Here is a 57,671-nt window from a genome sequence, read left to right as displayed (position 1 = left end):
AAGCAAAAAAGCGAAAAAAACGCAAAATACGTAAATAATCTTCACAAATACGCTGTTCTGCAACACCAATAAAACGAACCGTCCGGGTTGCAATATCGTTTAAACCTCCTACTTCATCATAAATTTCACCAGCTGCATTACAATAGAGTGCATTGATAGTAAAATCTCGACGTTCAGCATCTTTTTTCCAATCGCGACTGAAAATAACTTTCGCATGACGGCCATCCGTCTCAATATCAGAGCGAAGGGTTGTAACCTCATAAGAACACGATTTACCAACTACTGTTACTGTACCAAAATTAATCCCTGTAGGAATAGTTTTAAATCCTACTTCTTCTACACGCTTTATAATCTGTTGTGGCAAACAGGTTGTTGCAATATCAATATCACTAATAGGCTGTTGCAAAAGCTGATTACGCACAGCACCACCAACAATACGAGCTTCCTCACCATCCAGCGACAAAACACGAAGAAGTGTTTGAATATTGCTAGACTGCAACCATGCAACCTGTTTGAAATTGTATTTTATACTCACCCTTTAACCTTTCAAACAAATTTTTATTATTTGCCTCCAAACTTGTAAATTTCAATAAATACAACGCATAATATATTTCTTATAAACCACAATCTTTCTCCGTAAAAATATTCTTAATTTGCGCGAAGAATACAAAAAACAGCTTATTACACTTCTTTTCTTGTTATTTTCTGTTACAAACCATAAAAAGATTTATAATCATAAAGAAGAAATTATTATTTTATGACACATGATTTTAAGGAAAAAATATGAGTCAACATGATACATTATCCCATTCTACTGAAAAGGCGAGTATCAATAACGATGCCTCATTAATTATTAAAGATATTGATGAAGCACACAAAGAACTCGATATTCTACAAAAAGCAATTGACAAAGTTATTTTTGGACAAAGCCATGTAATTGAACACACCTTAACAGCTATTTTAGCAAGTGGACACGCTCTTCTCGTTGGTGTTCCAGGACTTGCTAAGACGCGTCTTGTTGAAACACTCGGAATCGTCTTGGGACTTGATGCAAAACGCATTCAATTTACACCAGATTTAATGCCATCAGATATTATTGGTTCTGAGATAATGGATTCAGATAAAAATGGTCAACGTTCTTTCCGTTATATTCAAGGTCCTATCTTTACTCAACTTCTCATGGCCGACGAAATTAACCGCGCTTCGCCTCGCACTCAATCAGCCCTTTTACAAGCCATGCAAGAATACCATGTCACTATTGCTGGAACACGTTACGATCTACCACAGCCCTTTCATGTGCTTGCAACTCAAAATCCTGTTGAACAAGAAGGTACTTACCCTCTTCCTGAAGCTCAACTCGACCGCTTTTTGATGCAAATTGACATTGACTATCCCGATCTAGCGACAGAACGACGCATTATCTTAGAAACAACAGGTAAAAAAAGCCAAATTGCAAAACCTGTTTTATCCATCAGAAAATTACAAAAAATCCAAAAAATTGTCCGCCAAATGCCAATTTCTGAAAGTGTTGTCGAAGCTATTTTGAAGTTAGTGCGTTCAGCTCGTCCTCATAAAGACAATTCCCTTGCAAACACTTATATTTCTTGGGGTCCTGGTCCCCGGGCATCACAAGCACTTTCACTGTGCGTTCGTGCTCGTGCCCTTTACTACGGACGTTTATCCCCTTCACTTGATGATGTTCAAGCACTCGCCCAACCTGTTTTACAACACCGTATGGCACTTAATTTTTCTGCACATGCTGAAAATATAACTATAAAAGAAATTGTTGCTAATCTCGTGAAAGATTCTCTCTAATGGCTATTGGCACAAAAACTTTTAAAGAAAACCCACAATCACTTGCTGCAACACTACAGAAAGGTGCAGCTAATATGCCGTATTTCCTTTTACAAGCAAACCGTCTTGCCAATACATTAATAACCGGAAGACATGGTCAACGTAAACGCGGCAATGGAGAAAATTTCTGGCAATTTCGTCCTTATGTGCAAGGCGAATCCATTACACATATTGACTGGCGTCGTTCAGCACGTGATGAACATACCTACCTACGTGAACGTGAATTAGAAAGGATGCAAACCGTTTGGATTTGGCCTGATCAAAGTGCTTCTATGCAATATTGTTCATGCTTTTCAAAAATCTCTAAAGGCAATCATGCTATCATTCTCTCCCTTGCATTGGCAAAGTTTCTTGCAAAAAGTGGCGAACATATTGCTATTCCTGGCTTGATGGCTCCAACTATGGCCTCTAATGTAATGGAGCGTATGGCTTTAGCTCTAACGAATCATCAAGTTGAAAATTCATTTCCAAATTTCTCAACTGTAACTCGTTTTTCACAAGCCATAATAATGAGTGACTTTCTTGATCACCCCGAAAAAATTATTGATCAACTGAAAGTGTTAATGACAAAACAAGTCAATGCATATCTCATTGAAGTTACCGATCCAGCAGAAGAACATTTCCCTTACACAGGCCATACAGAATTTTTTGATCCTGAAACAAGAGAAAAACTCCTAGTGAAAAAAGCAGAAAACTTGCGTAAGAATTATCACCAGCTCTACCAAGAAAGACGACAAAAATTAATAGAATTTTGCTTACATCAAGGATGGACTTACCAGGTTAGCTTAACGGATCGTCCCCTGACAGAAGTTATTGTACACCTCGCAAACAAAATGAAATCTTCTAAATCTTACCTAAGGAGATCACTTTGAGTTTTGATGCTCCTTTACTTTTGCTTGGACTTTTGGCCTTACCAGTTATTTGGTGGTTGTTAAGAACGACACCTCCAAGCCCTCATAAAGAACTTTTCCCCCCTTTGCGCCTTCTGCTTAAAAAAACTAATCAACAGGAAACTATCAATCATACACCCTGGTGGTTATTATTGTTACGACTAACCATAGCCGCACTGATCATAATAGCATTAGCACGTCCTACTTGGATTCAAAAACCAATTGTATTTTCTGATTCCCATCCTCTTGCACTTATCATTGATAATGGATGGGCATCCGCTAAAGAATGGGAAAAACGCATTGCAGTTGCCAAATCTTTAATTACACAAGCGGAAAAACAACAAAAAATTATTTATTTTCTCGCAACAGCTGAAAACAATACTCACGATATCGGCCCTTTTTCTGCAGAAACCATAAAACGACATTTACTGCATTTGCGTGCTCGTCCCTGGCCTGTTAACCGCGTCCAATCCTTTCAAAAACTCATAGAACAGATTGGTGAACAACCTCTTGATATTGCATACTTAAGTGATGGTTTGCAAACAAACGAAGATAGTCAGGCTTTTACCCTTATGAAACAGTTAAAGCTTAAAGCATTCTTATGGTATGCGAATGATGTTTCCAACATAACTGGTATAACAAACATAGAAAATAATAATGGAAATATGGCAGCACGTGTCATTCGCACAACTACTTATGGCAAGACTCCAATAACACTCAGCCTTTATGATTTAAAAAATCAACTCCTTGCTCGTTTTACGACAAACTTTCATGAAGGAGAAACGACAGCACTTGTTCCTTTTAATCTACCACTTGAATTACGTAATCACATCGCTTGGATTAAAATTGATGACCAGGACCAAGCTGCTGCGACCTTTTTAATCGATAACCGTAGCCGAATAAACCGCGTTGCCCTTTTATCACCCAACATCAATGAAATGGTGCAGCCTTTACTTTCTCCAATGTACTACGTTATCAAAGCATTACAAGGTCACACACAACTTATAACGAGTGGAGGAGGAGAGCTTTCAAGTGATATTGATCGTTTACTTACCCAAAATCCATCTGTTTTCATTATGGGTGACATAGTTAATATATCAAAAGAAGCAGAAAAAAAGCTATCTCATTTTGTAAATAAAGGAGGGATACTTATCCGTTTTGCTGGAGAGAATCTGAGTGCTACAAAACATTATGATAGCTTATTACCTGTATCATTACGTTCTGGTGAACGGTCACTTGGCAGTATTATGTCGTGGACAAAACCGCAAAAATTAGCACCTTTTGCAAAAAATAGCTTCTTTTTTGACCTTCCTTTTCCAGAAAATATCACTGTCTCGCGCCAAATTCTCGCAGAACCAAATTCAGATCTTTTTGAAAAAACATGGCTTAGTCTTGAAGACGGAACTCCTCTTATTACTGCTGCCAACCAAGATAAAGGTATGCTCATTCTTATTCATACCGCACCTGATCCTACATGGTCAAATCTTCCTCTTTCTGGTTTTTTTACACAAATGTTACAAAAACTTATTACGCTTAGTACACAGGCAAAAGAAACTCAAACGCAAATAAAAAAAATACACAATCCTTGGCAAACACTCAATGCTAACGGTCAATTACAAACAGCTCCCTCTCATGTTATTCCACTCATTACTGATGAACAAAAAGCTCCTCTTCCATCATACCATACCCCACCTGGACTCTATGGTGCTCAAAACAATTTCTATGCTCTTAATTTACTCAATCATGCATCACGCTTAACGACACAATCACCATCGCCTTACTTCTTGGGTGATAAATCTCTACCTTATAATACACAAGAAAAACATTTCACTGGATTTCTGTTAGGAATAACTAGTTTATTATTAGCCCTCGATAGTTTTTTAGTTCTATGGACGGGCAGAGCTTTCCTTTTTAAGAGACAAAGCAATATGCTACTTCTCCTCCCGTTCATAACAGTTTTTCTTGATTCTTTTCCGTATCCATCAACTGTACAGGCACAAATTGTAGAAAACTATGATAACACTATCATACAAGCAGCAGGAGCTACTCATCTCGCTTATGTCGTGACCAACAATCATGAAATCGATGCAACAAGTAAAAGCGGACTAGAAGCACTCAGCCAATTTATAGCAGAACGTACAATGCTTTCACCTGGTCCTGTTGTAGGACTTGACCTTGATAAGGATGAGCTCGCTTTCTATCCTCTTATTTACTGGCCAATTGATACGAACAGCCCTATGCCAACACAAAAAAGTCTTGAAAAAATCAATGCCTTCATGAAAAATGGTGGTGCAGTTTTATTTGACACTCGTGATCAAATAAATGCTAATCTTACCCTTGAAGAAACAGCTACCCCAGCCATACAAAGATTGCGTACTATATTAAGCGGATTAAATATTCCAACAATGGAACCAGTATCAACTGAGCATGTTATTGCCCGCTCTTTTTATATTATGCCTGATTTTCCAGGACTCTATCGTGGTTCCCCTTTATGGGTTGAATCATCCTCAACAAACAAAAAAAACAAAAACTCTATCACTGCAGGTGATAATGTTAGCTCTCTTTTCATTACCGCAAATAACTTTGCTGCTGCTTGGGCGCTAAACGAAAAAGGGACGTGGAAATATCCTCTTATTCCTAATGATCCTATGCAACGTCTGTGGGCATTTCGCGCAGGACTGAATATTGTTATCTATATACTTACGGGAAACTATAAAGCCGACCAGATTCATGTTCCTGCGTTATTAGAGCTTTTTAATAGAGAAAGAAGGCAATGATACAATCTCTCACCTTTCAGCCTTTTTTACCTAGCATTTGGCTTCTTTTTTTAGGAGGTCTTCCCGCTTTTTTTATAATCATTGGCCTTATTACAAGACGTCGCGGAGCTTTTTTACGCTTTCTCGCATTAATCTCTCTTATCCTTGCACTACTTAATCCAATGATCACAAAAGAACAACGTGAACCTGTTAAAAGTATTGTAGGTATTGTTCTTGACCATAGCGAAAGCCAAACATTTGGAACACGTGAAGAAGATAGCAATAAAGCACATACGCAACTAATAAATGCGCTAGCACGTTACCCACAATTCGAACCACGCTTTATTGAAGCTGGAAAGCTTTCTGACAATCATTATGCACCATCAACGAATTTGTTTCACGCTTTAACACAGGCTATATCCAGTATACCACCCTCTCGCTATGCAGGAACGATTTTGATCACGGATGGACAAGTGCATGATATCCCACAGCTATCAAAACTGAACCATGATGCACCAATTAATGCTTTGATAACGGGTAAAGCAGATGAATTTGACCGCCAAATTAAATTTATTGCTCCACCCCGTTTTGCTCTTGTCAACAAGCCACTTATGCTCTCCATTTTAGTAGAAGATAAAGGACAACCTAAAAAACCCATACCAGCACAAGCAAATATTACCGTAAGCATTAACGGTCAAGAAGTCAGTCATCATTCTATAACACCTGGTGTTATCTTTCAAACTGAAGTCACCTTATCTCATGCAGAAAAAAATATCATTCAAGTTACAACTGACACACATGAAGGTGAACTAAGTCTTGATAATAATCGTGCCATAACTGTTATTGAAGGCATTAGAGAAAACCTGCGAGTTCTTCTGATTTCAGGTGCACCCTATAATGGCGAACGTGCATGGCGTGACCTTTTAAAAAGTGATTCTAATATTGATCTTGTTCATTTCACTATTTTGCGTCCCCCTGAAAAAGCAGACAATACACCTATCAATCAATTATCACTTGTAGTCTTCCCTACTACAAAATTATTTGTTGAAGAAATCAATAATTTTGATCTTGTTATTCTTGATGGCTACCAATATTCTAACGTTCTTCCATTGATTTACTACGATTATATTGCCCAATATGTACAAAAAGGTGGAGCATTGCTGATAGTAACAGGGCCTGAATTTACTACAGAATTTTCACTAGCTAAAACACCTCTAATAAGCGTTCTACCAGCACTGCCAAATGGTACTATTATTCAAAAACCTTTTCGCCCTACCCTGACTAAAGAAGGTGAACGTCATCCCGTTACGCGAGGTCTCGCAACACCCACCAATCCCGCTCAGCAATGGGGACGATGGTTACGACAAATTGTAGTCCAAAATACAGGAAAAGCTATTACTATCATGAAAGGAGCTGATGAACAACCACTTTTGCTTCTTTCCCATGTTGATAAAGGTCGTGTAGGAATGTTACTTTCCGATGAAAGCTGGCTTTGGGCGCGAGGTTTTGAAGGTGGAGGTCCCTATGCAGCTCTTTATCGTAGAATTGCTCATTGGCTTATGAAAGAGCCAGAACTTGAAGAAGAAAAATTAAGTGCTTTGAGTGATCATCATCATTTAACAATTCGTCGACAAACGCTCCAAAATCATCCAGAATCAGTCGAAGTAATTTTTCCCTCTGGCAAAAAAAAGAATATCACTCTCACTAAAGAACAAGAAGGTGTATTCACAGGAAATATTCAGACCGATGAAACAGGAATTTTTACTATTCGCAATGGTGATCAAACAGTGCTTTCTACTGTAGGATCAGTCAATAATCCTGAATTATCTGATTTAATTTCAACAGAAGAAAAATTGACTCCTATCAGTAAACAAACTGGCGGTCATGTTGTGCGTTTATGGAATAGAGAAAAAAATGATATTCATCTTCCTCCCATTAAACTAATTCAATCGCAAACAGGAAAAGTATCATCTTCTCCTCATTCAATTGTTCTGAAAGAAGCAACAGAAACTCGTTTGATTAATATCTCTCACTTTCCTATTTTTTCTGGATTTTTAGCATTACTTACCTGTGTTTTATTGTTGAGCAGTGTATGGTATCGTGAAAATCATTAAAAATTCTGAGCGACTTTATAACTACTTGAACGTAATTTATATTTATTAAACGCGTATAATAATATAGTTTACCCTATATCTTTCTAATACACCTTCTTGTAACTCCAAAGCTGACAATCGCTTTTGTTTATGGATGCAAGCATTTGTATTGACCCATGCTTTATCTATTGAATTTTATCTGTTGAAATTCAAAACGACTATAATATTTTTCATCTCCAATCAAAATCACCAAAACAACAGCACAATTTTCCGCTGTTTTTAATATTAAATGTATTAAGCTATTTCCCACGCCAATATTTGTATAATCAGAGTGCAACAGGAAGCCCAACAAATAAGCAATTTGTTGATGTATTTTTATAGGCGTCATCCTTACTGAATCAATAACATAATCTCCAATGCAAATAAGAAAGAAAGTCGATAATCATGCTTTCCACCTTCTCTTAGCAAATAACTTGCACGCATAAAACAATCCGGTCTCAAAACGTCTGACTAATTTTTTCAATCTGAACCTCATGCTTCATTGTTGCAGACCAATAACTAATTATATCACCAGTTGCAGAAAAAGAAAAAAGATTGAGAAACAAATGATGTATCCATCATGAAGAATAGTGAGAAAAATGCATATGTAACAAAAATACCAAATGGTTTCATTTTAAATGCTTTGATTTGCTATCACTTGTTCTTCATAAAACATTGCCCCCTTGCAACAATTTATTTTGCATATTTTGTTCTATCAAAATCAATATCAAAAAACCTATCTAATATCTTTAGCAAACTGTTTTGCATTTTACAATTTTCCATTATCTGTAACAATCAACTGGCTTGCCTTGCTCATTTTTATTGCCTAAATTATTTTCAACGCTATGCTAGCATTCATGTTTTATCTTGCTCATATATCAGATGTACATCTCTCACCCCTGCCACAACCTTCTTTATTTGAACTTTGTGGGAAACGTCTAACTGGGTATCTCAATTGGAAAAAAAAACGCAATAATCAAATGAAACCAGATGCTTTAGAAACGTTAATGCACACATTGAAACAAAAAAAGCCTGACCATATTGTTATTTCTGGTGACCTCGTTAATCTTGCTTTGGAAAAAGAATTTACGCAAGCTCGCAACTGGTTAATTGCTCAAAATAATCCTCAAAATATTTCCCTAACATTTGGAAATCACGATGCTTATGTGCGCGGAGCATTCCAAAAAGCCTGTACTTACTTCCAACCTTGGATTAAAAGTGATTTCCCACAAAAAAATCCTTTTCCCTATATGCGTATTCGCGATAATATAGCGATTATAGGCGCATCTTCAGCTATTGCCACACCACTTTTTCAAGCTTCTGGCTACTTTGATAAACAACAAGCAAAAATTTTATCACAATTCTTAACTAAAGCAGAAACACGTGGTTTGTTCCGTGTTGTGATAATTCATCATCCTCCTTTTCACCATGCCACTTCTTGGCATAAAAAGTTATGGGGTATAGAGCATTTTCTAAAAGTAGTTAAGCACCATGGTTGCGAACTTATTCTCCATGGTCATACTCATTTACCTACGTTGAATATCATTGAAGGAGAAACGAGTAAGATTCCTATTGTTGGCGTTTCTTCGGCATCACAATCTTTCGGAAGCAAAAAGCCCCCTGCAAGTTTTAACTTATTTGCTATTGAATATTTGCATCATCAATGGCACTGCCAATTGCAACGTTATGGTATTATTAATCACAATAATGAAATAGCATGTATTGAAAAAATTGATCTTTAATATTTCGAAAAATAAAATGTTTTCTACTCAAATGTGCTATTTTATAATAATTAGTTATTGTATTAAAATTCCTCTTGAGCAAATTATGGATAAAGAGAATAATAAAAAATATAACTAAACATTAAGCAATAGAAACACATAAACATACCTAGCTTAATCTACTAATTGATATAGGTTATGATCAGTGATACTGTTTACCTGGATGAAGAAATATCAAAAACAATATATCTATATACGAACAAAAAGGCAATTTAAAATCGGCATTTTTCTGCCTATCTTGCTTGGAATTATTAATAACAATTTAAAATATTTCCTTTCTAAAAGAAAAAATTCATACTCTCTTTAGTACAAACTGTTATTGATGCCGAATAATAATAAATCTGAAGTTTAGTATCATTATAAAAACATCAGTAATAATTTTCTTTTATGTGTTTCTGCAACTCACTCTTAAAATCACAAAAAAACAATATCAACAAACATAGCATATATTTACCTTATCTTTGAGAACTGCTCTGTTTATAAAACAAAAAAATTTTTACACAAAAGGAACAACCGCTGTGCCAAGAGGCAATTTAGCCTCATTTTCAGGTTCTACATGAATAGTAACACGCGCATTCTTAAATTCCGCTTCAAGTGCACTCTCAATATTGTTGCAAATCTGGTGCGCCTCTCCTACTTGCATTACAGTTGGTACAACTAAATGAAACTCTATAAAAGTAACCCTACCAGCAACACGCGTTCTTAAATCATGGACTTCAATTGCACCGCGTGCACTAACTGAAATAAGATCACGAATCCGAACAGTTTCATTTAATTCAACTCCAACATCCATGAGCCCCTGAATAGCATTATAAATCACCTTGCCTCCCTGCAAAAGAATATTAATAGCGACAATTATTGCCAAAATTGGATCTAAAACAGCCCACTCAATTATAAACGCAGAAACCAGCCCAATTAAAATGCCAAATGAAGTTAAAACATCTGTCATTAAATGTACTCCATCAGCTTTAAGAGCAGGAGAACGATGAACTTTTCCTTGCCGAATAAGAAGCCATCCCCAAAAAAAATTTATAATAGATGCTACTAAATAAGGACCAAGCCATATCCCAGGTTTTTTGGGTGCTTCAACTGTTATGAATGCTAGCCATGCTTCTCTTAAAATCAAAATTGCCGCAATAATAATAAACACACCTTCAAGAAGAGCAGAAAAATACTCTACCTTATGATGTCCAAAGGGGTGATCTTGATCAGCTGGCTTCATACTTATTTTAACCGCCCACCAAGCCGCTAAGGCCGCAAGAATATTTACAATAGATTCTAGTACATCAGAATAAAGAGCGACTGAGCTAGTGATATAATAAGCCCAATATTTCAAAAAAAATACAATACAAGCCGCCCAAATAGATAATATAGTCAATCTCTGTATCTGTATTTTTTTATCCATAACTCAATGATCTTTTTGATTATAATCAGCGACAATATTTTCAATATATCTTCCAAAACTCTCTGAAAACAAGAAGAAATATAAGAAAAAACAAAACCAATTTTTATAATTGGTCATAACCTCTTACCACAATCCTGGTATATATTGTCTTATAAAAGAATGATTCAGATATTTACTCAACAAAAGTTGATTTCCTACAGATATCAAATACAATTACCCTAACTATTAATAGCTTCTACACAGCTTCTTCTCTATTATCTTTGACTGAAACTAACAACTTTTATACTTAAATACGCTATCCTGACGGATCGCCTACTACTCTTATGATATGAATAGACATAAAAACCAAAATACATAAAACAACTAAGAGTTTCGCTACAACTTTTCTCTTATATTTTAAAAACAACAACCACTATAAACAATTTCACAGAAAAAATAATCACCAAAACCATCTCTGAAATAAAAGAAAATAAGTTCTATAAACATCTCCTAATATAAAAAAAGAACCTGGGTATTGGGAACCCAGGTTCTTTTTCCTTTTAAATAAGGATTTACAGGCTTAGGAAATAGCGGGGACCTAAGATCCTGTACCCGATATGAAAACAATATATTTGCCGCATTCGGTATGGGCTATATATATTTTTGGTTGTATTTTGTCAATAAAAATTCTACTTTAAAGTTTAGAAATAATGTTTTTATCTTCATCTGGTGATTTAAAAAAAATAATGTTAAAGATCCTATATGACTCTGAATATCACTACAATTCATGAAGCCGATGATCCATGTTTGGAAGCTTACCGTAATATTCGTGAAAAAGATCTCGTTGGAAGACAGCATCAATTTGTTGCTGAAGGAAAAGTGATATTATTATCATTGCTGCGTTCAAAAGAGTTTTCTACTTTATCATTGCTTGTTGTTGCAGCACGCCTTCTAAGTATTATGCCCATTTTAAAAGAAACAAAACCAACATGCCCTATTTATTGCGTTCCGCAAAAAATCATGGATGATATTGCTGGTTTTCATGTTCATCGTGGTATGCTTGGCATTGGGCAACGTAAAAAATTGCCATTATTAAAAGAGTTTTTACAAAATCTTCCAGAAAAAGCTCTAATTTCAGTTTTATGTGGCATCTCTAATCATGATAATATGGGAGCTATTTTTCGTAATGCAGCTGCTTTTGCTAGTACCGGTATTATCATTGATAAAACTTCATGTGATCCTCTTTATAGAAAATCAATCAGAGTTTCTGCTGGCGCAACTCTAAACGTACCCTATACACAAGGAGATGATATTGATAGCATTGTAACAGCTTTAAGTAATGCGAATTTTCATCTTTACGCGCTTTCCCCTTCTGCTCCCCGCTATCTTAAAGATGCAAAAGCAACAAAACACACAGCACTTATTTTTGGAACAGAAGGTAATGGTTTGCCAGCACATATTCTACAAAAATCAGAGACTTTGCGGATTCCTATGGCTTATGGATTTGATAGCCTCAACGTTGCCACAGCATCAGGTCTTGCCCTGGCACATTTTGCTGATTTTGATAAACTGAATTAAGACGTTAACATTTCAAATTATCAAATGATATTCTGTTTATCTTATACATTTACTTACGTATATTTATGTAAAAAGGCCGTTTCATCTTTGAAAAAGGGAGAAGTTTTCCTTTTCAAATTGCATAAAATTTTTTTCAACATTTTTTCAGTGTCAGCTGCACGTTCTGCACATGTAATAAATCCACCTCCAAGAACACGTGCTGCATGACTATTATCATTATAAAGAACGCAAGCTTGACCCGGTGCTACACCACTCTCACTTTCCAATAAATCCACAAAAAATAATCCTTGTTTATAATGTAAACGCGCTGAGCGTGGAGGACACGTCGAACGAACCTTTACTGCGACATCAATACCATCAAGAGGAAAATTATCTAACTGTTCATCACCAAGCCAATTCACATCACGTAAAAAAAGTTTACGTGTTTCCAACATCTCACGCGGACCAACAATAACGCAAGCATTTTCTACATCAAGATAAATTACGTAAAGTGCTTCACCAGTTGCAACACCAATTCCACGACGCTGGCCAATAGTATAATTAACAATTCCTGAATGTTCTCCCAAAATCTGTCCATCAATATGCACAATAACTCCAGGATTTGCAGCCTCTGGGCGTAACTTTGTAATAACGTCAGAATATTTTCCTTGTGGAACGAAACAAATATCCTGACTATCATGTTTATTGGCAACAACTAAACCCATTTCGGTTGCTATTTCACGCACATGCTCTTTTGAAAGATCACCTAATGGAAAGCGTAAATAATCGATTTGCTCTTGCGTCGTAGCAAATAAAAAATAACTCTGATCACGATCAGTATCAAGAGAACGAAATAACGCCCGATGTGCCCCATGAGGACGACTTCGAATATAATGACCTGTCGCTAAAGCATCTGCACCTAACTCATACGCAGTTGTTAACAAATCAGCAAATTTAACAGTTTGATTGCAAGAGACACATGGAATAGGTGTTTCTCCATGCGCATAACTTTCTGCAAACGGATTAATCACAGCCTCGCGAAACCGTTCTTCATAATCAAGAATATAATGAGGCACACCCAAAGTTTCTGCTACACGACGCGCATCTTCAATATCTTGTCCTGCACAGCAAGCACCTACACGATGGGTTGCAGCACCGTGATCATACAACTGCAACGTGATCCCCACTACATCATAACCTTCTTTTTTTAAGAGGCCTGCAACAACTGACGAATCAACCCCTCCAGACATCGCAACAACAATACGAGAATTTTCAGGATGCCCTGGCAAATCAAGACTATTTAAACACATACATTTACTCTCTATTTTTTAAAATGCCTGCTCAATATTATGCATTACGCTTTATTTATATTATTTTTTTGTCTTTCCTACAACTAACGAGTGATATCAGATTGTCACAGAAGGAGTTTAAATTAAAAAGCAATCAATTAGAATAAAGATTCTTTCATCAAAAATGACTATAAAGATTATAGCATATTGTTTTATTTATAATATCTACAATTGATTTTATTAATTTTCTTTTTTAACAAGTTTAGTTCTTTTTTAAAACTCATGTATTATATTAAAGCATCTAAATCTTGAATATTACAGTAGAAAATATAATGACTGATTTAATAAAACCACGAATAAAATATGTTATTGGCCCAGATGGAAATCCACTAACAATCACTGACTTACCACCCACAACAACAAAGCGTTGGGTTATCCGTCGCAAAGCTGAAGTTGTTGCAGCTGTGAGAGGTGGATTATTAAGTCTGGATGAAGCATGTCAACGTTATACTTTAACCGTAGAAGAATTTCTTTCATGGCAAAGTTCGATTGATGAACACGGTTTAGCTGGATTACGGACAACTAAAACCCAACAATATAGATATTAAATAATGATGTCGGTTCAAAATTTTATTTCAAAATAAGCCAAGCTTTTTTAAGCTTGGCTTATTTTTTTTCAGCATATAAAATTTAAAGATCTACATAGAATCTTTAGTTTTAACTATCCAACCATCGAGTGGAGTTGAGGAAAAGTGTGATGATCATCTGTTACTATCCTATCACCATTCTTTTCAATCATTTGCGCACGTTGAAGCTCTAGATCAATTTCTTTTAAGGTAATTTTAGCATTTGTTTTCTGCAACTTTAAATCACGAATCGAATCTGTGAGATTATCACGCCTCTGCCGTGCTGCACGAGCAAAAGCTGAATAAGCGAAATGATGAACGTCATCATTTCCAGATCTACGCTCTTCACTAACAATTTGCTCTTCAAGTTCTAATACTATTCGTTCAAATTCTGTGATCATCATCTCAAGCTGTGCAATTTCACGGCGCTTCTCTCGCACTTGAAACATCTTTAATTGCACCATATTCTGCCGCGATTTCATGCCTAAATACTCCTTAACTATACCAAAACTCAAATTAGCGCTCACATATACCCTCTATACTCTCATTTTCATTATTTTCATTGAAAACAAAAAGTAGTTTTTAATTTAAATTTCTTTAGCATTTTTAAAATACTCGGAACAGAGCCTTATTTTAAAAACACTAACTATTCTTTCACATTATGCTCTTCCTAAATCAAAGAGACTTAAATCTCGGTAAATAAATATAAAAATTTTAAAATAATTTCATTAACCTCTTTCAAAAATAAAAATATTTTGTTAACCACTATCTAGGATAGTGGGGGAAACAGCGGCAATTGTTACGCGTACTGCTGAATTATTCATCAGGACTTCAGTATTAGGTATCTGATTTTATGAATTATTTTTTTTATGAACAGTAATTTTACTAACTGTTATGAAGTAAGAAAAGCTCCACTTGATTCGGGAGGAGCTAGATGAGGGAATGAAATGCGCGTATTATTAATTGAAGATGATAAAACAACCACTAAAAGCATCGAATTGATGCTAAAATCAGAAAACTTTAATGTTTACATTACTGATCTAGGTGAAGAAGGTATCGATCTAGGTAAACTTTATGATTACGATATCATTTTGCTTGATCTGAATCTTCCTGATATATCAGGCTATGATGTCTTACGAACCTTAAGACTAGAAAAAATAAAGACTCCCGTGCTCATTCTTTCTGGTATGGGGGATATTAAAGATAAAGTTCGTGGTTTTGGCTTTGGTGCTGATGATTACATGACTAAACCTTTCCATAAAGATGAATTAATTGCACGTATTCATGCTGTTGTACGCCGCTCTAAAGGTCATGCACAATCAGTTATCACTACTGGCGATCTTACTGTTAATCTTGATGCTAAAACAGTTGAAGTTGCAGGTCGTCCTGTCCATCTAACAGGGAAAGAATACCAAATGCTAGAACTTCTATCTCTACGCAAAGGAACTACACTAACCAAAGAAATGTTTCTCAATCATCTCTACGGTGGCATGGACGAACCTGAACTCAAAATTATTGATGTCTTTATCTGCAAACTGCGGAAAAAACTAGATGCAGTATCTTCTGGCGTTAATTATATCGATACAGTTTGGGGACGTGGCTACGTATTACGTGATCCAATTAAAGAAAACATACGAAAAACTGCTTAAGTGACTAAGACTTATAACTATTAAAATCTCGGATATCAGATGCTGAGATTTTTTTGTTGTCTATCAAGAAAAATCCTATAATTATCATTCATCAAGCAGCATCTCAGCTGTCTTATTCTAATTTTAGTATAGTGAAAAATTTCATTCTATTCAGAATTTCTTTATACTTTCTAAAATAATGCAGTCATTGGTTTCATGTATGCTTATTTTCATAGCTGTTATCTCAGCAAGTAATACCGTATAATATAACTGAGCAATACGTGCATCAATTAGCTCTTCCGGCATTGTTCCGTTATATAATTCAATAAAATGAGAAGGAACACGTAATATTTTACCACAAATTTCGAAGCGAAATAAACGTTGATCTGTATTTTCTAAAATTACAACACCTATTTCACCACCTTGAGCAACCGTTGCATTTGCAATCAATAATAAATTTAGCAAAAGTTTAGCTTCATCTTTTGGTAGAAGAAAAGAAGCGGCCTTCCATTTCAAAACTGCTTTTTCTTCTTTCATATATTGTTGAGACACCTGTTCAGCAAAACTCGTATCTATTTTTCCTTCTATCCCTCCTACAGATCCAAAAGCCATCCGCGCAAATTGTAAACGAGCAGAAGCATTTGCAACAGATAGACGCACTAATTGCAAAGCATCTTCATCAGCATTTCCTTCATCATAAAGTTCCATAGCATTTTGAATAACACTAATAGGAGAAATTAAATCGTGACAAATACGACTACAAAGCAAAGCAGCCAGATCAGTCGACTTCAAAGAAACAGCTAACGTCATATTTATTATAACTCCTCAATTCTGAATTTTTTCAACTACAACTTTTAACACCTAACGCATGTATAGAAATTTAACAATCACATTAAAATCTTCTTTTTAGGAATAAATTTAAGAATTTAAATAATTTTATGCCTTATTTTCTATTTATTGGATAAGTATTATAATTCTATCCTCTTGTGTATAATTAATAAAAATTAAAAGAGACAAATCCCATGACACGCTCTTCCTTATCACGTTGGTATATGAATATTGTATTTTTTACGTCCCTTTTATTCATAATAACAAATATCGCAAATGCCCAGCTCACACCAATAGAAGAGAATGATCAAAATTTCTCGTTACAAGAAATTATTGCTTCTGGTCATAATTTTTTTGGTAAAACAGCAGGGAGCATAGCCACTGCAATTGAAAATATTTTTTCACGATATGGGCATCCAAATGCTTATATTCTAGGAGAAGAAGCATCTGGAGCTTTTTTTGCTGGATTAACTTATGGTGAAGGAAAAATCTTCACAAAAAATTATGGCCAACATAAAATTTTTTGGCAAGGTCCATCTTTAGGGTGGGATTTCGGCGGTCAAGGATCCCGTTTAATGATCTTAGTTTATGATCTTGATAAGATAAATAATTTATGGGGACGCTATGGAGGTATTTCGGGTTCGGCCTATTTAATTGCAGGAGTTGGCTTTCATGTTCTTAAAAGGAACAATACTCTGTTAATTCCGATACGCACAGGTGTTGGAGCACGCCTTGGCATCAATATGGGATATTTAAAATTAACACCCGCGCCAACGTGGAACCCGTTTTAAAACTCTTACTGAAAAGAGGTATTATGTTTATCCAATCAATTCTTTTTTTCATTCTCGGAATTGCAACCATTTCTTGGTTGTTAATCCTTGTTTCCCCTCTTATTTGGCGTAAAATTCTTCATTTTGCATACCAGTCTGTTTCTGCAAAAATTCCGTTATCACTTATTGAAATACAAGCAAATTACAACTTTCTTTGTGCCCAGCATGCTGTAGAATTAGCACGTCATACACAAAGATATGATTCTTTACAAAAAAAATATGCTCAACTAAAAATACAACTTAGTCCCCAACAAGAACAGCTTTGCCCTTCATATTTTTCTGAGCAATGTACTCCCCTTCTCTCTACTAAAACAGAATCAGTAGAGAAAAAAAACAACATTCTTGCAACAAATACTTTTATAAAGGAAATTAAAGCTATGCACGAAAAAATAGCACATTATAAACAACGTCTAAAAAATATTCAAATCGATGAGCTTGATATTTCTGCTAAAGATCAATTATTGCATGAATTATGTGAAGAAACAAAAGAATTAGCAGCCACTTTAGCGGCTCATATCGCCGTGAAAGAAGGTAAACACTCATCTATTAATAAGTTAACTAAAGATTCTAAAAACAAAAACGATCTTGCATCTTATATTCGCAAAAAAATCGCTAATACTGAAAAAACTCCTCTCTCTGAAAATTAAATCACAGCTAAATAATAAAAGATATTCTTGATAAGCCGATGACTGAAAGATCAACGACTAACATAATTAATTAATATAAATGCCATGAAAACTTTGTCATTATGAACTCGCACTATCAACAATAGCCAATTTGCAAATGATAAACTCTTATTATGCAAATTTTATCTGCAAAGCAGTGTATTTCTTTTATAATTTTTTCTTATTTTAAAATTTTTTTCAGCCCTTCAGAATATACAATTTTATCAAAATATTAGTAATAATAATAAGATGTTTATGTTTTTCTTCATACTGACATAGATATTTGCAGTTTCTTTTTCTATGAATAGTACTAATCTCTCACTTCCGTAATCCCGCTTGATGTCAGCCTCATAAGTGGAAGCATGTATAAAATCATTAATAGATATATAAAACATGAAAAACGATATAGGCTAAATTAATTAAGACCTCATAATATATCATATTATATAAATAGAGCGATTCTCCTACAAATTTTACGCACTATAAAAATCCCTTATACATTGAATAATTTTATCTTGATCGCTTTGAGATAAATAAGGATACATAGGTAAACTTAAGACACAACTTCCCAAATATTCAGAAACAGAAAGAGAATCCTTTACATAGGAGAAATTTTTATAAGCTGGTTGTAAATGTAATGGAGTATTATAATAAATCATTGTAGGAACGCTATTTTTTTGTAAATATGCTTTTAACTGATCACGATTTTTTACCTTAATAGTGTATTGTGCATAAGCACAACGAACATCTTCTTTCACTTCTGGAACTGCCACAATATCTTTTAAATTCTCAGAATAACGTTGTGCAATTGCTGCACGTTTTTCTATCTCATCTTCAAAAATAACAAGCTTTTCCAACAAAATTGCGGCTTGAATTGTATCTAATCGCGAATTTATACCGATACGTACATTATCATATTGCGTTTTACCTTTACCATGAAACAGTATTGAACGTAAAAGGGTTGCCATATCATCATCATTGGTCATCATAGCGCCCCCGTCGCCATAACAACCTAAAGGTTTTGCTGGATAAAAACTAGTTGCTGCAACGTCACCAAAAGCCCCACACATAACATCGCCACTTTTACCACCTATCGATTGAGCAGTATCTTCAATAACAAAAAGATTTTCCTTTTTAGCTACTAGAGAAATTTGATCATAATCAGCAGGAAGTCCAAATAAATCAACAGCAATAATAGCCTTTGGTTTAAGACGTCCCTCTTGCTTAACCATTTCGATTGTTTCACAAAGTTTATCAACATCAATATTGAATGTATCAGATTTTACATCAACAAACACAGGCTCTGCTCCCACCAAAGCCGCAACCTCTGCAGTTGCAGAAAAAGTAAAGCTAGGACAAAAGACAGCATCACCTGGACCAATATTTTTAGCCATAAGAGGCATCATCAATGCATCTGTTCCATTAGCACAAGCAATAACATGTTTAACGCCAAGATAGTCTGCTAACTTCTCTTCAAATTCTGTTACTTTTGGTCCTAAAATATATTGACCACTAGCTATAACATGCGCAATTGCAGCATTAATTTTATCTTTGATGCGCGCACGTTGCGCTCCAAGGTCAATGAATTGCATATTAACTCCATTGATAATCACAATAATATGAAAGTATACTTTATTTTTTATTCATAATGATCAATACTAGCTGCAGTTAAAACTTTCAAAATAGCGATAGCATCTTTTCCATTTGTACGAGGCGATTGACGTGCCTCAATACAATTTAGAAAATGCTGCAATTCGTAGGTAAGCGGTAAACCTTCACAAATATCAATATAATTTATCTTATCAGCCTTAGAAATCCATTCTTTATTCTCCTGCCAAACAGAAAAACGGTGAAATGCTAATTTGCGATTCCACGGTTCCATATCATCAAATACAAGCATAGCCTTTGTACCAACAACTGTTAAGCGCCTTTCACAATAAGGACTAAGACGTGAAGTAAAAAGGTGACTGCGTATACCATTTGGAAATGTCATATGAATATGCGCAAAATCAGAAAGCTGGTTAATTATGGCAGATCCTTCTCCATGCACCTGAGAAGGTTCACATTTTGTTAAAGTTAAAATCATTGAAAGATCATGGGGAGCAAGGTCCCATAAAGCACTACTTTGTGTATGAAATTTACCGAAACCTAACCGATGAGAATAAATATAACGAATATCCCCTAATGCTTCTTGCTCTATTAACTCACATAATTTTTCAAAGGCAGGGTGAAAACACAAAATATGACCTACCATAAAAATCCGCCCATATTCATTAGCAATCTGAACTTGAAGTTCGGCATCAGCTACATTCAAAGCAATTGGTTTTTCAACCAAAACATCTTTACCATTCTTAAGAGCCCGTAGTGCATTTTCTGTATGAAATTGTGGGGGTAAAGCTAAAACAAGAGCATCAATCTCTTTATGAGTAAAAAGCTTATCGGGTGTAATAGCTACAACACCATACGTACTTGCAAAATGCGCAGCGCGATTGGAATCAGCATCAGAAACCGCTACTAAAACTCCAAGATTTTGAAGGGTCTGTATATGATTTTTACCCCAATAACCGCACCCTAAAACCGCTACACGTGGCGCCATTTTTTATGCCTTATTCTGTCAATAATATAAAATTCATACTTTCACTCATTCCATATCCGGGATGAAACAGAATAACAAGAGAAAAGCTTAAAAACGATGCTTGACATCTCACTATTCTACCTTCTAGTATCCGCCAAAGATAAAATAACTTATAAGATTTATCTATTTTGGCGGAGTAGCTCAGTAGGTTAGAGCAGAGGAATCATAATCCTTGTGTCGGGGGTTCGAATCCCTCCTCCGCTACCGATGTTTATTTTATGACATTTTTTAGAAAATTTTTCATTATATAATTCCATTAATTCTACTGAATTATTATAAATAACTTTTTATAATCGATGAATAGAAATCAAGAAAAAATATATAAACTCTTCTCAAAAAAAAATTATTAAGAAAAATTCTATAGCAATACTATCCTTTAATCACTCAAGGACTTAATATAATTATATTGGAGAAAAGATAACGACAAAAACACAATCATAGAAAAATAAATCATTATTTTTTGCATTTTTTTATTTTCAATTTTAATAAGAAAATTGTTAAAAGCAGTATCACCACAACAATAATACTAGTTATTCAGAATTGATTGTTTGAATTTATAATGAAGCCATGTGTAATCCTATATACAGAACCTAACCCTATCATTAAAATTTTATCTTCTTACCCTATATTTTTTAAATACCAAGCTTTGGGAAGAGCTATCTAAAAAAGAAAGTTGGCCTCCTCATAATACTTATAATGTTCTCTCTTCTTTATGAACAATAGCCTCAATACTGGATTTAAAAAACATTTTTGTATAGTCATTTTTTGAATGTAAACGACGTAAATCGTCGTTGCTTAACTCTTCAATAATCATACCTTTGTGCATAATCCCAGCACGTTCACATATATGTGCAATAACAGCAAGATCATGAGAAACCATTAAATAAGTCAAGCGTTTTTCTTTTCGTAATGATTTTAATAAATTTAAAATTTCAGCCTGCACTGATACATCCAATGCAGATGTTGGTTCATCAAGTAACAAAACTGCCGGTTCAATAATCAAAGCACGAGCAAGAGCAACACGCTGACGTTGACCTCCAGATAACTCGTGTGGATAACGATAAAAAAATGAAGAGCCTAAACCAACAGAATTCAAAACATCATTTATCCGTTCTTTTTTATTGTCCATGTTATGGATCGAAAGAGCCTCAGAAAGAGCAGTATAAATCATTTTTCTTGGATGAAGTGACGCATAAGGATCTTGAAAGACCATTTGAATACGACGTAGAAAAGCCTTGTCTTTTTTCTGTGAGACTTCTTTTCCATCAAAAATGAAACGTCCACTAGAACAGGGAACCAATCCAACTAATGCATTCAAAATAGTTGATTTACCGCATCCTGATTCACCAATCAAACCATAAGCTTCACCACGCTTAATATAAAAATTGACATTTTTTACAACCGGCTCTGCTCGATAACTACGTCCAAAAGTCACAGATAAATCAGAAACGTCAACAATATTTTCACAATTGGTCATACTAACCTCTTTCAACACCATTAACAATCGTAGGTCCATTTAACCAACTAGGATCCCGCTCAGGAACAGCTAAAACATCAACTGGATTATCAAGCCGTGGCAAACTTGCCAACAAAGCTTTTGTGTAGGGATGGCATGCACGAGACAAATCAGATGCTGACAATTCTTCCAATATACGACCAGCATACATTACCAAAACACGATCACAAAAATTAGCAATCATATTCAAATCATGACTAATGAAAATAAGACCCATTCCAGATTTTGTCACAAGCTCATCCAACACCGTTAAAACCTGAGATCTAACTGTTATATCAAGTGCAGATGTTGGCTCATCAGCAATGATTAAATCAGGCTTTGAAATAAGCATCATAGCAATCATAACCCGCTGTCCCATTCCACCTGATATTTCATGAGGAAATAATCGCATAACATGTTCAGGATTACGAATATGAACAGATTCTAACATAGAAATTGTCTGTTCCCATGCATCTATTTTTGAAACACGATAATGAACGCGGTAAGCTTCTATGATCTGATCCCCAATTCGTATTAACGGATTAAGTGAATATTTTGGATCTTGTAAAATCATTGCAATACGTTTTCCGCGAATAGCACGCATCTGAGATTCATTCGCAGATAATAAGTCTATATCATCAAAACGCATTTTTTTAGCTTTAACGATTGCTGACTTCGGATTTAGTTTTAAAATCGCACGTCCAGTTATTGATTTTCCGGATCCAGATTCTCCAACAATTCCAATTTTTTCTTTCCCAGCAGAAAAGCTAACACCACGCACAACATCTGAAATACCACCTGTTATAGGAAATGAAATGCGTAAATCTTCTATCTCTAATAATTTTTTATTCATTGCGCGGGTCCAATATATCACGAAGTCCATCGCCTAAAAGATTAAAAGCAAGGCTTGTAAGCAATATTGCACAACCGGGAACTGCTGCCAACCACCAACTTGTCATCATAAATTCACGACCGGTTGAAAGCATAGCCCCCCATTCAGGACTGGGTGGCTGAGCACCTAATCCTAAAAAACCAAGACCTGCAGCCGTTAAAATAATCGCAGACATATTCAATGTTAACCGTACAATTACCGAGGGAATACACATCGGTGCGATATGGAATAGAATAATTCGACAAGAAGATGCTCCTTGTAGACGAACAGCAGAAACATAATCAGATGAGCGTATTGTCAGAGTTTCAGCACGCGCTAAACGTGCAATTGGTGGCCATGCTGCAATTGAAATCGCAATTGCAGCATTTTCAATACCTGGTCCTAAAGCAGCTGAAAAAGCAAGTGCTAAAATCAAACTTGGAAAAGCAAGAAAAACATCAACAATACGCATCAAAATTGTATCAACCCATCCTCCTACATATCCAGCTGTCGTCCCTACAATAAGCCCTATAGGTGCCACAATAATCGTAGTTAGAAAAACAATATAAAGGGTAATACGCATACCAAAAATTAAGCGACTAAAAATATCACGTCCTAACTCATCTGTTCCTAAATAATGCGATGTAGATGGTGGCAGAAGTCGATGAGCAAGGTCATTGCTTACAATATCATGGGTAGCAATCCAAGGTGCAAAAATCGCACACAAAATAACAAAAAAAATAATAACAAAACCCAATAAAGCAGAAATATTATGAAAAAATCTGATGAACGAATGATAAAATTTCTGTGTATTCGCCTGAATAACTGACTGTGGAGCAGGCGCATTTAACCAATGTCTTAATTGTGATTTATTCTCGTGCAATATTGCCATAATTTAACGTGTCCTTGGATCGAAGATATTGTAAAATAAATCAGAAAGTAAATTAATAACAATAAAGAAGCTCCCTATAAGCAATGTACAGGCTACAACCGCATTCATATCACCTGCTAAAAGGGCATTAGTTAAATAACGTCCAAATCCAGGCCAAGCAAAAACGGTTTCTGTTAACACAGCACCTTCTAATAAAAAAGCATAAGAAAGTCCAACAACAGTAATAATTTGAACAGCAGCGTTGCGGAAAGCATGCTTCCAGACTGTTTGTCGCCATGATAATCCTTTAACACGTGCAGTAATAATATATTCTTGATTTAGTTGTTCAATCATAAATCCACGAGTCATACGACTAATATAAGCCATAGCACCAAAAGCTAGAATTAAAGCAGGCATAATAATATGGCTGAAAACGTTGCCAAAAGCCTCCCATTGCCCTTGTATTGCAGTATCCAAAAGAAAAAATCCCGTCTTAACTTCAAAAGAGTATTCATAAATAAAATCAATACGTCCTGGACCACCAATCCAATCGAGCTTAGTATAAAATACCAATAATGCCATCAACCCAAGCCAAAAAGTTGGCGTTGAATAAACACACAATGTAAAAAGACGGACAAAATAATCAGTGGGTGAATTACGATACATTGCTGCAATAATACCAAATGGAATACCAAAGCTTGTACCAATAATAATAGCAACTGTTGCTAATTCCAGCGTTGGAGGAAATACATGCATGATATCTTCTAAAATAGGGCGCCCTGAAATCAAAGAATCTCCAAAATCAAACAGAAAAATATTTTGAAGATAGGTCCAATATTGGATAATCAATGGCTGATCAAGGCCCAAGCGATAGAACATTTTATCATAAGCTTCTTGACTGATATTATCTCCAAGAATAGCAATAACAGGATCTAAAGGAAGAATGCGACCAATAAAAAAAGTAATTGTTATTAAACCAATTAACGTAATAAATACCGAAATCAAAAGCTTAAAAACTTTTACAAAAAAAACCCATATATAAAAATTTTTCTGATTTGATAATACCGCTATATCGGTTTTTGACAATGATGAAGTTATCATAATATTTCCCTACCCACTTATGAGACATAAGTCTGGTGATATTTCCCGCCACACAGTCAAACAAATTTTAACCATACATCACATATGACTTCATTCATCATTTGATTGCATATATTTTTCAGCTTTATTATAATAAAGTCTGAAACTATTCCAGACCCATTTTTTCACTGCAGGTCCTATTCCAATAGTATAATATGTCTGGAATAAATAAGCCATAGGACCGTGATTTAAAATATAATTTTGTAGTTCCCGATACTGCTCAAAGCGTTTACTTTTATCTTTTTCGAATAAAGCATCCATCGTCATCTTATTTGCCTTTGCATCATAATATCCAACCCGCCAAGCCAAATGCATATTATACGGTTTAGTGAATGTTGGATCAGGGTTAAAAACATGATTCCATGAAGATGCATGTCCATCAGGATCAGCTGTATTCCAACTCATAATAGCAACATCATAATTTCCACTACGAACGCGGCTTAATAATTGGGCCTGTGACATTTTTTCAATGGTGAGTTCAATACCAATTTTATTTGCATTTTCTTGAATAATCTGCGCAACAGATGACATATAGGACAAACTGCCAATTAAGAGATTAGCCTTAAAGCCATTTACATAGCCCGCCTCATTAATTAACTGTTTTGCTTTTTTCAAATCCAACTTAAATGGCACACCCTCTTTTTTATCTAAAGCGCCTGGTACCCCTAAGGGCATATAACTTGCACGAGGGATAGCAATCCCTTTTAAAACAGTTTTACCAAGAATATCATAATCGACTAGATAACGAAATGCCAAACGTACTTTTTCATCGGCAAAAATTACATTCTTGTTATTCAATGAAAGGTAAACAGACTGTGGACGCAAAACACGATGAATTGCAAGAGGCCCTTCTTGTTTCTCAATATCCAATATATCCTCTGAAGAGAGATCACGGGATATATCTACAACACCCTTTTCCAAAAGAAATCTCTGACTCGCTGAGTCAGCTACATGAAATATTAAAATCCGCTCAATTTTTGGCTTTTCTCCCCAATAATGTTGTGTTGCCTGTAAAACAACCCGCTCTCCAGGAGACCAACGCACTAATTTATAGGGACCAACACAAGCCGAATGAGTAGCTAAGTATTTATTTCCCATATCATCATTAACAGCGTGCATTTCAAGTTTCTGCCGATCAAGCAAAGCAGAAGCATAAGATTGCCCAATTACAGTCAATATAAGACGCAGAGGATAAAGTTTATCAAATTGCATTTGTAAAGTTTTATCATCGAGAGCTTGAATATTTGTTTCAACATTATCTTTAGTAAATCCATAATCTTTTAAAGATTGAGCATAACCCAATCCTAATTTAACAACCCGTTGCATTGACCAAGCAAGATCTTGTGCAGTAGCTAATCTTCCATCATCAAATTTTAAATCATCACGAAGATGAAAAATGATTTTTCTCCCATCATCTGAAACATCCCAAGATTTGGCCATGGCAGGCTGAATTTCTGTGAAGTTATGTGGATCATACTGTACTAACGCACTGCAAATATTAGTTAATAATTCACTCGTTACTACTTCCACAGATTGCGCTGGATCAAAACTGGTAATTGAATCAATATTCCATGCCATTGTTAATGTGTTTTTAAGTGACGCATGCAGCACTATTGGCATTAATCCACTAAAAAAAACAATTGATCCTAATAAAGCATAAATTCTTTGAAAAATTTTCCTATACAACCATTTTGTTTCCATTTTGTATATTTACTTCACCCTTTCAAACAAAACTCAATGATGACTTTTCAATATAATACAGCATCTTATTCTTATTATCCTGTGTATAGAGAAATATACTTTTACTCCATTTCCCTAATTACTTGTCCTTTATATTTCACATAATTACAATATGCATTTACTTTTCAATTGCGTGATAGAAAACGCGCGGGGCACCATTCCAAACCCATTTTTTAATAACGGGAGAGATGGCTACTACATTATATTTCTGATATAGAAAAGCATAAGGTCCTTTTTGCATAAATTCGTTTTGTAAATCAACATATCTTTGTATTCGTTTTGCTTCATCTTTTTCAAACAAAGCGTCTTGAACTTGTTGATTCATCTCTTCATCAAAATATCCATGTTGCCAACTAGGATAAGCTGTATTTTTAGTTTCAAACCGATTATCAGGATTATAAATAATCCGTGAAGCTGTCGTATGAGGATCTAGAGATTCGCTATTCCATCCCAGTATAACTGTTTCAAAAGCACGTGCAGAAACTTTTGAAAAAAGCTGTGTTCCTGCAAGACGTTGAATTTTAAGATGGATACCAACCTTTGCTGCATTATCTTGAATGGCTTGAATAATCTGCAAAGAATTAGAAGCCCCTATAAGAACACTTATTTGAAATCCATTTGGATAACCTGCTTCAGTTAAAAGCTGTTTAGCCTTCTTAAGATCAAGCTTAAAAGGCAACCCTTCTTTTTCATTTAAAGCCCCTAAACTTCCGATAGGCATAAAACTAGCACGAGGAATACCAACACCCTTCAACACTGTTTTGCCAAGCCCTTCATAATCGATGAGATAACGCATAGCCAAACGCACTTTTTCATGGGCTAAAATAGGATGTGTCATATTAAATCCCCAATAAAACATGCCTGGCTGTAATTTTTTTTCAATCCTAACATCTGTTTTTTCTTCAAGATCTTCTAAAATCTCTACTGTCAAATCACGTGCTACATCGATATCTTTTTTTTCTAGTAACAAACGTTGTGTACTTGGCTCAGCAACATGACGGATCAGAACTTTTTTGAGCTTCGGTTTTTCTGCCCAATAATGAGGATTAACACCCAACAACACTGCTTCCCCTGCACGCCATTTTATTAACTGATAGGGTCCAACACAAGCAGAATGAGTCGTTAGATATTGGCTTCCCATATCACCATTCTTCTCGTGTTTTATAATTGTTTCACGATCAAGTAAAAGAGCAACACGATTAGCGGCAATACTATTAAGAATGAGCTCTGCTGGATATGGCTTATCAAATTTCATCACAACAGTTTTTTCATCTAGCGCTTGAATAGCAGCATCAACTGTTTCTTCGGTAATACCATACTCTTTAAATGCTGCTGCACCTGCCATATCCAATTTAACAATCCGTTTCATACTCCAAACAAGATCACTAGCATTAGCAGATCGACCATCAGCAAACTTCAAATCATCGCGCAAATGAAAAGTAATTACTGTATTATTCTTGCCAGAAACATCCCAACTCTTTGCTAAACTAGGGACAATTTTAGTTGCATTATCGGGAGAAGAATCAACCAAGCTAGAGCAAATATTGAGAATAATTTCATGACTATAAACATCATTTATTTGTGCTGGATCAAACGTCTTGATTGCATCAAGATTCCACGCCATTACGAGCGTATCACCAGGTGCTTTTGCTAGTGTTTTTTGCCAAAACATGTTCATAAACATAAGAGTAGAAATAAAAAAACAGCTCGCTTTAAACACACTCTTTTTCATATTCATGGACTTTCCTTCCAGAATTTCATTATATAGATCAGCTACTTACATGTAAATCAGTGAATTCACATCAGAAAATTTCGATTAAAAGCTATTTAACTTTTAAAGACCAAACTAAAAAAAGCAAGCCCTCTTTGCATTTAAAGTTTTCAAAACTCTATAAAAATACAGAATACCAATCCCTCCAATCACTGTTGAAGACTAATATAATCAAAAGATAACATACAACTCAATGCATTTTATTCATTTTAAAATAGATCCATCATTAAGATCTAATACACCCTGCATAAACAGCCAAATATTAGTTTCTCCATATTATTTCGTATTATAAAAATTTTACAATAGTGCTTAAATATTTTACAAATTTATCGACAAAAACATCCTTCCAGATGATCATTAACGATCCCTACTGCCTGCATAAAAGCGTAACAAGTAATAGGACCAACAAATGTCCAACCACGCTTTTTTAAATCTTTAGAAAGACGAATAGAAGCAGGAGTTACAGAATTAGTTTTCCATATCTGAAAATCTGTCTTCTCATATCTTTCAGACTGTAGTAACTGAAAAGACCAAAAATAACGAGATAAACTGCTCCATTCTGCTATAATTTCCTGGGCTTTAAGAGCATTATTGACAACCGATCTAATCTTACCTGGATGGCGAATAATCCCTTTATCTTGCATTAATATTTCTATCTTTTCTTCATCATACTGTGCAATCTTTTCAAAATCAAAATAATCAAAAGCATGATGAAAATTGGATATTTTTCTTAAAACTGTTAACCAAGAAAGCCCTGCTTGAAAACCTTCAAGACATATTTGTGCAAACAAACGATGATCATCAAAAACAGGTTTTCCCCATATATCATCATGATAAGCGCAATAAAGTGGATCAGTCCCTGCCCATGAACAACGAATTTTTCCATCCTTCCCCATAAGAAGACCTTCATCAAGCATGAACATTCACCATATCAAAAAAGCGTTCCTTGATCATCTTTCTGCCGCTTTAAACACTTAGACTTTGGAAAATTTTTAGAAACAGAATTACAGGTTGAAACATTAACTTCACCATCAAAAAATCGTAAGCTTATCTGTCCTGTTCTAGGAAACTGCACTAATCGTTTAATTGGTTTATTTTCTTGCCCTAAAGCTAAAACAAAACCACGCTCTAAAATACTTTGATAAGATGTACTTTTTAAAAGTCTAAATGCCATTTCTATTTGGACACGTTGTTTTTCAACATTACGTAAAAAAGCGTGATGAAGACGTACTGTATACTCTTTTGTATTTTGTTGGGCTTTTTTAGTATTCAACAAACGTGGAGAAAGCCGAATAACAAGTGTATAAAAACAAAAACGTTTTTTATCATAGTTAACACAAAGAGCACGTTGCAACCGGCTTGAAATTTCATCAAAGCTACGCCGCGGCAAAGCAAATAACTGATCAACAGTAGGAAGGCCTCGTACAACAATAGATAATTTTTGTTTATAAAAACTAAAATAACGCGCTGATCCCACACGAAAGCGTAAACTAAGTGAGGCTAATTGCGTTTCAAGATCGAATTTAACTGGTACAGCTCTTTCTGCTGCTCCTGTAGGAGTGGGTGCTCGCCAATCTGCAACATAATCAATGAGTGTCCAATCTGTTTCATGTCCAACTGCAGAAATAATTGGAATAGCAGATGCACTAACGGCACGGACAACTGCTTCATCATTAAATCCCCATAAATCTTCTAAACTCCCCCCACCACGCGCCACAATAATAAGATCAGGTTTAGATAGAGCACTCTCTAAAGGCAACGCATTAAACCCAGCAATAGCAGCAGCCACCTCTTGACCACTGGTCTCTCCCTGAACTCGTACAGGCCAAACCAAAATATGTAAAGGAAAACGATCTGATATACGATGAATAATATCACGGATAACAGCTCCTGTTGGTGATGTCACGACTCCTATAATTCGAGGCATATAAGGCAACTTTTTCTTTTTTGCATTATCAAATAAGCCTTCATCTGCAAATTTTTTCTTACGATTTTCTAAAAGAGTCATCAAAGCGCCAACCCCTGTTGGCTCAAGAGTGTCAATAATAATTTGATATTTTGATGATCCCTGATAAGTTGTTAACTTACCTACAGCAACCACTTCCATTCCTTCCTCAGGAGGAAATTGGAGCTTTTCTATTACACCTCGCCAAATAACAGCTTCTAATCGAGCTTTATCGTCTTTTAAAGCAAAATAGGCATGTCCTGAAGCGTGTACACCGCGATAACCTGATATCTCCCCACGCACTCGTACATAACCAAACTTTTCTTCAACAATACGCTTTAAAGCTCCTGCTATTTCAGAAACACTAAACTCTGCCACATTTGTTGCTACTGATTTTTCAAGAAACAAATCCATCGTATTATTCAATTCGCTTATATTGATGATAGACTAAAGTGCAGTGATAAGATTACTATGTTGTCATTATTTTTTGTATATAGCACATCTTCTTGAAGATAAACCTATTCACCTTATTCTAGAATAAGATAAACTTTTTAATCTTTACCGACAACAGGAATTATAATCTTTTTAAATCTTTTCCATGTTATTTTAGCATCAATATCGCATTCACTCTTATCGCATATAAATATTTATTTATTGAATAATTTTTCAGAAAAAGAAGTTTATATTTAGGCAGTACAACAATATTATTTCTCTTTTTTATATAATCGTTCAACAAAAAAATTAAACACCTTAGAGTTTTTTTATTCTAGTCTTTCCGAAAAGCAAAACGGCATAAAAATCCTGTAGCCATAGCAACAAGCACTGCAACTATTCCATACCAAAAACTATGTTTGCGCGCTTCATGAAAAATTGTATAGACAATATGTGCTTTAACGATTTCAAGAGTAGTTGTCGCACTACTTATATACTGCCCATCACGGAAAAGGTAAGCATTCACATGATAACGTCCAACAGGAATATTTGCAGGTAATTGAAAATGTGCCGTAAATAATGAACCAGAACCAAAATAAACACCACCCACTTCTTCATGATAGAGATTTTTAGCTTTCTGTAAATTTATCAACTCATTACGGAAACTTTGTATTTTTTCCTGATCTTTTTCATCAGTTGAAAGAAAAAAATAAGATAACCCTAAACCTAAACGTTTACAACTCTCAGTATCAGTGACATTCTCAATTTCACGCGTCGTTACCACTGAGTAAAATAGAGGAGCATTTTTAAAAGTTACGCAATCTGCATTAATCCATATTCCTGCCTTACGTTTCTTTTTTCGCACAATCATCGATCGAGTTTGCCCTTCTAAACTAACAATGACATCGTAACGATCTTGTTGACGAAATAACGGATTCATATTTTCTAAAACACCAGCAATATAAAGATCATGACCAGAAAAATTTGCACCAACTGTGATCGTATTTGTTGTAACAATAATTTGAACAACTTCCTTCTCTCCTGATATAATTCCTTCACTGCCCTGTGCCTTTATAGAAAAAGAAACGACACAAAACCAACTTACCATGATAAATAAGAGGAATAATTTATCCATTATCATCTCATAAGAATAACAAGAGAAAAAAGATTATCAGGACGTATAAATAATTGGAAAGCTAAACGCATACATACAATTATGACAAGAAACGCAAGTGCCAAACGTAATTGTTCTGCTTTTAACTTTTGTCCAGCCCTTACTCCGTATTGAGCTCCAATCCCTCCTCCAATTGTAAGTAAAAAAGCTAAAACAATATCAACTGACTGGTTACTTACACTTTGCAAAACAGTAGTAAAAGCTGATACGAATGTCATCTGAAAAAGTGAAGTTCCAACCACCACAGTAGTTGGAACACGTAAAAGATAAATCAGTGCTGGCACTGTAATAAATCCCCCACCAACGCCCATAATAGAAGATAATAGCCCCACAACAAAACCAATTCCTAAAACTGGAATAATACTTACACAAATCATCGATGCTTGAAAATAAACTTTAAACGGCAATCGATCGATCCAATTATAATAACTAGGAGAGTGAGGAGTGATTTCTTTTTTTTTGTGCTGTCGCATCAGAGCACATAGACTTTCAACCATCATCAAACTCCCAATACTTCCAAGAAGGAAGACATAAAGAAGTGAAATGATAAAGTCTAACTGCCCTAGTTGCCTAAGAAGAGAAAAAACTTGAATACCGATAAAAGATCCAATTCCCCCTCCAATTACCAAAAGAATACCAAGTTTAATATCAAGAGTACGTTTTTTAAAATGCGTAATTGCTCCCGTTACAGATGACGCGATTACCTGATTAGCTCCTGTTCCAACAGCAATGGTAGGAGGGATATTATAAAAAATCAATAAAGGCGTAATTAAAAAACCACCACCAATTCCAAAAAGGCCTGAAAAAAAACCAACGACTGCCCCCATGCCAATTAAAATTAGCATACTCAATGACAATTCAGCAATTGGTAAATAAATGCTCACTAATTCAAAATATTCAAAAATTTAAGATTTGTTTTTAATTTCTTCTTTCAATATTCTTTATTTTTATAATACAATATCAATATTGTACATATTTCCTTTCCGTAAAGCTATGAATTAGTATTCATAACACACCTCTCATATCCTTTATATAACTGAATAGCAACATACCAAAACTAATAATAGATAAGACTACATAATAACGTAAAAGTATATTATAAAAACTATTCTTTGAAAGAAAATGCACGCCGAACTCCTGTAAAGAAACCACTTAAGAATTGAACGTCGGGTGAATTTTTATTTGTTAGAGAATTTTTCAATGGTTTCGCAAAATCCGTTGATAAGGAGCTTATATTCTCTTGTTCTAATGTACCCCTGTTATTTGTTTGTACTGGCTGCATCTTATCTTTTTTCAAAATATTGGATGTTTCATAAGATTGAGAATTCTTATTTTCTTCACAAACCATATGTGCAAGATAGTGCACAGCTGAATTAATTGATTTTGAAGAAGGCTTGCACTTTTTTATTATTGTTTTTTGTGAACTTTCTTTTTCATAAAGAAGAGCCTGAACCAGTGTTTTAATCTGTTCTAAATTCTCAAAAAGTTTTTTTTCTTTCTGATTCCGAGCGTAATGCTCAGCCAAAATTGCCCGACTAATTTCATTTAAATAAGATTTTATACTATCATCTACAGGGCGCTGCTTAGCCGACTGATTATGCGTTTTTTTTATCTGCATTTTTTCATAAACATAACGTAACTTAGCAGAAATATCTGACATCCTTATTTCAGAAGGTGCCTGTATTTCCTGAATTTGATTAACAGTAGAAGTAAAAGAATGTTTTTGTTGAACTGGCTTCAGAACATCATGTTTAATATTCACAGATTCTACCTCTTACTTATATCTAATATGAATCACATTAATTAATGAAAAATGTGACCTATTTTAGTAAATAGAGCTTTAAGAATAATAAAAAATTGAAAATAATTGTATAAGATTAAGGAGACTAAACGTATTTTTACAATCAAATATAATAAAAATTGAGATTAAACAAAAACTATGCGTTAAAAATAAAAAGAGAAAAATACAAATAAATATAAAGAAGCTTATATAACTAAAAATAACTATGATAAAATTCAATTTTAAATGATTTGGTTTCTCATAATTATTACTATAAACTCGTAGACACATAAACAAAGAGGATCGTCATGAAAATAATTGTCGCTGTCAAACGTGTTATTGATCATAATATCAAAATACGTGTTAAATCTGATAGCACAGGTGTTGATTTATCCCATGTTAAAATGTCTATGAACCCTTTTGATGAAATCGCTGTAGAAGAAGCAATTCGACAAAAAGAAGCTGGAAAAATTTCAGAAGTTATTCTTGTCTCAATTGGGCCAGAAGCAGCACAAGAAACCTTACGAACAGGACTTGCAATGGGAGCAGATCGCGCTATCCTTGTAAAAACTGATGAAATACTCGAACCCTTAGCAATTGCTAAAACCTTAAAAGTTATTATTCTTGAAGAAAAACCAGATATGGTCTTTTTAGGGAAACAAGCCATTGATGATGAATGCAATCAAACTGGCCAAATGCTCGCAGGTCTTCTTGGTTGGGGACAAGCCACTTTTGCTTCATGTTTAAATATAGAAAATGGACGAGCTCAAGTCACCCGAGAAGTAGATAATGGCACACAAACTATTTGTCTTCCTCTTCCCATGATTATGACTGTTGATTTGCGGCTTAATGAACCACGATATACCTCTCTTCCTAATATTATAAAAGCTAAAAAGAAACCCATTGAGCAAAAGGATATTGCTAATCTTTGCGTTGATACGCAAAAACGCCTCACAATGCTTAGCATTGAAGAACCCAAACCCCGTCAAACTGGTACAAAAGTAGCAAATGTCACTGAGCTTATTAATGTACTCAAAAAAATAAATTGCATTTAAAGTATGCTAACAAATAATCAAAAGTAATAACGCATAAAAGGGCAATAACTTATGGCAATTCTTTTATTAGCTGAACACAATAACCATTCCTTAGCACAAGAAACAGCGAAAGCTCTCACTGCGGCTCAATTAATTGGTAGCGATATAGACATTCTCGTTTGTGGAATGAAGGTTCATGCTATTGCTGAAAACTGTGCTCAATTGATTGGCGTTCGGCAGGTACTTGTTGCCGAAGCTGATTATTTAGCACATCAATTAGCTGAGCCCATAGCAGCCACAATTGTTGAACAAGCGAACACTTATGATGTGATCATAGCAGCTTCAACAACAACTGGAAAAAATGTCATGCCACGCGTCGCTGCTCTTCTTGATCTCATGCAAATTTCAGACATTATTGCTGTTGTCGCCTCTGATACCTTCAAACGACCAATATATGCTGGTAATGCTATTGAAACCGTACGCACAAATGATCGTCAAAAAATTATAACAGTACGTACGGCTTCTTTCCCGCCAACATCCAAAGGAAATGCTGCCCCTATTAAAACAATAACGCCAGCTCCTAACCCAAATCTTTCTTTCTTCGTCAAGGAAGAAATAAACAAAAGTGATCGTCCAGATCTTACTTCAGCACACATTATTGTATCAGGTGGACGAGGTCTCGGTTCGGAAGAGCAGTTTAAAGCACTACTTTTGCCGCTTGCAACCAAGCTCGGAGCTGCCTTAGGAGCAAGCCGAGCAGCAGTCGATGCAGGCTATGCCCCTAATGATTGGCAAATCGGACAAACAGGAAAAGTCGTTGCTCCTAAACTTTATATTGCTATTGGAATCTCCGGAGCCATCCAACATCTGGCTGGAATAATGGATGCACAAACCATCGTTGCTATTAATAATGACAAGGAGGCTCCCATTATGCATATTGCTGATTACGCTCTCGTAGGTGATCTTCATCATATTATTCCTGAACTGGAAAAAGCCTTGTAAAAACATGAGTACAGAGATACATCCCCAGCATGAAACTATAGAATGCGATATCGTCATTGTAGGTGGTGGGCCAGCAGGACTTTCTGCTGCTATCCGTTTAAAACAGATCAATCCTGAACTTTCTATTATAATGCTTGAAAAAAGTATAGAAATTGGAGCTCATATTCTGTCAGGAGCAGTCATTGACCCTATTGGTATCGATACACTTTTGCCAGAATGGAGAAATGAGCAAAACCACCCCTTTACAACGCCTGTTAGTAGCGATCAACTTTTTCTGCTCACACCCCACAATGAGCAAATTTTTCCTAATATTCTCCGCCCTTCAATTTTATCAAATAATGGTTGCTATATTGTTTCACTTGGAAACGTCTGTCGTTGGCTAAGCAAAAAAGCTGAAGAATTGGGTGTTGCAATTTATCCTGGCTTTCCAGTATCCGATATCCTCTGCAATGATCACGGAGCTGTTATTGGTGTCCTTACAGGAGATATGGGTGTTAAAAAAGATGGAACTCCCGGAACAAATTATGTACCAGGAACAGCTTTATTGGCTAAATATACCCTGATTGCAGAAGGAGCACGTGGCTCCATTGCTAAACAACTCATACAAAAATTTAATCTTAGCAAAGATAGGGAACCACAAAAATTTGCTCTCGGACTTAAAGAACTATGGGAAATTGATCCTAAAAAACACCAGCTCGGTTTAATTCAACATTTCGTTGGTTGGCCATTGGATAATTATACTGGTGGTGGAGGTTTTCTCTATCACCAAGCAGAAAATTTAATTTCCGTTGGTTTTGTCGTGCATTTAGACTATAAAAACCCTTATCTCTCTCCTTTTGAAGAGTTTCAACGTTTTAAAACGCATCCTAAACTCTACGAGCTCTTTAAAGGCGCAAAACGTCTTGCTTATGGTGCACGCACCATCAGTGAAGGAGGATGGCAATCTGTTCCAAAACTTACTTTTCCTGGTGGAGCGCTTATTGGCTGTTCTGCCGGTTTTGTCAATGTACCTCGTATCAAAGGTTCACATAATGCTATGTTATCTGGCATATTAGCGGCTGAAAGAATCGCCACAGCTCTTACCCAAGGTCGTGCCCATGATGAAGTTACAGAAATTGAAGACCACTGGCGCAAAGGTCCTATTGGCAAAGATCTTTATACAGTACGAAATGTTAAACCACTCTGGGCAAAATACGGTACCAAATACGGTATCATGCTAGCGGGTTTTGATTTATGGTGGCAACAATTTTTCCATTTCTCTTTGTTTAGAACACTTCCTCATGAAAAAGAAGACTATGCATGTCTTGAACCAGAGGAAAAATTTTACCCCATTGCTTATCCTAAACCAGATGGTGTTGTAACCTTTGATCGTCTTTCTAGTGTAGCTCTTTCAAATACACACCACGAAAAGAACCAACCTTGCCATCTCAAAGTAATTTCCATAGAAAAACAAAAAAACTCTGAATATGCAGTCTATGGAGGTCCTTCGACACGCTACTGTCCTGCCGCTGTCTATGAATGGATAAAACATGATGATCATGAAACTTATATGATCAATGCTTCAAATTGTATACATTGCAAAACTTGTGATATAAAGGATCCTAATCAAAACATTCATTGGATCTGTCCACAGGGAAATGAAGGACCCGTTTATCAAAATATGTAACGAAGTATCTTTACTACAAAATTGGATATTACAAATTCAATCAAGAATGCATTTTATTCAAAACAATTCTTAATATTTTTAATATTGCATAATTGATGTAATCAGTGCCTAAAATAAAAAGAACAGCATTGTACATTATATCTTCAAACATAAGCTTTGGATAATTACAGTAAAATCTCCCATTTAACTCACTTCATCACTTACTTTATTTGCAACACCAAAAAAAAGGCTATGCAGTGCATAGCCTTTCTACTCTACTACTAATCTACTACTAAAACTATACTCAAATTAATTACGAAACAAAGCTAAAATATTCTGACTTCCTTGATTAGCTATAGAAAGAGCCTGAATGCCAAGCTGTTGTTGAACTTGCAGAGCAGCCAACTTAGCAGATTCTGCATTCATATCAGCATCAACAAGCGCACCAATACCCACTTCAATATTATCTAGCAACTTTTTAACAAAGTTTAGCTGAATATTTACCAAGTTAACAGCAGCTCCAATTTTAGAACCTGCAGTCAAAGTCACATTAACTGCATCACGTACTGTATTCTGAACACTTGTCACGATCATACGTTGTATATCTGTATGCAGCTCGCCAACACCTTTTAATTCAGTAAAATCAGTTAAAGTCATACCATTAAGCACACCTTGGAATTCACCTTTTGCTTTATCGTACTCTTTTTTGCCTTCTTCTACAGCCTTGTCAGCCTCTTCTACAGCCTTTTTAGCTGTCTCTACAGCTGTTTTAGCAGCCTCATCCTCAGGATTGGCGGCAAGCGCAGCTTCTGCCTTAGCAAGATCAGCCTTTGCCTTCGTTGCAGTATCTTCTAATGCCTTATACGTAGCATGCGCAGCACTGAATTCTTCAACTCCCTTCGCAACGACATCTTCTCCACCCTCTCCTTTACTAGTTCCAAAAATATCTCCCAAGACACCTTGAGACATATCAATCGTACCATCAGGACCAATAACACCAAAATTCAATTCTGCACCACCAACATCAATCATATCAACATAAACAGCTGTGCCTTCACGTCGATACCCTGCTGCCATACCAACAGTCTGACCTCCATTGGAGAGAATATTTTTTCCACCAAAAGAAGCTGATTGAACTGCGTTAGAAATATTTTTCATATTTCCTAAAATGGAATCCTGAATCTTGGCAATATCATCACTTCCTTTTTCACGAGCGGAAACCATTGATTTCTGAATATCATCAAGAGCTTCTTTAGTAAGACCAATTGCCGTATCAGCAATACCAACCTGTTCTTTACCCAAGTTAATTGCATCTACAATAGCACTCATCGTGTTACTGTCATGTCTCATCATTGATGAAATCGACCAATATGCAGTATTTTCAGAAGCATTATTAATACGCAAACCTGTCGAAACGCGATCTTTCGACCGATCTAAATTAGCATCAATGTTACGTAAAGTTTGCAATGCAGTCATTGCAGATTTATTTGTAAGTAAACTTGTACCCATAATATCGTCCCTATAACGAAAAATAAAAAAAGGGACATGCTGTTCTACGCAGCGAGTGATAGAGCGACATCATGCCTATTGAATAATAAAATAGAATTCAACCTATCACTGTGTGCACGGTATCAAATAAAAAATGATTAATCAAGTTTTTATTCAGTCTGTGGATAAACTTTTATTTTTTGCAAAGTTTTCTCAAGAGCCATTGTTAAAGCACGTTGCCCACCTTGATGAGAAAAGCAATCTGATAAAAACTCATTGGTTCCTCCTTTCGTTGAAAATTCCCTTTCAAAGGAGGAAAAATTAACAGCTGTTGAATGACTGGCTTTTGTCTCCTTGCACATTTCATTAGAAAGATTACCAAACATCACGCTAAGAAAATTTCTTGAATAAATAGGATCTAATCCCTTGTTTACCAACCACTGATGTGCTGTTTCTATAAAATTAAAATAAACCCCCATCAATGAACCCGCCGTCATGAAAAGATTAAACTGATCTTCTTCATCAAGGATGAGTGCCCCCCCTAATGCATTAAACATCGTGCATAAAAATGGATGATCCGGATAGATTGGTGTTATATTTTTGCATTCTGCAATAAAAGGCAGTGGAACAGCGCGATAAACTTTATGGTTGATCCATCCCTCAATTTCTACCGTTGGTGCCATTGCAAGAACAGAAACAACAAGCTGATCCGAACGAAAAGAAAGAGAACACAATACCTCTTCTGCAATTTGATTGGGCAAACACAGAAAAACACAATCACTTACGTCCAATAATTTTTGGTTATTTTCCGCAATGGTGACCTTCTTATATACACGCGCAAGATGCTCTGCTCTCTGTGCATTACGTGGAGAAATGATAATTGACTGTACATCAAAAGCGCTTGCCATTAAACCATCCACCATTGCAGCACTAATTTTACCTGTCCCAAGAAAACCAATTCTCATTTCTATTTCTCATCCCCATAAATAAAGCTCATTACGACTAAAGATTAACACAAAGTGCTTTCTAATAAAAAGAAATCATTTCTTTAAAAACAAACTTTGTGCTGTCAAAACCTCTATAGCTTAATCCTAACATTATAGCCATAGCGTAATAAAACCCTTTTTCTGTCCTTATCTTTAAAAATCTTTTATCTTCATATACAATTTCATGTCCAATATGGATAGCGCGCGCCTATCAGATAGGCACGCATATAAATAAAAACACTTTAACTCACTCTGTTTCACTTAATATAAGTGCTAATAGAAGCAGCGACAGATAAAATGGCAAGAATAATCATTCCTAAATAAATTTTAGGTTTATCTAATAAAATTGAAAAAGCAGAAAACCAACCAATAATAGCAGCTAATAATGCAAACAAAAAACCGGGTTTATTCATAGTTACAATATGCACTGCCATTAAACCACTAATAATCAGCATTCCAAAAACAATTAGTAATCCTGTTGCAAACTTTTCATAATCATCCATGTTTTTTCCTCATCTTGATGAAATATCTCTTCTTCTCTCTCAGTCTATGCGCATACAAGACAGAATATCTTTAGCGACTAGGGTGCAATATGTTTATTGATAAGGCTTAAAAAATGCTGGAATATGCTGAGGCCAACACCATGGCAAAATTGCAATCAAATCAAACCGCACACATAAAAGGGAACGATCCTTTTGTTGAGCAAGCCAAATATCAGCTGTTGCCTCAATACGTTTTTCACTTGTTCGACAAACAGCAGTCATTGCTTCAGCCAATGTTGAACGCGCTTTTACTTCAACAATTAAAACAAGATTTCCACGTCTTGCTATTAAATCAATTTCACCACATTTTGTTTTAAAACGCCTTTTAACAATACGAAATCCTTTCAAACGCAACCACCAAGCTGCCCATTTTTCCGCACGAATACCCTGATAAAAAGAGACTTGCTTACGTTTTTTTTGCTTCATCTCTTCTTCCCTTTAAAAGAGTTAAACGCTGGAAAAGTTCCTGTTTTTTACACCCTGTTCTCTTTGCAGCTAAAGCAGCTGCTTTAGCTGCAGGATAAATACTTGCTAACTCTAGCAATATCTTATCAACCTCATGAGTGCTTATTGTCTCGAAAGAATTAGTTTCTTCTCCGACTAGTACAACAATTTCCCCACGAATACGGTCTTTTTTTTGATAATTTTCAACTAAACTTCCTAAAGTAGAAACATCCACTGTTTCAAACTTTTTAGTTAATTCGCGACATATTGCCGCTGGACGATCAGCTGTAAAAATAGTAACCATATCTTGTAAAGCTTCTACAAGACGATGAGGAGATTCATAAAAAACTAAAGTTGCAGGAACAGCTTTTAATTGTTCTAACTGCTTCTGACGTTGCGTTTTTTTCGCGCTCAAGAAACCTGCAAAGAAAAAACTGTCCGTAGGAAGACCTGTTGTCACAATAGCTGATAAAAAAGCTGATGCACCAGGAATCGGGATAATTTTATGACCTGCTTTCCGTGCTTCTTCTACCAATCTAAACCCAGGATCAGAAATGAGAGGAGTTCCAGCATCTGATACAAGTGCCACTGTTTTATTTTCTGCCAACGCTGCTAACAACATCAATCGTGCTTTTTGTGCATTATGCTCATGATAAAGAAAAAGTTTTCTCCGAATACCATAATGATCCAATAAAACACGCGTTACTCGCGTGTCCTCACAAGCTAAAATATCAACTCCTGCAAGCACTTGTAAAGCACGAATGGTTATATCTGCTAGATTGCCAATAGGTGTTGCTACCAAATAAAGCCCTAGCTCTATAATAGGTGCGGAATAAGCGTGAGCACCTATAAAATACGTTTTTTCACTCATGCTCTTCCTTTATCCGAGGTGTTCTCTTTTTCTACAAAATTACATCCATAATTTTCACTGATGATGATCAGCCATTTCTGCCAAAATCGCTTTTGCTGCAGCTAAGGAATTGATCGCTTGAATAATCGGTCGCGCTACTACCAGATGGCTTGCACCAGCATCTAATGCTTCCTTTGGAGTCATCACTCGTTTTTGATCACCTCTATCACTTCCTGCAGGACGAATCCCTGGCGTTACTAAGGCCATATCAGTTCCAATAATCTTCCGCAAATTAGCTGCTTCACGGGCTGATGCAACAATTCCACCCATTCCTGCTTCTCGAGCTTGTTCAGCTCTTTTAACTGTTAAATCTGCTAAATTTTCTCTATAACCGGCATTTTTCAGATCAACTTCATCCATTGATGTCAATACCGTCACCCCCAACAAACATAAGTCGCTTCCTTGAGCAGCTGAAACAGCTGCTTGCATAGCTGTTGGATAAGCATGGATCGTGAGCATTGAAACACCCAATTTTGCAATATTCTCTACAGCTCTCGCAATCGTATGATCAATATCTAATAGTTTCATATCAAAAAATACTTTTTTTCGCGCTTGAATAAGATCTCTAATGAATTCCATTCCTCCAGAAAAAACAAATTGATAACCAATTTTATAAAAACTGATATCATCACCTAATTGTGTAACTATTTTTTCTGCTTGCTTTATATCTGGAACATCTAACCCAACAATAAGACGTTCACTCATTGTCGCTCCCATAAAAATACTCCCTTAAATTTCATGATCATTTGGTCTCAATGAACCACACGAGAAAAATAAAAACTCAAGAAAGTTTATTTTTCATCTTGTGAATCATTGTACGATAAAGGTTGGCATACTCCCCTTCAGGATTAGCAACAAAAATTGGTACACCATCATCTGAAGAAGACCGTAAAATTGCATCAAGTGGCATTTCTGCTAAGAAAGGAATTCCCCGACTTTCTGCTTCTGATCGAGCTCCACCATAACCAAAAATATTATAGCGCCTTCCAGTATCAGGAGCAATAAAATAACTCATATTCTCAATAAGCCCCAAAATAGGAACTTCAACTTTCATAAACATTTCTATTGCCTTGCGCGCATCAACCAAAGCAAGATCTTGTGGTGTCGAAACAATCAATGCACCTGTTAACTGAACCTGCTGAACAAGTGTTAATTGCGTATCTCCTGTCCCTGGAGGCATATCAACCACCAAAACATCAAGAGGTCCCCATAAAACATCTCTAAGTAATTGAGTTACCGCAGCCATTACCATAGGACCACGCCACACTATTGGTTTTTCCTCTTCAATCAAAAAACCCATCGACATTAATTTGAGACCAAATTTTTCAATAGGTTGTAGCTTTTTACCATTAACTATTTTTGTTTTTTGATTAATAAGTCCTATCAAACGTGGCAGAGATGGACCGTAAATATCTGCATCCATTAAACCCGTTTTAAAACCAGCGTCTTGTAGAGCTAATGCAATATTGATCGCCATTATAGATTTACCAACGCCCCCTTTTCCAGAAGCAACTGCAAGAACATGTCGCACACCTTCTACTGGTGTCTTCATGAGTAAAGCACCGCCTCCTTTACGTTTTGGTGTATAAACAGTTGCATTTTTATTTAGCTGAGAAGAAAATGCCCTCGATTTTTTTTCTGCCGTAAGCGTAACCATAACGGCTTTAACTCCTTCTATGGCAGACACAACTTCTTCAGCAGCACAACGCAATGGTTCAAATTCCTGCATACATCCATCAGGAACAGTAATTGAAAAGAAAACCTTTCCATCAGCAATAAATATTTCCGAAAGAAGTCCTAGTGATACAATATCATTCTCAAAACTAGGACTTTTAACTTTATGTAATTCTTTACGGATAGCCTCGCGTGTAATAGAGTCCACGCTCTTTCCTCTCTATACAAATACTAGATAATGCAGCAATAAGGATGAAAAACATTCAAGTCAACCGCTTATCTAATTTTCTCCTGTGAAAGCAAGGATACTGTATCCAAAAGCACAATGAATCCGATAATTCGAAATAAAACAATTTTAAAATACAAAACTATAAAAAATGGAAGCCTCTCTCTTATGTAAAAGCAATGCAGAATTTATCTTCCATCTCAATTTTTTGAATATTTACTATAATACAAAAAACGAAAATAAATTAACTATATAGTAAATTATCATTTTTTCTCAATAAAGCGACAAATTAAATGCATATTAAATGACTTAAATGTACATTAACAACAATTTATTTTCACATTGCTGACAAATACTCTACAATTGACTTTTTTCATGTTTTCTTTTATTGAAAATAGTGTTCACTTTAAAAATTTTTGATAAATAAATTTTTTTATCAAGCATATAATAGAACCAAGAAGGGCCGTACACCGCGGTTTTAAATAAATGAAACGTACTTACCAACCCTCTAAACTTATTCGTAAACGTCGTCATGGTTTCCGTGCTCGTATGGCAACTGCTGGTGGACGTAAAGTTATTGCAGCTCGACGCGCTCGTGGTCGCAAGCGGTTATCTGCCTAACTGTAAATTTCACAATAAACTGAAATATTTGCTTTTGTCCATAAAGATTAGGTATATAAATTATAGAATAAGCATTTAGCAAAACTACAAAGAATCTTTTATATGAAACAAAAGTACCCTTGTCGCATTCGCAAGAGAGTGGATTTTTTGGCTGTACACACGGGAGAAAAGCGGCGTGGTCCTTTTTTTTTACTTGAAATAAAGCGCCGTGAACAGACAATAAAAACCAAATATCCTCTTACCGCACGTGTAGGCTTTACTGTAACACGAAAAAATGGCAATGCTGTTCAACGTAATCGTATTAAAAGGCGTTTGCGTGAAGCTGTTCGGGTTGGACTAATAAATGAAATGGAAGCAGGAACTGATTACGTTATTATTGCCCACCGTAATGTTCTCCATGCGCCTTTTAAACTTCTTATTAGCGAATTAAGCCGACGAATAAAGCCAAAAACGAGAAAAACAACGGTAGTAGGATAATATATAATGGAATATAACCGCAATTTTTTTATCGCCATTGGACTATCTCTTGTGGTTTTCGTTGCATGGCACTTTTTGTACATTGTTCCCCAACAAGCAAAATTGCAAGAATCAAAAATAATCACACAAAAATTATCAAACCATAATGTAGCACTTCCTACAAATGATACGCATTTTTCTAATAATGCAACGACAGATGATACAGTGCCTGTAGCTAATTTCCCTATAACACCTGAAATTCGTCAAGCGGAATTAGCCAAAACAGACCGTGTTTTAATTAAAACCAATGAACTCGAGGGTTCTATTAATCTTGTTGGTGGAAAATTTGACGATCTTCTGCTCAAAAAATATCGCCTAAAAGTAGATAAGCAATCACCAGAAATTACTTTGTTGAATCCTAACGGACTTCCAACAGCCTATTTTGCCGAATTCGGTTTTACGAGTTCATCCTTACCAGCAAAAGCCTTACCACAATCCAATACAAAATGGCAACTTGAAGGTCACAATACAACATTAACACCCTCAACACCCATCATCTTAGTCTATAATAATGGACAGGGACAAATTTTTCGCCGTACTTTTTCAGTCGATGACCATTACATGTTTACCATTAAAGATTCTATTAGCAATGAAAGTAGTAGCCCTATATATCTTTCGTCTTATGCTCGAATTGCACGCGCCGCTCCACCAGAAGATACAAATGCAACCTACTTACTCCATGAAGGGATGATTGGTATCGCAGGTGATTCGCTTAAAACTGAAAAATACACAACCTTAGCAGAACTTAGCCCTAATCCTAAAAATGGTCAGAAAAGCGTGATTTTTCCTAACATTACAGGAGGATGGGTTGGTATAACCGATAAATATTGGGCTGTAGCAGTTATTCCTCCACAAGATAAAGAATATACAAGTCGTTTTGTTTATTTTGATCGATTGAATACCCATTATCAATCCGATCTGCAAAGTGCGCTCTTAACAGTTCCACCCCATGAAACAAAAACCATCGTCAACCGTTTTTTTGCTGGTGCAAAACGAGTTGAAATCATTAATCACTATCAAAATCAATTAAAAATTAATAAATTTAGTCTTCTCATTGATTGGGGTTGGTTCGATTTTATTACCAAGCCGATGTTCGCTCTTATTGACATGCTTTATAAATATACAGGAAATTTTGGTATTGCTATCCTTCTTATCACAGTGCTCTTGAAAATACTTTTATTTCCACTTGCTCATAAATCTTATAAATCTATGGCGCGTATAAAACTTATACAACCGATAATGCTAGAAATTAAAGAAAAGTATGCAAATGATCGGAATAAACAACAACAAGCAATCATAGAATTATATAAAACAAAAAAAATTAATCCTTTTGCAGGTTGCTGGCCGATACTCGTTCAATTCCCTATATTTTTTGCCCTCTATAAAGTTCTTTATATTACCATTGAAATGCGACATGCGCCTTTCTTTGGTTGGATTCAAGACTTAGCAGCACCTGACCCAACTTCTATTTTTAATTTATTTGGCTTATTACCTTATGCAGTACCAACATTTCTTATTCTAGGAGTATGGCCTTTAATCATGGGGATAACAATGTTCCTACAAATGCAGATGAATCCGCTTCCTCAAGATCCAACACAAGTTATCGTTTTTAGATGGATGCCGGTTATCTTCACCGTTATGCTAGCCTCTTTCCCAGCTGGCCTTGTAATCTATTGGGCATGGAACAATATATTATCAATTATTCAGCAAAGCATTATAATGAAATGTCAAGGTGTAAAAATTGAGTTTTTTGATAATCTGAAAGCTATTGTGCAAAAAAAATCTAAAAAAGAAATACACAAATGATGCAAGATCCTAAGCTTTCTGGGCTTTTTGTCCGCAATTGGATTTTCATTCGCAGTGTACCTACAATGCAATTTCTACCACCCGAAGGACCACCAGAAATTGCTTTTGCAGGACGCTCTAATGTTGGAAAATCTTCTCTTATCAATGCGTTAGTTCAACAAAAAAATTTGGCACGTACTTCTAATACACCAGGACGTACCCAAGAATTAAATTATTTCATACCCGATGGTTTTAATGAACAAACACACAATCTTCCTCCTGTAGCACTTGTAGATATGCCAGGTTATGGTTTTGCTGAAGCTCCAAAAAATTTGATTAATGCGTGGACACAGTTAATTTTTGACTATTTACGGGGTCGTACAACGCTCAAACGTGTTTATGTTTTGATTGATTCACGTCATGGAATTAAAAAGAACGATACTGACACCCTTAATCTTCTTGACAAAGCAGCAGTCTCTTATCAAATTGTTTTAACCAAAAGTGATAAAATTAAATTAAATACGCTTGAAGCTTTAATAATGATGACAAAAACCAAACTTCTTAAACATTCAGCAGCCTATCCCGAGATTCTAGTTACCTCCGCGGAAAAAGCTTCTGGTTTAGAAGAATTACGCACAGCCATTATACAAGCCATTACATAACAAATACGTCTTTAATTAATGTGTTATAAACATAGCCAGTAATTGTTAATAGTCTTGTGCTTATAGCAAAGCGCTTTTATAAAAGCGTTTTATTGTTTGAAAGAATCCATCGACTTTATTTGATCGTATAAATTATGCTAACACTTTTTCATTATCCTCTCTCTTCTGCTTCCCGTTTTATACGCATTATTCTTGAAGAATATTGTGTAGCTACTCAACTAATTGAAGAACATGAGTGGGCAAGGAGGAATGAGTTTCTTACGCTTAATCCAGCAGGACATTTACCCGTCCTTCTTGCTGAACGTGAAGTTCCATTATCAGGTGCCATTGTGATCTACGAGTATTTAGACGAAACACGTGGTAGTTTACGGCAAGAAAAGAGATTTTTTCCTGAAACTTCTTTAGAGCGAGCCGAAGTACGCCGCCTTATTGATTGGTTTTTAAATAAATTTGAAAATGAAGCTACACGTCATATTGTACGAGAACGAATCTATAAACGTGAAATGCCGTTAGCTATTGGTGGTGGCGCACCCAATTCGCAAATTTTACGGAATGCTCGAGCTAATATTGCACCACATATGAATTACCTAGATTGGCTTTGTGCATCCCGCGACTGGCTAGCTGGATCGGAACTATCTTATGCTGATTTAGCAGCTGCAGCTTCTATTTCTGTACTTGACTTTTTAGCAGAAATTGAATGGAAACTTTTTCCTGCTGCCTGTGAATGGTATATGCGAATTAAATCTCGTCCTTCTTTTCGGCCTCTTTTAATGGATCGCGTTCGGGGAATTGCGCCTAGTTCTCACTATACTGATCTCGACTTCTAACTAGAAGCGTATAGCTCAATCTTTTATTTTAAAAGCGATATCTATTTAACAATTGCATAATACGATTAAAAACTGCCTTTCATATAAATAAAATTTTTCTTCAATCTCCCAATAAAAGCTGCTGTGAAAGCAGTAATATGAACCAAATAAAGAGTTGAAAAATATATATTAATTATTAAACTAGATATTACTTTCCTGCTTAGATTAATTTGAATACATAAATATTCTGCCCGATTGAAAGTATCCTATACCTTTTATGCAAATGCTTATATCTGATAATCTAATCATTGTTTCGCACTCATTCTTTCTAGAAAGATTGAGCGCTTCTATCTCTTTAATATCAAATGCAGATTCCTCTTCTTCAACGGAGGAGATAATCTTTCAAAAGCAAATTTAGGACGTCATTATAACGACTAAAATGACGAAATAAGAGAACAAACAACTCAGTAATTTATAATAAAACAATGCATTAAAGATTGTTTCCTTATCCTTATATAAATTAAAGAACAGTTGGAAAAAAAAAGAAAATTTGCCTATAATTAAAAAGAGAATTTCATAAGGAGAAAAACATGCGCCTTGCAGTCGTTGGTGCTAATGGGAAAATGGGAAGAGAACTAATTACAGCTCTCCAATATAGGCAAGACGTAAAACTGAGTGCTGCAATTGTACGTAAAGGTTCATCTTTTGTAGGAAAAGATGCTAGCATATTGATTGGTTCAAACCCACTGAAAATTCGCATCACTGATGATTTTGAAGATGCCTTTTCTAAGGCAGAATGTATTTTAGATTTTTCTCAACCCCAAGCTAGTATCATTTATGCAGATTATGCAGCCCAAAAAGGTCTTATCCACATTATTGGAACGACTGGATTTAGTAAAAAAGAAGAAAGGCAAATTGCTACTTTTGCGAAATACACAACTATTGTCAAATCTGGAAATATGAGTCTTGGTATTAATCTTTTAGCTAATCTTGTAAAGAAAGCAGCTACAGCGTTAGAGGCTGATGATTTTGATATTGAAATTTATGAAATGCATCATGCTGGAAAAGTTGATGCTCCTTCTGGTACAGCCATTCTTCTTGGCAATGCAGCAGCTAAAGGGCGCAATATTACACTTAAAGATATCAATATTAGCAAACGCAATGGCTACACAGGTAAACGTAAAAAAGGCACCATTGGCTTTATCTGCTCACGAGGTGGAACAGTTATTGGCGATCACAGTGTTACTTTTGCAGGTTTAAATGAACGCATCGTTCTTTCACACTTAGCGCAAAAACGTTCTATTTTTGCTAATGGTGCATTAAAAGCAGCATTATGGGCAAAAGAACAAAAAAATGGCCTTTATTCGATGCTTGATGTTCTAGGATTAAAAGATTAACTTTCATAATCAACAATGATCATAGGAATTTCAACGTGGGACGCACACTTGTATTAATTCGTCATGGACAAAGTGAATGGAACCTAGCTAATCGCTTCACTGGCTGGAAAAATCCAGCTTTAACAGAAAAAGGTCATAAAGAAGCAATAACAGCAGGGAAAAATTTAAAAGCAGCCGGATTTAAATTTGATATCGCTTATACATCTGTCTTACAGCGTGCTCAAAAAACTGCAGAGCACATTTTAGAACAGTTAGGGCAATCAAATCTTCGCTTAGTGAAAAATATAGCATTGAATGAACGGGATTACGGTGATTTATCTGGTTTAAATAAAGATGAAGCGCGTCAAAAATGGGGAGACAAACAAGTGCATATCTGGCGTCGCTCTTACGCAATTGCTCCCCCTAATGGAGAAAGCTTGCGCGATACTGGTGCGCGTGTTTGGCCCTATTATCTTTATCATATTCAACCTTATATTTTACGTTCTCAGACTGTTCTTGTCGTAGCGCATGGTAATTCCCTTCGCGCTCTTAGTATGGCACTTGAAGGTTTAAATAATGAAGAAATTATGTCTCAAGAAATAGAAACCGGAATTCCTATTATTTATGAATTCAACACTGATTCAACAATTAAATCAAAAAAAATCATTGCGCCTTAAACTACTAAATGAATATAGAAACAATTATTTTAAACGAATATGTCCAATAACGGCTCTCTCCATGAATATAAAAAATGTAAAACCTTACTTTTAAAAATCATAGCCATCATTTTCGAATAATGAACTCTGAGTATTTTTTCCTTCTGGTATACTTCTTTGGCTTTCTTAATAATTTTCGTAATTTCTTTTGCTTTATCTAATGATATGCTCATATTTTGAGTAAGTCTCTATAATGATTACCATTAATTGCTTTAGGCTTACTTAGTGAAAGATAAATTCTATTTAAATAACAAATCTTGGAGGTGTTTATAAAACAAAGGATTAAAACTTAAAATTTTTATATCAATATTTTCTGATATATGAAGAATATCTTGTAGTGATTACAAGGCATTTCTATCATTCTTCTGCACAGATTCATTCTCCCTGCTACCCTTAAGCAATTTGATTTCTGCAACAAAAACGGACCCCTATTTATAATTAGTTAAATACTTATTTTCAGTTAATTTTTACAAGAACATACAAGATGTAAATATCTCAAAAGATATATAAAGTTACATCAAGAGACTGAAAATGAAACTATTTTGAAGATTTGACAAAAATTTAAGTGTCATTACATTAACAGAAGTATTACATAACCTTAGATGAATTTTATTGCCCAAATGGCGGAATTGGTAGACGCGCAGGTTTCAGGTACCTGTGCCGTAAGGCGTGGAGGTTCGAATCCTCTTTTGGGCACCATTTTGTGTCTTTAATACATTGAAATATATAGATTTTTTCTTAAAGCAACAATTTTTAGACCACCTTTTAGACCACCTTCTATAGTTTGTACAATTTTACCTAATTTGTTCTTATTTGCTCCTTATTTTTCTTTGGAGTGAATGCTAAAATCTCTTTTTTTCTCCACCTCACTGCTCTCCCTAACTTATAGGGCTCCGGAAACAACCCCTGAAGCACCCAATTGCGAATCGTTGTTGTTGATACACTAAAAAGCTGTGCACACTCACGTGTCGTTACATATCTATCTCCATCATCAAATATCATCTCATTCCCTTTCTCTTTTTTATATGAATTAAATGGGTGGGGACGCTAGGGGGGATGATGGCAGAAGCGTCCCCTAACTTTAAGCAGCTTGAGCTGTAATCTGTTGTATGTCCTGTTCGATTTCTTCTAAAAAGGTTTCAACCGCTTGATTGATGGATTCTATCTGTTCATCATTGCGATGAATACGCTGAACCTTAAGACGCAAGTGAGCGGATTGTCCTGCAAACCGCGGATCATAGCTCACAAAATCACACCACTGACGTCCTGTACAAGCCATTTGAAAGTGCATTTGTGCTAAATATTCTGGTTTGATTGTTTCTGTCATCCAGAAACGAAGGTGGTTTGCAGACTGGGGACATTTAATCTCAACTAATCCATTCTCACCAATGAGCCCATCAGGACTTGCTCCGGCCATTTGAATTGTAGGATGTTGGATGAAACCACATTGGGTGACCTCTGTATCGTAAATGAAGGCATATTCTTTCAATGCATTCTCTTCATGCTCAATCCCCCATTGCATCGCTGCTGTTGTATAAGATTGGCTTATTTCACCGACTAAACGTTCTGTCATGAGTTTGATTTTGTATTCTTCATATTTGCTTGTGGGCAAGTTTTTAGTGGTTCGACTAAGGACGTTGTAAATATTTGAAGAGGTGACCTTCCCTAAACGTGCTTGAAACCATTCTGCAGTTCTTTGCTTCATTTCAAACCGCCGTTTGTTCTTGGTGATGAACACTGTCTTGTCTGTAAGTCTCATCATAGTCATAGACAATTTCAACCGGCTGTTGTTCTTGAGGAGTTTGTTTTTCTCTTTTTTTCTGTAAGAGATGCAAAACAGTCTGTCCTTCTTGAAGAGAAAGATCTGTTATATTTCTGACATTTGCAAAGCTCAAAACTTTTGTTTCATCTGTTTGTGTTTCATGCATGAGGCTTTGGATTTCCATGATCATTTCATCGGAGACAGGCTGCCTTTGTGAACGGGCGCCCTGATTAATCCGTTCCGCTTCATCTTCATCATAAATACCGGAAAATCCGAAAGCATAACGGGCACATTGGATGACGGCTTTATGACGCAACATGCGTGCAGGATATTTCTGCCACGGGTCAGTTTTTTGTTTACATTCGTTAAGATATTCAGTGACTTCAATAGGATCTTTAATTTCTTTCAAACGAATAGCACATTTGATCGCTATCAGATTCCCGTCCTTGTCAAGTTGATCTTGAAAGGTCATCCCATCAAATTTAGGATTTGATTTGATAATCTTGATCCATCCGTCAATAGAGACAACAGGAATAATACCGCCACCTCTTTTAGGAAGAGCGTAAATCTCTTTTGTGAGTGGATTGAGTCCATAAGTATTAGCGACGGAAATAAAAGCAGCAAATTCTTCATCAGAGAAGTTATGACTGATACAGGTTTTAATAATGGTTTTACGAAACTCTTGTTCTGAGAAGCCATATTTTTGCGAAATAAGGCTTAAAGGAGAATGTGTCATGTTAAAGATTCCTCTTTAAATCACATCAGAGAGTCTGAGGCGGTGCTGCTCTTCATAAGTGCCATAGATCTCATCATCAATTTTTTGATCTTCGAGATCTTTTTTTAAAACTTCATAGGCATCGCTGTATTCTACAAAAGGAGGAATATCGCTATCTTCATCAAGCATCCAGCTACTTTGATCTAAATATGCTTCAGCAATTTCTTCGGAAATATCTTCCCATCGATTTGTTGAGAGCTCGATGCGAATAATTCTTTCCACATCATCGATGTCAGATAAAAAGTTCAATACTTCTGTTTCATCATAAAAAGGTCCAGAATGTGCAGTGTTTTCATTTTCATTACTGCACATTGCTAAAAGAATTTCATTTGGATTAATAAAAATCGGCTTTTTCATAATTTCCCCTCCCCAACGCCTCTTGGCAATTGTTTGTGTTGATTTATAAACATATTAGTACATTATGTGCGAATTATAGTCAAGTACATAATGTACTATTTTTTTAGAAAAATAAAAAATGACGAATCATCGCCTAATTTGAGAATCAATAAGCATGCAGTTTCTTGATAGGAATCAAGAATCCGCTATGATTTGTTAATGTCATCTAGTTGATAATTTAAATGAAAACTGTATTGAGCTTACATGTCAAGGATAGTACGTCGTACACGACCTATTATAGAGATGGCGCCTTCAAGTTTTGGAGCTGTTATTGTTTTGTCGTATGAAGCAGGCTGAAAAGGAGGATCATCATTAGGTCTGTATCGTTTATATGTTGCTTGCCCAGTTTCATCTGCAATTACATAACAGGCATTAGGTACAAGTTTTTTGTCTCGCATATTTACAAATATTACAGAATCTGGAGGACTAATTTTATTCATAGATGCACCATCCACACGCAAAGCAATCCATTCACCAGCAGGAAGATTAACAGCTTCTGTCATAGGATAATCTGAAAAATCCATTATTCTATCTTGCTCACTTAATTCTCCAGCACTAATCCACGAAATAAGAGGAATACTTATATTGAGGCTAGGATTCTCTTGAGGAGATTCACCATATAAAATCCATCCCGGATCAACATTAAATACTTGTCCATAGAGCTCGGCTTTTTGACGTGAAACAGGACGATTCCCATTTTCGTGACTAATGAGAGTATTTTGATTAAGAGCTGGTATAGCGCGTGCCGCCTCACTTGGTGTTGCGTACCCAGCGTTTTTACGTGCTATTTTAAGTCTATCTTTTGGCAAATAAGTCATTCGTACATTATCCACTATTTTTTTCATTCATTGTGTACTATTTTATCTTGATTTAAAATTGTACGTAATGTACTGTTTATTTCATGGTTAATAATTTTTATGTCAAAAATTTGATTGAATCTTGGGAATCTATACGCCAGTTTGCAGAAGAAATTGGATGTAGCTATGAAGCTGCTCGTAAAATGCGCGACCGCAACAGTATTTCTCCAAAATACTGGAACACAATTATCCAGTTGTCTAAATCCAAAGATCTATCTTGGGTTACATTAGATTGGTTTCTCCATAATTATAGGAATAAATACTATAGGGATATTCATCCAATGACAAAATCCAAAAAAGATATAGAGCATTCACACTCTTAAAGAAGAAAGATCATGAAAAACGGGATATTGAAGAAACTCTACACACGGATTTGTAGATTAATGGGCTGCAATACGAAAATCGAGGATGGAGATAGAAGGATGGAAGAATTTAGGCGGATACCAGATCGTGAACGCAGCATAGAAGATCTTATGAAACGACATACAACTCATACAAAAATTCTTGCAAAACAAGAAGAATGGCATAAGTCAAAATTTGATAGTTGGATGAGATGGCATGAAGCCACTCTTGCAGAGCGAGATAAGTCAATTGAACAACAGCAAGTAGTACTTGAAAACCTATCCACTTTAATTAAGCAAAAAAATAAGACACTGTATGAACAAAGATTAAAGTTGGCTTCACAGATGAAAATTATTGATGATTTAAATAATCAAATCAATGATTTAATTAACCAAAAAGAAGAACCTAGATTGATCGATTTTGTTTTTTCAGGAGAATGCTTTTAATTTTGGCATCAAAAAAACCACAAATGAGGATTATCAGCCAAAAAGGAATATTCAGGGCCAAATTCATCATATGTATCTTTTGAGCGTGGATATGAGGCCCAAAAATGAACAGTGAATGTTTCCTCTGGGTTAACAATCGAAGTGTGGTCAAGTGTAAAATTTGCAATGTTACGGGAATTAGGCTTACGGCAGCTAATTATGAAATCTAAAAAAGTGCAGTGTCTAGCACGTATAATAAAAAAGTTCAAAGCGAACTCTGATGAAGCATTTGATTTTATATTTTGGGGACTTAAAGCAATGAGTTTTGGAGTTGTTCTTTTAATGACGAGGTGTTCACCTGAAGTTTTAGATGGCCATCCAACGAAAGGGCAAGCATTTTTAACAAACTTAAAGGGACTTTTTTTCGATATGCGTATATTCCTTATCATTATATCTTCTCTAGTAAGATTTTTAATGCACAATTTCACCGTAACGCGTGAAGTGCCTTCATATTTTTGTGGGAAGAATACTGCCTTCAATTCCAAATATGGTCCCAAATCCCGTGCTTTTTTATCTTCTAATAGAATAGCTGTCTGGGTTTCTGATGCTATAGTTTGTCGTTGGAAGATTTTAAGTTGTTTTTTTAAGCTTCGTTGTTGCACAAAAAGTGTCACCATTCCAGTAACTATCGTAGCAATGATAGGAGCAATCGTAAGATTATCACTTATCCAGTGCAGCAAAAATACAGCACTATCATTTATCCGATGCAATAAGAATACAACCTTATCAACTATCCATTCTTGCATCATAACTCCCCCCAATTTTTTAGAATCACCGAGAGGCTACTTTTTCAAAAACATTTTTGCAAGACAAGCAATTACAACACGCTCTGTGATAGCACACATATAAATACGTAGAGCCTTAAGGGGGGGGATTATGATCACTAACGCAACCATTTTATGCCTTGATTTAGGCACCAAGACTGGGTGGGCAATATGCGGTGCAGATGGTCATATAATAAGTGATACAGAATATTTTCCATCACGCCGCTTTGAAGGCGGTGGGATGCGTTATTTGCGTTTTAAGCAGTGGCTTTCTGAACTAAATAGGTCCGTTGATGGAATTGAAGCGGTGTACTTTGAAGAGGTGAGGCGTCATGTAGGTACCGATGCAGCACATGTTTATGGCGGCTTTTTAGCAACGTTAACAGCGTGGTGTGAACATCATCAGATCCCGTATGAAGGTATCCCTGTTGGTACGATAAAGAAGGCAACAACAGGAAAAGGAAATGCTTCGAAAGAAGAGATGATAGAGGCAATGTTTTCCAAAGGGCACTGTCCTTGTGATGATAATGAGGCAGATGCTTTGGCAATTGTATATTTAGTTCTAGAAAGGGAGATCAGTGATGTCCATTAGTAGAGTTCCTTGCGTAAGATTTTATTCCACTCAGTTTTTAAAAGAGCTCATGGGTTTGCAAGCAACGGAGAAAGGTATTTACACAACATTAATGTTGCTTATGACAGAAAAGCAAGCGCCTCTTTTAAATAATGCTGCTTATTTAGCAGGCTGGTGTGGCTGTTCAGTAAGAAAGTTTCAAAAGGCATTAGATGTTTTAATAAGCACGGGTCATATCACGCGTTTAGAGAATAGCGATTTATGGCATGGATCAGCGGCATTTAATCAAGAGTATAATAAATTTTCAGAGCGAGCTTCAAAAGCAGCGATAGCAAGATGGCATAAGCACAAAAGAGGAGAAATGCATGTCAACTAAGTTGCCATGGACGAGGCTGTTTTCATCACAATGGATTGTAGATGTTAGTGGCATGAGTATAGTAGAAAAAGGTCTTTATATGACTCTTATCTTATACATGTGCGAAGAGCGCAGACCTATTGTTGAAGATGCTCCTAAATTAGCACGGTGGGCTGGTTGTTCAGTTAGAGTTCTAAAAAATACATTAGATATCTTGTTACGTGATGAGAAGATCATACGTTTAGAAGATGGTCGTTTATGGAGTTTAAAAGTTGAAGAAGAACTTAACAACTGTAATGAGAATTTAGATAAAGCTTCGGAAAAGGCTTCAAAAGCAGCAAAAGCTAGGTGGGATAAAAATAGAGATAAAAGTAATAATGATGCACGTGCAATGCGTGAGCAATGCACAAGCAATGCATATGCAATGCTTAATGATGCCATTAACAATAACAATAACAGTTATAATAAAAAAACTAATACTATCGTATTAGCAAAAAAAGAAATTTGTTCTGAAAGTTTAGAACCTATCGATTTGATTGAAGAGCCAACAGAGGTTGATGCTGTTGAGAACCAACCAGAGCCAATTGCGACGGATTTAGAAAACCAACCTCCCATTCACGAGCAAGAGAACATTTCCAAAAAAGCTAAACGGTCGAGAAGTGATCGAGGCTGTCGATTGCCTGAGGATTTCAAACCTAATTTGCAATATGCAATCGATAAAGGCTTAGCGCATGATGAGGCGCTGTTAGAATTTGAGCGGTTCACAAATTACTGGTTAGCAAATCCAAGTAAAAATGCAAACAAACGGGATTGGCAAAGGACATGGTACAGTTGGGTTACAAATCCCGATTATGGAA

General features: G+C 35.7%; 55 protein-coding genes and 2 tRNA genes (1 of these 57 running past the window's edge). 26 read left to right on the top strand and 31 right to left on the bottom strand.

All coding sequences use genetic code 11. The features are described from left to right. On the bottom strand, positions 1–535 hold the start of the coding sequence (locus M4Z11_RS01615) for a CCA tRNA nucleotidyltransferase (RefSeq protein ID WP_249675313.1). Its footprint begins 719 nt before the window's first position; 535 of the gene's 1,254 nt are visible here — the first part of the coding sequence; its start codon is at positions 533–535; its stop codon lies beyond the left edge, outside the window. A 248-nt stretch (positions 536–783) separates the two neighbouring features. Between M4Z11_RS01615 and M4Z11_RS01610 the strand changes: the two genes are divergently transcribed. From M4Z11_RS01610 to M4Z11_RS01590, 5 genes are all read left to right on the top strand, one after another. Beyond that, complete coding sequence (locus M4Z11_RS01610) at positions 784–1,815, top strand: AAA family ATPase (protein WP_249675310.1); 1,032 nt, start codon at positions 784–786, stop codon at positions 1,813–1,815. Next, a complete protein-coding gene (locus tag M4Z11_RS01605) occupies positions 1,815–2,726 on the top strand; it encodes a DUF58 domain-containing protein (RefSeq protein ID WP_249675307.1) in 912 nt (303 codons plus the stop codon). Before M4Z11_RS01610 ends, M4Z11_RS01605 begins: the two co-directional genes overlap by 1 nt. Beyond that, complete coding sequence (locus tag M4Z11_RS01600) at positions 2,723–5,521, top strand: DUF4159 domain-containing protein (protein WP_249675306.1); 2,799 nt, start codon at positions 2,723–2,725, stop codon at positions 5,519–5,521. Before M4Z11_RS01605 ends, M4Z11_RS01600 begins: the two co-directional genes overlap by 4 nt. Beyond that, the gene (locus M4Z11_RS01595) at positions 5,518–7,614 is read left to right on the top strand and encodes a hypothetical protein (RefSeq protein ID WP_249675305.1); all 2,097 of its coding nucleotides are present in this window, start codon (positions 5,518–5,520) and stop codon (positions 7,612–7,614) included. Before M4Z11_RS01600 ends, M4Z11_RS01595 begins: the two co-directional genes overlap by 4 nt. An 863-nt stretch (positions 7,615–8,477) precedes the next feature. Next, positions 8,478–9,374 carry a metallophosphoesterase family protein gene (locus M4Z11_RS01590; RefSeq protein ID WP_249675303.1) on the top strand — a complete coding sequence of 299 codons (897 nt, stop codon included), beginning with the start codon at positions 8,478–8,480 and terminating at the stop codon, positions 9,372–9,374. 535 nt (positions 9,375–9,909) lie between these two features. Here M4Z11_RS01590 and M4Z11_RS01585 read toward each other — a convergent pair. Next, positions 9,910–10,818 (bottom strand): cation diffusion facilitator family transporter, encoded by a 909-nt coding sequence (locus M4Z11_RS01585; RefSeq protein ID WP_249675301.1) that lies wholly within the window; start codon positions 10,816–10,818, stop codon positions 9,910–9,912. 741 nt (positions 10,819–11,559) lie between these two features. Between M4Z11_RS01585 and M4Z11_RS01580 the strand changes: the two genes are divergently transcribed. Further along, the gene (locus M4Z11_RS01580; protein ID WP_249675299.1) at positions 11,560–12,375 is read left to right on the top strand and encodes a TrmH family RNA methyltransferase; all 816 of its coding nucleotides are present in this window, start codon (positions 11,560–11,562) and stop codon (positions 12,373–12,375) included. Between the two features lie 53 nt (positions 12,376–12,428). Here M4Z11_RS01580 and mnmA read toward each other — a convergent pair whose 3' ends face one another. After that, positions 12,429–13,664 (bottom strand): tRNA 2-thiouridine(34) synthase MnmA, encoded by a 1,236-nt coding sequence (mnmA, locus tag M4Z11_RS01575; protein ID WP_249675297.1) that lies wholly within the window; start codon positions 13,662–13,664, stop codon positions 12,429–12,431. Positions 13,665–13,975: 311 nt separating this feature from the next. On the opposite strand from mnmA, the gene sciP reads away from it, so the two are divergent. After that, complete coding sequence (gene sciP, locus M4Z11_RS01570) at positions 13,976–14,251, top strand: CtrA inhibitor SciP (RefSeq protein ID WP_249675294.1); 276 nt, start codon at positions 13,976–13,978, stop codon at positions 14,249–14,251. Positions 14,252–14,364: 113 nt separating this feature from the next. Here sciP and M4Z11_RS01565 read toward each other — a convergent pair whose 3' ends face one another. Then, positions 14,365–14,751, bottom strand: coding sequence for a flagellar export protein FliJ (locus M4Z11_RS01565; RefSeq protein ID WP_249675292.1), 387 nt, complete (start codon positions 14,749–14,751; stop codon positions 14,365–14,367). A 465-nt stretch (positions 14,752–15,216) separates the two neighbouring features. Here M4Z11_RS01565 and ctrA point away from each other — a divergent pair, with 465 nt between their 5' ends. Beyond that, positions 15,217–15,918 carry a response regulator transcription factor CtrA gene (ctrA, locus tag M4Z11_RS01560; protein ID WP_249675290.1) on the top strand — a complete coding sequence of 234 codons (702 nt, stop codon included), beginning with the start codon at positions 15,217–15,219 and terminating at the stop codon, positions 15,916–15,918. A gap of 150 nt (positions 15,919–16,068) precedes the next feature. On the opposite strand, the gene chpT is transcribed toward ctrA, so the two are convergent. Beyond that, the gene (chpT, locus tag M4Z11_RS01555) at positions 16,069–16,707 is read right to left on the bottom strand and encodes a histidine phosphotransferase ChpT (RefSeq protein WP_249675288.1); all 639 of its coding nucleotides are present in this window, start codon (positions 16,705–16,707) and stop codon (positions 16,069–16,071) included. A gap of 212 nt (positions 16,708–16,919) precedes the next feature. Between chpT and M4Z11_RS01550 the strand changes: the two genes are divergently transcribed. After that, positions 16,920–17,516 (top strand): DUF1134 domain-containing protein, encoded by a 597-nt coding sequence (locus M4Z11_RS01550; RefSeq protein ID WP_249675285.1) that lies wholly within the window; start codon positions 16,920–16,922, stop codon positions 17,514–17,516. 23 nt (positions 17,517–17,539) lie between these two features. Next, positions 17,540–18,202: a hypothetical protein gene (locus M4Z11_RS01545; protein ID WP_249675283.1), complete on the top strand. Its 663-nt coding sequence runs from the start codon at positions 17,540–17,542 to the stop codon at positions 18,200–18,202. Positions 18,203–18,693: 491 nt separating this feature from the next. On the opposite strand, the gene M4Z11_RS01540 is transcribed toward M4Z11_RS01545, so the two are convergent. After that, entirely contained in the window at positions 18,694–19,812 is a 1,119-nt protein-coding gene (locus tag M4Z11_RS01540; protein ID WP_249675281.1) for a DegT/DnrJ/EryC1/StrS family aminotransferase, read from the bottom strand. Positions 19,813–19,859: 47 nt separating this feature from the next. Continuing rightward, positions 19,860–20,816: a Gfo/Idh/MocA family protein gene (locus tag M4Z11_RS01535; protein WP_249675280.1), complete on the bottom strand. Its 957-nt coding sequence runs from the start codon at positions 20,814–20,816 to the stop codon at positions 19,860–19,862. Between the two features lie 169 nt (positions 20,817–20,985). Here M4Z11_RS01535 and M4Z11_RS01530 point away from each other — a divergent pair. Continuing rightward, positions 20,986–21,059 (top strand) — tRNA-Met (locus M4Z11_RS01530). A gap of 487 nt (positions 21,060–21,546) precedes the next feature. Here the strand turns inward: M4Z11_RS01530 and M4Z11_RS01525 are convergent. The 11 genes from M4Z11_RS01525 to M4Z11_RS01475 form a co-directional block, all read right to left on the bottom strand. Then, entirely contained in the window at positions 21,547–22,332 is a 786-nt protein-coding gene (locus M4Z11_RS01525) for an ABC transporter ATP-binding protein (protein WP_249675278.1), read from the bottom strand. A 1-nt stretch (position 22,333) separates the two neighbouring features. Continuing rightward, entirely contained in the window at positions 22,334–23,203 is an 870-nt protein-coding gene (locus tag M4Z11_RS01520; protein ID WP_249675276.1) for an ABC transporter ATP-binding protein, read from the bottom strand. Next, on the bottom strand, positions 23,196–24,113 hold the full coding sequence (locus M4Z11_RS01515; RefSeq protein WP_249675275.1) for an ABC transporter permease: 918 nt from the start codon (positions 24,111–24,113) through the stop codon (positions 23,196–23,198). The genes M4Z11_RS01520 and M4Z11_RS01515 overlap by 8 nt, the downstream gene beginning before the upstream one ends. A 3-nt stretch (positions 24,114–24,116) precedes the next feature. Next, positions 24,117–25,193, bottom strand: a complete 1,077-nt coding sequence (locus M4Z11_RS01510; RefSeq protein WP_283772485.1) for an ABC transporter permease — start codon at positions 25,191–25,193, stop codon at positions 24,117–24,119. A gap of 90 nt (positions 25,194–25,283) precedes the next feature. Beyond that, a complete protein-coding gene (locus M4Z11_RS01505) occupies positions 25,284–26,852 on the bottom strand; it encodes an ABC transporter substrate-binding protein (protein WP_249675667.1) in 1,569 nt (522 codons plus the stop codon). Positions 26,853–27,090: 238 nt separating this feature from the next. After that, the gene (locus M4Z11_RS01500; protein ID WP_249675273.1) at positions 27,091–28,710 is read right to left on the bottom strand and encodes an ABC transporter substrate-binding protein; all 1,620 of its coding nucleotides are present in this window, start codon (positions 28,708–28,710) and stop codon (positions 27,091–27,093) included. A gap of 359 nt (positions 28,711–29,069) precedes the next feature. Continuing rightward, entirely contained in the window at positions 29,070–29,660 is a 591-nt protein-coding gene (locus M4Z11_RS01495) for a DNA-3-methyladenine glycosylase I (protein WP_249675268.1), read from the bottom strand. Between the two features lie 14 nt (positions 29,661–29,674). After that, positions 29,675–31,102 carry an exodeoxyribonuclease VII large subunit gene (gene xseA, locus M4Z11_RS01490; RefSeq protein ID WP_249675264.1) on the bottom strand — a complete coding sequence of 476 codons (1,428 nt, stop codon included), beginning with the start codon at positions 31,100–31,102 and terminating at the stop codon, positions 29,675–29,677. Positions 31,103–31,454: 352 nt separating this feature from the next. Next, on the bottom strand, positions 31,455–32,255 hold the full coding sequence (locus tag M4Z11_RS01485) for a TIGR02186 family protein (RefSeq protein ID WP_249675262.1): 801 nt from the start codon (positions 32,253–32,255) through the stop codon (positions 31,455–31,457). A gap of 2 nt (positions 32,256–32,257) precedes the next feature. Further along, on the bottom strand, positions 32,258–33,178 hold the full coding sequence (locus M4Z11_RS01480) for a sulfite exporter TauE/SafE family protein (protein WP_249675260.1): 921 nt from the start codon (positions 33,176–33,178) through the stop codon (positions 32,258–32,260). Positions 33,179–33,399: 221 nt separating this feature from the next. Beyond that, positions 33,400–34,056, bottom strand: coding sequence for a hypothetical protein (locus M4Z11_RS01475; RefSeq protein ID WP_249675257.1), 657 nt, complete (start codon positions 34,054–34,056; stop codon positions 33,400–33,402). A gap of 326 nt (positions 34,057–34,382) precedes the next feature. Here M4Z11_RS01475 and M4Z11_RS01470 point away from each other — a divergent pair, with 326 nt between their 5' ends. The 3 genes from M4Z11_RS01470 to M4Z11_RS01460 are packed head-to-tail and all read left to right on the top strand — an operon-like array spanning position 34,383 to position 37,776. Continuing rightward, positions 34,383–35,129: an electron transfer flavoprotein subunit beta/FixA family protein gene (locus tag M4Z11_RS01470; protein WP_249675255.1), complete on the top strand. Its 747-nt coding sequence runs from the start codon at positions 34,383–34,385 to the stop codon at positions 35,127–35,129. A 51-nt stretch (positions 35,130–35,180) separates the two neighbouring features. Then, positions 35,181–36,110 (top strand): electron transfer flavoprotein subunit alpha/FixB family protein, encoded by a 930-nt coding sequence (locus M4Z11_RS01465; RefSeq protein ID WP_249675250.1) that lies wholly within the window; start codon positions 35,181–35,183, stop codon positions 36,108–36,110. Positions 36,111–36,114: 4 nt separating this feature from the next. After that, positions 36,115–37,776 (top strand): electron transfer flavoprotein-ubiquinone oxidoreductase, encoded by a 1,662-nt coding sequence (locus tag M4Z11_RS01460; protein ID WP_249675248.1) that lies wholly within the window; start codon positions 36,115–36,117, stop codon positions 37,774–37,776. Between the two features lie 288 nt (positions 37,777–38,064). Here M4Z11_RS01460 and M4Z11_RS01455 read toward each other — a convergent pair whose 3' ends face one another. The 7 genes from M4Z11_RS01455 to M4Z11_RS01425 all read right to left on the bottom strand — a co-directional run bounded on the left by M4Z11_RS01455 (position 38,065) and on the right by M4Z11_RS01425 (position 44,007). Beyond that, positions 38,065–39,264, bottom strand: a complete 1,200-nt coding sequence (locus M4Z11_RS01455) for a flagellin N-terminal helical domain-containing protein (protein ID WP_249675246.1) — start codon at positions 39,262–39,264, stop codon at positions 38,065–38,067. Positions 39,265–39,413: 149 nt separating this feature from the next. Further along, positions 39,414–40,208: a pyrroline-5-carboxylate reductase gene (locus tag M4Z11_RS01450; protein WP_249675243.1), complete on the bottom strand. Its 795-nt coding sequence runs from the start codon at positions 40,206–40,208 to the stop codon at positions 39,414–39,416. 278 nt (positions 40,209–40,486) lie between these two features. Beyond that, positions 40,487–40,732, bottom strand: coding sequence for a hypothetical protein (locus M4Z11_RS01445; protein WP_249675241.1), 246 nt, complete (start codon positions 40,730–40,732; stop codon positions 40,487–40,489). Positions 40,733–40,825: 93 nt separating this feature from the next. After that, positions 40,826–41,197, bottom strand: coding sequence for a YraN family protein (locus M4Z11_RS01440; RefSeq protein ID WP_249675239.1), 372 nt, complete (start codon positions 41,195–41,197; stop codon positions 40,826–40,828). Beyond that, positions 41,178–42,086: a 16S rRNA (cytidine(1402)-2'-O)-methyltransferase gene (rsmI, locus tag M4Z11_RS01435; RefSeq protein WP_249675237.1), complete on the bottom strand. Its 909-nt coding sequence runs from the start codon at positions 42,084–42,086 to the stop codon at positions 41,178–41,180. Before rsmI ends, M4Z11_RS01440 begins: the two co-directional genes overlap by 20 nt. Before the next feature lie 54 nt (positions 42,087–42,140). After that, positions 42,141–42,842 carry an orotidine-5'-phosphate decarboxylase gene (gene pyrF / locus M4Z11_RS01430; RefSeq protein ID WP_249675235.1) on the bottom strand — a complete coding sequence of 234 codons (702 nt, stop codon included), beginning with the start codon at positions 42,840–42,842 and terminating at the stop codon, positions 42,141–42,143. Positions 42,843–42,906: 64 nt separating this feature from the next. Further along, entirely contained in the window at positions 42,907–44,007 is a 1,101-nt protein-coding gene (locus M4Z11_RS01425) for an Mrp/NBP35 family ATP-binding protein (RefSeq protein ID WP_249675234.1), read from the bottom strand. A gap of 504 nt (positions 44,008–44,511) precedes the next feature. Between M4Z11_RS01425 and rpmH the strand changes: the two genes are divergently transcribed. The 8 genes from rpmH to M4Z11_RS01385 all read left to right on the top strand — a co-directional run bounded on the left by rpmH (position 44,512) and on the right by M4Z11_RS01385 (position 51,206). Then, positions 44,512–44,646, top strand: a complete 135-nt coding sequence (rpmH, locus tag M4Z11_RS01420) for a 50S ribosomal protein L34 (protein ID WP_078680626.1) — start codon at positions 44,512–44,514, stop codon at positions 44,644–44,646. A gap of 102 nt (positions 44,647–44,748) precedes the next feature. Next, positions 44,749–45,123, top strand: coding sequence for a ribonuclease P protein component (gene rnpA, locus M4Z11_RS01415; RefSeq protein ID WP_249675231.1), 375 nt, complete (start codon positions 44,749–44,751; stop codon positions 45,121–45,123). A 6-nt stretch (positions 45,124–45,129) separates the two neighbouring features. After that, positions 45,130–46,968: a membrane protein insertase YidC gene (gene yidC / locus M4Z11_RS01410; RefSeq protein ID WP_249675229.1), complete on the top strand. Its 1,839-nt coding sequence runs from the start codon at positions 45,130–45,132 to the stop codon at positions 46,966–46,968. After that, positions 46,965–47,609 (top strand): ribosome biogenesis GTP-binding protein YihA/YsxC, encoded by a 645-nt coding sequence (yihA, locus tag M4Z11_RS01405; RefSeq protein WP_249675227.1) that lies wholly within the window; start codon positions 46,965–46,967, stop codon positions 47,607–47,609. Before yidC ends, yihA begins: the two co-directional genes overlap by 4 nt. A gap of 134 nt (positions 47,610–47,743) precedes the next feature. Beyond that, a complete protein-coding gene (locus M4Z11_RS01400) occupies positions 47,744–48,436 on the top strand; it encodes a glutathione S-transferase family protein (protein ID WP_249675225.1) in 693 nt (230 codons plus the stop codon). 569 nt (positions 48,437–49,005) lie between these two features. Beyond that, positions 49,006–49,812, top strand: coding sequence for a 4-hydroxy-tetrahydrodipicolinate reductase (dapB, locus tag M4Z11_RS01395; RefSeq protein ID WP_249675223.1), 807 nt, complete (start codon positions 49,006–49,008; stop codon positions 49,810–49,812). A gap of 35 nt (positions 49,813–49,847) precedes the next feature. Beyond that, a complete protein-coding gene (locus tag M4Z11_RS01390; RefSeq protein WP_249675221.1) occupies positions 49,848–50,468 on the top strand; it encodes a 2,3-bisphosphoglycerate-dependent phosphoglycerate mutase in 621 nt (206 codons plus the stop codon). Positions 50,469–51,121: 653 nt separating this feature from the next. Continuing rightward, positions 51,122–51,206 (top strand) — tRNA-Leu (locus tag M4Z11_RS01385). Between the two features lie 99 nt (positions 51,207–51,305). Here M4Z11_RS01385 and M4Z11_RS01380 read toward each other — a convergent pair. The 5 genes from M4Z11_RS01380 to M4Z11_RS01360 form a co-directional block, all read right to left on the bottom strand. Next, a complete protein-coding gene (locus tag M4Z11_RS01380) occupies positions 51,306–51,509 on the bottom strand; it encodes a helix-turn-helix transcriptional regulator (protein WP_005865986.1) in 204 nt (67 codons plus the stop codon). Positions 51,510–51,588: 79 nt separating this feature from the next. Next, a complete protein-coding gene (locus M4Z11_RS01375) occupies positions 51,589–52,212 on the bottom strand; it encodes a lambda exonuclease family protein (RefSeq protein WP_249675219.1) in 624 nt (207 codons plus the stop codon). A 1-nt stretch (position 52,213) separates the two neighbouring features. Beyond that, positions 52,214–53,005: a phage recombination protein Bet gene (gene bet, locus M4Z11_RS01370; RefSeq protein WP_249675218.1), complete on the bottom strand. Its 792-nt coding sequence runs from the start codon at positions 53,003–53,005 to the stop codon at positions 52,214–52,216. Between the two features lie 15 nt (positions 53,006–53,020). After that, the gene (locus tag M4Z11_RS01365; protein WP_249675216.1) at positions 53,021–53,401 is read right to left on the bottom strand and encodes a hypothetical protein; all 381 of its coding nucleotides are present in this window, start codon (positions 53,399–53,401) and stop codon (positions 53,021–53,023) included. Between the two features lie 239 nt (positions 53,402–53,640). Then, complete coding sequence (locus M4Z11_RS01360) at positions 53,641–54,258, bottom strand: LexA family transcriptional regulator (RefSeq protein WP_249675663.1); 618 nt, start codon at positions 54,256–54,258, stop codon at positions 53,641–53,643. Between the two features lie 461 nt (positions 54,259–54,719). Here M4Z11_RS01360 and M4Z11_RS01355 point away from each other — a divergent pair, with 461 nt between their 5' ends. Continuing rightward, positions 54,720–55,085 carry a hypothetical protein gene (locus M4Z11_RS01355; RefSeq protein ID WP_249675213.1) on the top strand — a complete coding sequence of 122 codons (366 nt, stop codon included), beginning with the start codon at positions 54,720–54,722 and terminating at the stop codon, positions 55,083–55,085. Between the two features lie 8 nt (positions 55,086–55,093). On the opposite strand, the gene M4Z11_RS01350 is transcribed toward M4Z11_RS01355, so the two are convergent. Beyond that, a complete protein-coding gene (locus M4Z11_RS01350) occupies positions 55,094–55,873 on the bottom strand; it encodes a hypothetical protein (RefSeq protein ID WP_249675207.1) in 780 nt (259 codons plus the stop codon). 127 nt (positions 55,874–56,000) lie between these two features. On the opposite strand from M4Z11_RS01350, the gene M4Z11_RS01345 reads away from it, so the two are divergent. The 3 genes from M4Z11_RS01345 to M4Z11_RS01335 form a co-directional block, all read left to right on the top strand. Next, on the top strand, positions 56,001–56,480 hold the full coding sequence (locus M4Z11_RS01345) for a crossover junction endodeoxyribonuclease RuvC (RefSeq protein WP_249675190.1): 480 nt from the start codon (positions 56,001–56,003) through the stop codon (positions 56,478–56,480). Further along, positions 56,470–56,835: a DUF1376 domain-containing protein gene (locus M4Z11_RS01340; protein ID WP_249675161.1), complete on the top strand. Its 366-nt coding sequence runs from the start codon at positions 56,470–56,472 to the stop codon at positions 56,833–56,835. The genes M4Z11_RS01345 and M4Z11_RS01340 overlap by 11 nt, the downstream gene beginning before the upstream one ends. Continuing rightward, positions 56,825–57,671: DUF1376 domain-containing protein (locus M4Z11_RS01335; protein WP_249675144.1), on the top strand; the 847-nt coding region annotated here is incomplete at its 3' end. The genes M4Z11_RS01340 and M4Z11_RS01335, both read left to right, overlap by 11 nt.

This window comes from Bartonella bilalgolemi (genome assembly GCF_023500045.1).
Lineage (GTDB): Bacteria > Pseudomonadota > Alphaproteobacteria > Rhizobiales > Rhizobiaceae > Bartonella > Bartonella bilalgolemii.
Note: the sequence above shows the minus strand (reverse complement) of the source record. Positions and strands in the feature narration are given on the sequence as shown.

What these genes read in the sequence shown, in the direction of transcription:
- M4Z11_RS01610 (WP_249675310.1), top strand. Translation starts at nt 784, where the DNA reads ATGAGTCAACATGATACATTATCCCATTCTACTGAAAAGGCGAGTATC.
- M4Z11_RS01605 (WP_249675307.1), top strand. Translation starts at nt 1,815, where the DNA reads ATGGCTATTGGCACAAAAACTTTTAAAGAAAACCCACAATCACTTGCT.
- M4Z11_RS01595 (WP_249675305.1), top strand. Translation starts at nt 5,518, where the DNA reads ATGATACAATCTCTCACCTTTCAGCCTTTTTTACCTAGCATTTGGCTT.
- M4Z11_RS01590 (WP_249675303.1), top strand. Translation starts at nt 8,478, where the DNA reads ATGCTAGCATTCATGTTTTATCTTGCTCATATATCAGATGTACATCTC.
- M4Z11_RS01585 (WP_249675301.1), bottom strand. Translation starts at nt 10,818, where the DNA reads ATGGATAAAAAAATACAGATACAGAGATTGACTATATTATCTATTTGG.
- M4Z11_RS01580 (WP_249675299.1), top strand. Translation starts at nt 11,560, where the DNA reads ATGACTCTGAATATCACTACAATTCATGAAGCCGATGATCCATGTTTG.
- mnmA (WP_249675297.1), bottom strand. Translation starts at nt 13,664, where the DNA reads ATGTGTTTAAATAGTCTTGATTTGCCAGGGCATCCTGAAAATTCTCGT.
- sciP (WP_249675294.1), top strand. Translation starts at nt 13,976, where the DNA reads ATGACTGATTTAATAAAACCACGAATAAAATATGTTATTGGCCCAGAT.
- M4Z11_RS01565 (WP_249675292.1), bottom strand. Translation starts at nt 14,751, where the DNA reads ATGAAATCGCGGCAGAATATGGTGCAATTAAAGATGTTTCAAGTGCGA.
- ctrA (WP_249675290.1), top strand. Translation starts at nt 15,217, where the DNA reads ATGCGCGTATTATTAATTGAAGATGATAAAACAACCACTAAAAGCATC.
- chpT (WP_249675288.1), bottom strand. Translation starts at nt 16,707, where the DNA reads ATGACGTTAGCTGTTTCTTTGAAGTCGACTGATCTGGCTGCTTTGCTT.
- M4Z11_RS01550 (WP_249675285.1), top strand. Translation starts at nt 16,920, where the DNA reads ATGACACGCTCTTCCTTATCACGTTGGTATATGAATATTGTATTTTTT.
- M4Z11_RS01545 (WP_249675283.1), top strand. Translation starts at nt 17,540, where the DNA reads ATGTTTATCCAATCAATTCTTTTTTTCATTCTCGGAATTGCAACCATT.
- M4Z11_RS01540 (WP_249675281.1), bottom strand. Translation starts at nt 19,812, where the DNA reads ATGCAATTCATTGACCTTGGAGCGCAACGTGCGCGCATCAAAGATAAA.
- M4Z11_RS01535 (WP_249675280.1), bottom strand. Translation starts at nt 20,816, where the DNA reads ATGGCGCCACGTGTAGCGGTTTTAGGGTGCGGTTATTGGGGTAAAAAT.
- M4Z11_RS01525 (WP_249675278.1), bottom strand. Translation starts at nt 22,332, where the DNA reads ATGACCAATTGTGAAAATATTGTTGACGTTTCTGATTTATCTGTGACT.
- M4Z11_RS01520 (WP_249675276.1), bottom strand. Translation starts at nt 23,203, where the DNA reads ATGAATAAAAAATTATTAGAGATAGAAGATTTACGCATTTCATTTCCT.
- M4Z11_RS01515 (WP_249675275.1), bottom strand. Translation starts at nt 24,113, where the DNA reads ATGGCAATATTGCACGAGAATAAATCACAATTAAGACATTGGTTAAAT.
- M4Z11_RS01510 (WP_283772485.1), bottom strand. Translation starts at nt 25,193, where the DNA reads ATGATAACTTCATCATTGTCAAAAACCGATATAGCGGTATTATCAAAT.
- M4Z11_RS01505 (WP_249675667.1), bottom strand. Translation starts at nt 26,852, where the DNA reads ATGCCAATAGTGCTGCATGCGTCACTTAAAAACACATTAACAATGGCA.
- M4Z11_RS01500 (WP_249675273.1), bottom strand. Translation starts at nt 28,710, where the DNA reads ATGAATATGAAAAAGAGTGTGTTTAAAGCGAGCTGTTTTTTTATTTCT.
- M4Z11_RS01495 (WP_249675268.1), bottom strand. Translation starts at nt 29,660, where the DNA reads ATGCTTGATGAAGGTCTTCTTATGGGGAAGGATGGAAAAATTCGTTGT.
- xseA (WP_249675264.1), bottom strand. Translation starts at nt 31,102, where the DNA reads ATGGATTTGTTTCTTGAAAAATCAGTAGCAACAAATGTGGCAGAGTTT.
- M4Z11_RS01485 (WP_249675262.1), bottom strand. Translation starts at nt 32,255, where the DNA reads ATGGATAAATTATTCCTCTTATTTATCATGGTAAGTTGGTTTTGTGTC.
- M4Z11_RS01470 (WP_249675255.1), top strand. Translation starts at nt 34,383, where the DNA reads ATGAAAATAATTGTCGCTGTCAAACGTGTTATTGATCATAATATCAAA.
- M4Z11_RS01465 (WP_249675250.1), top strand. Translation starts at nt 35,181, where the DNA reads ATGGCAATTCTTTTATTAGCTGAACACAATAACCATTCCTTAGCACAA.
- M4Z11_RS01460 (WP_249675248.1), top strand. Translation starts at nt 36,115, where the DNA reads ATGAGTACAGAGATACATCCCCAGCATGAAACTATAGAATGCGATATC.
- M4Z11_RS01455 (WP_249675246.1), bottom strand. Translation starts at nt 39,264, where the DNA reads ATGGGTACAAGTTTACTTACAAATAAATCTGCAATGACTGCATTGCAA.
- M4Z11_RS01450 (WP_249675243.1), bottom strand. Translation starts at nt 40,208, where the DNA reads ATGAGAATTGGTTTTCTTGGGACAGGTAAAATTAGTGCTGCAATGGTG.
- M4Z11_RS01445 (WP_249675241.1), bottom strand. Translation starts at nt 40,732, where the DNA reads ATGGATGATTATGAAAAGTTTGCAACAGGATTACTAATTGTTTTTGGA.
- M4Z11_RS01440 (WP_249675239.1), bottom strand. Translation starts at nt 41,197, where the DNA reads ATGAAGCAAAAAAAACGTAAGCAAGTCTCTTTTTATCAGGGTATTCGT.
- rsmI (WP_249675237.1), bottom strand. Translation starts at nt 42,086, where the DNA reads ATGAGTGAAAAAACGTATTTTATAGGTGCTCACGCTTATTCCGCACCT.
- pyrF (WP_249675235.1), bottom strand. Translation starts at nt 42,842, where the DNA reads ATGGGAGCGACAATGAGTGAACGTCTTATTGTTGGGTTAGATGTTCCA.
- rpmH (WP_078680626.1), top strand. Translation starts at nt 44,512, where the DNA reads ATGAAACGTACTTACCAACCCTCTAAACTTATTCGTAAACGTCGTCAT.
- rnpA (WP_249675231.1), top strand. Translation starts at nt 44,749, where the DNA reads ATGAAACAAAAGTACCCTTGTCGCATTCGCAAGAGAGTGGATTTTTTG.
- yidC (WP_249675229.1), top strand. Translation starts at nt 45,130, where the DNA reads ATGGAATATAACCGCAATTTTTTTATCGCCATTGGACTATCTCTTGTG.
- yihA (WP_249675227.1), top strand. Translation starts at nt 46,965, where the DNA reads ATGATGCAAGATCCTAAGCTTTCTGGGCTTTTTGTCCGCAATTGGATT.
- M4Z11_RS01400 (WP_249675225.1), top strand. Translation starts at nt 47,744, where the DNA reads ATGCTAACACTTTTTCATTATCCTCTCTCTTCTGCTTCCCGTTTTATA.
- dapB (WP_249675223.1), top strand. Translation starts at nt 49,006, where the DNA reads ATGCGCCTTGCAGTCGTTGGTGCTAATGGGAAAATGGGAAGAGAACTA.
- M4Z11_RS01380 (WP_005865986.1), bottom strand. Translation starts at nt 51,509, where the DNA reads ATGATATTTGATGATGGAGATAGATATGTAACGACACGTGAGTGTGCA.
- M4Z11_RS01375 (WP_249675219.1), bottom strand. Translation starts at nt 52,212, where the DNA reads ATGAAGCAAAGAACTGCAGAATGGTTTCAAGCACGTTTAGGGAAGGTC.
- bet (WP_249675218.1), bottom strand. Translation starts at nt 53,005, where the DNA reads ATGACACATTCTCCTTTAAGCCTTATTTCGCAAAAATATGGCTTCTCA.
- M4Z11_RS01365 (WP_249675216.1), bottom strand. Translation starts at nt 53,401, where the DNA reads ATGAAAAAGCCGATTTTTATTAATCCAAATGAAATTCTTTTAGCAATG.
- M4Z11_RS01360 (WP_249675663.1), bottom strand. Translation starts at nt 54,258, where the DNA reads ATGACTTATTTGCCAAAAGATAGACTTAAAATAGCACGTAAAAACGCT.
- M4Z11_RS01355 (WP_249675213.1), top strand. Translation starts at nt 54,720, where the DNA reads ATGGAAGAATTTAGGCGGATACCAGATCGTGAACGCAGCATAGAAGAT.
- M4Z11_RS01350 (WP_249675207.1), bottom strand. Translation starts at nt 55,873, where the DNA reads ATGATGCAAGAATGGATAGTTGATAAGGTTGTATTCTTATTGCATCGG.
- M4Z11_RS01345 (WP_249675190.1), top strand. Translation starts at nt 56,001, where the DNA reads ATGATCACTAACGCAACCATTTTATGCCTTGATTTAGGCACCAAGACT.
- M4Z11_RS01340 (WP_249675161.1), top strand. Translation starts at nt 56,470, where the DNA reads ATGTCCATTAGTAGAGTTCCTTGCGTAAGATTTTATTCCACTCAGTTT.